The sequence below is a fragment of the Brachybacterium netajii (SeqCode) genome, assembly GCF_054114245.1.
In genome coordinates this window covers 284,315-341,269 of the sequence record NZ_JBSYXB010000001.1, presented here as the reverse complement: position 1 = coordinate 341,269, position 56,955 = coordinate 284,315, and the positions used below count along the sequence as shown (strand labels likewise).

50 protein-coding genes (2 of these 50 only partly in view) are annotated in these 56,955 nt (G+C 72.1%); 38 read left to right on the top strand and 12 right to left on the bottom strand.

Translation table 11 applies throughout. The features are described from left to right. Positions 1-967, top strand: partial view of a tRNA pseudouridine(55) synthase TruB gene (truB, locus tag ACXET9_RS01485; RefSeq protein WP_457884191.1) — the 3' portion only. The gene continues 20 nt to the left of window position 1, outside the view; 967 of the gene's 987 nt are visible here — the last part of the coding sequence; its start codon lies beyond the left edge, outside the window; it ends in the stop codon at positions 965-967. Between the two features lie 163 nt (positions 968-1,130). Here truB and ACXET9_RS01480 read toward each other — a convergent pair whose 3' ends face one another. Beyond that, a complete protein-coding gene (locus tag ACXET9_RS01480; protein WP_457884189.1) occupies positions 1,131-2,648 on the bottom strand; it encodes a L,D-transpeptidase family protein in 1,518 nt (505 codons plus the stop codon). 415 nt (positions 2,649-3,063) lie between these two features. Between ACXET9_RS01480 and ACXET9_RS01475 the strand changes: the two genes are divergently transcribed. The 7 genes from ACXET9_RS01475 to ACXET9_RS01445 all read left to right on the top strand — a co-directional run bounded on the left by ACXET9_RS01475 (position 3,064) and on the right by ACXET9_RS01445 (position 11,930). Continuing rightward, positions 3,064-4,080, top strand: a complete 1,017-nt coding sequence (locus ACXET9_RS01475; protein ID WP_457884187.1) for a bifunctional riboflavin kinase/FAD synthetase — start codon at positions 3,064-3,066, stop codon at positions 4,078-4,080. A 155-nt stretch (positions 4,081-4,235) separates the two neighbouring features. Next, complete coding sequence (rpsO, locus tag ACXET9_RS01470; protein WP_457884185.1) at positions 4,236-4,505, top strand: 30S ribosomal protein S15; 270 nt, start codon at positions 4,236-4,238, stop codon at positions 4,503-4,505. Positions 4,506-4,711: 206 nt separating this feature from the next. Continuing rightward, positions 4,712-6,955, top strand: coding sequence for a polyribonucleotide nucleotidyltransferase (locus ACXET9_RS01465; protein WP_457884183.1), 2,244 nt, complete (start codon positions 4,712-4,714; stop codon positions 6,953-6,955). 258 nt (positions 6,956-7,213) lie between these two features. Next, positions 7,214-9,145, top strand: coding sequence for a protein kinase domain-containing protein (locus ACXET9_RS01460; protein ID WP_457884181.1), 1,932 nt, complete (start codon positions 7,214-7,216; stop codon positions 9,143-9,145). A 103-nt stretch (positions 9,146-9,248) separates the two neighbouring features. Continuing rightward, positions 9,249-10,589, top strand: coding sequence for a M16 family metallopeptidase (locus ACXET9_RS01455; protein WP_457884180.1), 1,341 nt, complete (start codon positions 9,249-9,251; stop codon positions 10,587-10,589). A gap of 97 nt (positions 10,590-10,686) precedes the next feature. Continuing rightward, positions 10,687-11,481: a 4-hydroxy-tetrahydrodipicolinate reductase gene (gene dapB, locus ACXET9_RS01450; protein WP_457884178.1), complete on the top strand. Its 795-nt coding sequence runs from the start codon at positions 10,687-10,689 to the stop codon at positions 11,479-11,481. Between the two features lie 11 nt (positions 11,482-11,492). Further along, positions 11,493-11,930 carry a hypothetical protein gene (locus tag ACXET9_RS01445; RefSeq protein ID WP_457884176.1) on the top strand — a complete coding sequence of 146 codons (438 nt, stop codon included), beginning with the start codon at positions 11,493-11,495 and terminating at the stop codon, positions 11,928-11,930. 84 nt (positions 11,931-12,014) lie between these two features. Here ACXET9_RS01445 and ACXET9_RS01440 read toward each other — a convergent pair whose 3' ends face one another. Then, positions 12,015-12,329: an AzlD domain-containing protein gene (locus ACXET9_RS01440; protein WP_457884174.1), complete on the bottom strand. Its 315-nt coding sequence runs from the start codon at positions 12,327-12,329 to the stop codon at positions 12,015-12,017. Then, on the bottom strand, positions 12,326-13,063 hold the full coding sequence (locus ACXET9_RS01435; protein WP_457884172.1) for an AzlC family ABC transporter permease: 738 nt from the start codon (positions 13,061-13,063) through the stop codon (positions 12,326-12,328). Before ACXET9_RS01435 ends, ACXET9_RS01440 begins: the two co-directional genes overlap by 4 nt. Positions 13,064-13,199: 136 nt before the next feature. On the opposite strand from ACXET9_RS01435, the gene ACXET9_RS01430 reads away from it, so the two are divergent. From ACXET9_RS01430 to ACXET9_RS01380, 11 genes are all read left to right on the top strand, one after another. After that, on the top strand, positions 13,200-13,910 hold the full coding sequence (locus ACXET9_RS01430; protein WP_457884170.1) for an HAD-IA family hydrolase: 711 nt from the start codon (positions 13,200-13,202) through the stop codon (positions 13,908-13,910). 126 nt (positions 13,911-14,036) lie between these two features. Next, entirely contained in the window at positions 14,037-16,802 is a 2,766-nt protein-coding gene (gene asnB, locus ACXET9_RS01425; protein ID WP_457884169.1) for an asparagine synthase (glutamine-hydrolyzing), read from the top strand. A 138-nt stretch (positions 16,803-16,940) separates the two neighbouring features. Further along, the gene (gene dapA / locus ACXET9_RS01420; RefSeq protein ID WP_457884167.1) at positions 16,941-17,876 is read left to right on the top strand and encodes a 4-hydroxy-tetrahydrodipicolinate synthase; all 936 of its coding nucleotides are present in this window, start codon (positions 16,941-16,943) and stop codon (positions 17,874-17,876) included. Further along, the gene (locus ACXET9_RS01415) at positions 17,876-19,570 is read left to right on the top strand and encodes a ribonuclease J (protein WP_457884165.1); all 1,695 of its coding nucleotides are present in this window, start codon (positions 17,876-17,878) and stop codon (positions 19,568-19,570) included. The genes dapA and ACXET9_RS01415 overlap by 1 nt, the downstream gene beginning before the upstream one ends. Before the next feature lie 180 nt (positions 19,571-19,750). Next, on the top strand, positions 19,751-22,573 hold the full coding sequence (locus ACXET9_RS01410) for a DNA translocase FtsK 4TM domain-containing protein (protein ID WP_457884163.1): 2,823 nt from the start codon (positions 19,751-19,753) through the stop codon (positions 22,571-22,573). A gap of 67 nt (positions 22,574-22,640) precedes the next feature. After that, on the top strand, positions 22,641-23,249 hold the full coding sequence (gene pgsA / locus ACXET9_RS01405) for a CDP-diacylglycerol--glycerol-3-phosphate 3-phosphatidyltransferase (RefSeq protein ID WP_457884161.1): 609 nt from the start codon (positions 22,641-22,643) through the stop codon (positions 23,247-23,249). A 16-nt stretch (positions 23,250-23,265) separates the two neighbouring features. After that, positions 23,266-23,784 (top strand): CinA family protein, encoded by a 519-nt coding sequence (locus ACXET9_RS01400; protein WP_457884159.1) that lies wholly within the window; start codon positions 23,266-23,268, stop codon positions 23,782-23,784. A gap of 224 nt (positions 23,785-24,008) precedes the next feature. Beyond that, positions 24,009-24,314 (top strand): helix-turn-helix domain-containing protein, encoded by a 306-nt coding sequence (locus tag ACXET9_RS01395; RefSeq protein WP_457884969.1) that lies wholly within the window; start codon positions 24,009-24,011, stop codon positions 24,312-24,314. A 1-nt stretch (position 24,315) separates the two neighbouring features. Continuing rightward, the gene (locus ACXET9_RS01390; protein WP_457884158.1) at positions 24,316-24,540 is read left to right on the top strand and encodes a DUF3046 domain-containing protein; all 225 of its coding nucleotides are present in this window, start codon (positions 24,316-24,318) and stop codon (positions 24,538-24,540) included. A gap of 220 nt (positions 24,541-24,760) precedes the next feature. After that, complete coding sequence (recA, locus tag ACXET9_RS01385) at positions 24,761-25,846, top strand: recombinase RecA (RefSeq protein ID WP_457884157.1); 1,086 nt, start codon at positions 24,761-24,763, stop codon at positions 25,844-25,846. A 3-nt stretch (positions 25,847-25,849) separates the two neighbouring features. Next, positions 25,850-26,527 carry a regulatory protein RecX gene (locus ACXET9_RS01380; protein WP_457884155.1) on the top strand — a complete coding sequence of 226 codons (678 nt, stop codon included), beginning with the start codon at positions 25,850-25,852 and terminating at the stop codon, positions 26,525-26,527. A 114-nt stretch (positions 26,528-26,641) separates the two neighbouring features. Here the strand turns inward: ACXET9_RS01380 and ACXET9_RS01375 are convergent, their stop codons facing one another. The 4 genes from ACXET9_RS01375 to ACXET9_RS01360 all read right to left on the bottom strand — a co-directional run bounded on the left by ACXET9_RS01375 (position 26,642) and on the right by ACXET9_RS01360 (position 29,982). Further along, a complete protein-coding gene (locus ACXET9_RS01375; RefSeq protein WP_457884153.1) occupies positions 26,642-27,508 on the bottom strand; it encodes an amino acid ABC transporter permease in 867 nt (288 codons plus the stop codon). Then, the gene (locus tag ACXET9_RS01370) at positions 27,505-28,152 is read right to left on the bottom strand and encodes an amino acid ABC transporter permease (RefSeq protein WP_457884151.1); all 648 of its coding nucleotides are present in this window, start codon (positions 28,150-28,152) and stop codon (positions 27,505-27,507) included. The genes ACXET9_RS01375 and ACXET9_RS01370 overlap by 4 nt, the downstream gene beginning before the upstream one ends. 90 nt (positions 28,153-28,242) lie before the next feature. Then, positions 28,243-29,124, bottom strand: a complete 882-nt coding sequence (locus ACXET9_RS01365) for a glutamate ABC transporter substrate-binding protein (RefSeq protein ID WP_457884149.1) — start codon at positions 29,122-29,124, stop codon at positions 28,243-28,245. A gap of 87 nt (positions 29,125-29,211) precedes the next feature. Next, positions 29,212-29,982, bottom strand: a complete 771-nt coding sequence (locus ACXET9_RS01360; RefSeq protein WP_457884147.1) for an amino acid ABC transporter ATP-binding protein — start codon at positions 29,980-29,982, stop codon at positions 29,212-29,214. A 162-nt stretch (positions 29,983-30,144) separates the two neighbouring features. Here ACXET9_RS01360 and miaB point away from each other — a divergent pair, with 162 nt between their 5' ends. After that, on the top strand, positions 30,145-31,707 hold the full coding sequence (miaB, locus tag ACXET9_RS01355) for a tRNA (N6-isopentenyl adenosine(37)-C2)-methylthiotransferase MiaB (protein WP_457884145.1): 1,563 nt from the start codon (positions 30,145-30,147) through the stop codon (positions 31,705-31,707). An 89-nt stretch (positions 31,708-31,796) separates the two neighbouring features. On the opposite strand, the gene ACXET9_RS01350 is transcribed toward miaB, so the two are convergent. Beyond that, positions 31,797-32,282, bottom strand: coding sequence for a YbjN domain-containing protein (locus tag ACXET9_RS01350; RefSeq protein WP_457884143.1), 486 nt, complete (start codon positions 32,280-32,282; stop codon positions 31,797-31,799). A gap of 172 nt (positions 32,283-32,454) precedes the next feature. On the opposite strand from ACXET9_RS01350, the gene miaA reads away from it, so the two are divergent. Continuing rightward, the gene (miaA, locus tag ACXET9_RS01345; protein ID WP_457884141.1) at positions 32,455-33,390 is read left to right on the top strand and encodes a tRNA (adenosine(37)-N6)-dimethylallyltransferase MiaA; all 936 of its coding nucleotides are present in this window, start codon (positions 32,455-32,457) and stop codon (positions 33,388-33,390) included. After that, positions 33,387-34,319 carry a diaminopimelate epimerase gene (gene dapF, locus ACXET9_RS01340; RefSeq protein WP_457884139.1) on the top strand — a complete coding sequence of 311 codons (933 nt, stop codon included), beginning with the start codon at positions 33,387-33,389 and terminating at the stop codon, positions 34,317-34,319. The genes miaA and dapF overlap by 4 nt, the downstream gene beginning before the upstream one ends. Positions 34,320-34,325: 6 nt before the next feature. Here the strand turns inward: dapF and ACXET9_RS01335 are convergent, their stop codons facing one another. After that, positions 34,326-34,958: a class I SAM-dependent methyltransferase gene (locus tag ACXET9_RS01335; protein WP_457884137.1), complete on the bottom strand. Its 633-nt coding sequence runs from the start codon at positions 34,956-34,958 to the stop codon at positions 34,326-34,328. Positions 34,959-35,101: 143 nt separating this feature from the next. Between ACXET9_RS01335 and hflX the strand changes: the two genes are divergently transcribed. Beyond that, positions 35,102-36,679, top strand: a complete 1,578-nt coding sequence (gene hflX, locus ACXET9_RS01330; RefSeq protein ID WP_457884135.1) for a GTPase HflX — start codon at positions 35,102-35,104, stop codon at positions 36,677-36,679. 118 nt (positions 36,680-36,797) lie between these two features. Next, positions 36,798-38,774, top strand: coding sequence for an ATP-dependent DNA helicase (locus ACXET9_RS01325; RefSeq protein WP_457884967.1), 1,977 nt, complete (start codon positions 36,798-36,800; stop codon positions 38,772-38,774). A gap of 29 nt (positions 38,775-38,803) precedes the next feature. Here ACXET9_RS01325 and lexA read toward each other — a convergent pair whose 3' ends face one another. Continuing rightward, positions 38,804-39,565, bottom strand: a complete 762-nt coding sequence (gene lexA, locus ACXET9_RS01320; RefSeq protein WP_457884133.1) for a transcriptional repressor LexA — start codon at positions 39,563-39,565, stop codon at positions 38,804-38,806. Positions 39,566-39,735: 170 nt separating this feature from the next. On the opposite strand from lexA, the gene ACXET9_RS01315 reads away from it, so the two are divergent. Beyond that, positions 39,736-40,197 (top strand): peptidoglycan-binding protein LysM, encoded by a 462-nt coding sequence (locus tag ACXET9_RS01315; RefSeq protein WP_457884132.1) that lies wholly within the window; start codon positions 39,736-39,738, stop codon positions 40,195-40,197. A gap of 71 nt (positions 40,198-40,268) precedes the next feature. After that, entirely contained in the window at positions 40,269-40,730 is a 462-nt protein-coding gene (gene nrdR, locus ACXET9_RS01310; RefSeq protein ID WP_457884130.1) for a transcriptional regulator NrdR, read from the top strand. Between the two features lie 193 nt (positions 40,731-40,923). Here the strand turns inward: nrdR and ACXET9_RS01305 are convergent, their stop codons facing one another. Next, positions 40,924-43,197 carry a HelD family protein gene (locus ACXET9_RS01305; protein ID WP_457884128.1) on the bottom strand — a complete coding sequence of 758 codons (2,274 nt, stop codon included), beginning with the start codon at positions 43,195-43,197 and terminating at the stop codon, positions 40,924-40,926. Positions 43,198-43,329: 132 nt separating this feature from the next. Here ACXET9_RS01305 and ACXET9_RS01300 point away from each other — a divergent pair, with 132 nt between their 5' ends. After that, positions 43,330-44,313, top strand: coding sequence for a proteasome assembly chaperone family protein (locus tag ACXET9_RS01300; RefSeq protein ID WP_457884126.1), 984 nt, complete (start codon positions 43,330-43,332; stop codon positions 44,311-44,313). A 419-nt stretch (positions 44,314-44,732) separates the two neighbouring features. Continuing rightward, positions 44,733-44,936, top strand: coding sequence for a cold-shock protein (locus ACXET9_RS01295; RefSeq protein WP_457884124.1), 204 nt, complete (start codon positions 44,733-44,735; stop codon positions 44,934-44,936). A gap of 72 nt (positions 44,937-45,008) precedes the next feature. On the opposite strand, the gene ACXET9_RS01290 is transcribed toward ACXET9_RS01295, so the two are convergent. Further along, positions 45,009-45,851, bottom strand: coding sequence for a spermidine synthase (locus tag ACXET9_RS01290; protein ID WP_457884122.1), 843 nt, complete (start codon positions 45,849-45,851; stop codon positions 45,009-45,011). A 242-nt stretch (positions 45,852-46,093) separates the two neighbouring features. On the opposite strand from ACXET9_RS01290, the gene ACXET9_RS01285 reads away from it, so the two are divergent. The 10 genes from ACXET9_RS01285 to mraY all read left to right on the top strand — a co-directional run. Further along, positions 46,094-46,570: an SAV_6107 family HEPN domain-containing protein gene (locus ACXET9_RS01285; RefSeq protein WP_457884120.1), complete on the top strand. Its 477-nt coding sequence runs from the start codon at positions 46,094-46,096 to the stop codon at positions 46,568-46,570. 110 nt (positions 46,571-46,680) lie between these two features. Beyond that, positions 46,681-47,928 carry a DNA polymerase IV gene (dinB, locus tag ACXET9_RS01280; protein ID WP_457884118.1) on the top strand — a complete coding sequence of 416 codons (1,248 nt, stop codon included), beginning with the start codon at positions 46,681-46,683 and terminating at the stop codon, positions 47,926-47,928. A 134-nt stretch (positions 47,929-48,062) separates the two neighbouring features. Next, a complete protein-coding gene (locus ACXET9_RS01275; protein ID WP_457884116.1) occupies positions 48,063-48,458 on the top strand; it encodes a DUF3040 domain-containing protein in 396 nt (131 codons plus the stop codon). An 801-nt stretch (positions 48,459-49,259) separates the two neighbouring features. Then, positions 49,260-49,691 carry a division/cell wall cluster transcriptional repressor MraZ gene (mraZ, locus tag ACXET9_RS01270; protein WP_457884114.1) on the top strand — a complete coding sequence of 144 codons (432 nt, stop codon included), beginning with the start codon at positions 49,260-49,262 and terminating at the stop codon, positions 49,689-49,691. A gap of 179 nt (positions 49,692-49,870) precedes the next feature. After that, complete coding sequence (gene rsmH, locus ACXET9_RS01265) at positions 49,871-50,866, top strand: 16S rRNA (cytosine(1402)-N(4))-methyltransferase RsmH (protein WP_457884112.1); 996 nt, start codon at positions 49,871-49,873, stop codon at positions 50,864-50,866. Position 50,867: 1 nt separating this feature from the next. After that, the gene (locus tag ACXET9_RS01260; protein WP_457884110.1) at positions 50,868-51,392 is read left to right on the top strand and encodes a septum formation initiator family protein; all 525 of its coding nucleotides are present in this window, start codon (positions 50,868-50,870) and stop codon (positions 51,390-51,392) included. Positions 51,393-51,521: 129 nt separating this feature from the next. After that, positions 51,522-53,237: a peptidoglycan D,D-transpeptidase FtsI family protein gene (locus ACXET9_RS01255; RefSeq protein ID WP_457884108.1), complete on the top strand. Its 1,716-nt coding sequence runs from the start codon at positions 51,522-51,524 to the stop codon at positions 53,235-53,237. Then, positions 53,234-54,952, top strand: a complete 1,719-nt coding sequence (locus ACXET9_RS01250) for a UDP-N-acetylmuramoyl-L-alanyl-D-glutamate--2,6-diaminopimelate ligase (RefSeq protein ID WP_457884106.1) — start codon at positions 53,234-53,236, stop codon at positions 54,950-54,952. The genes ACXET9_RS01255 and ACXET9_RS01250 overlap by 4 nt, the downstream gene beginning before the upstream one ends. A 2-nt stretch (positions 54,953-54,954) precedes the next feature. Further along, positions 54,955-56,490, top strand: coding sequence for a UDP-N-acetylmuramoyl-tripeptide--D-alanyl-D-alanine ligase (locus tag ACXET9_RS01245; RefSeq protein ID WP_457884104.1), 1,536 nt, complete (start codon positions 54,955-54,957; stop codon positions 56,488-56,490). Then, positions 56,487-56,955, top strand: partial view of a phospho-N-acetylmuramoyl-pentapeptide-transferase gene (gene mraY, locus ACXET9_RS01240; protein ID WP_457884102.1) — the 5' portion only. It continues 629 nt past the right edge of the window; only the first 469 of its 1,098 coding nucleotides appear in the window; it begins with the start codon at positions 56,487-56,489; its stop codon lies off the right edge, out of view. Before ACXET9_RS01245 ends, mraY begins: the two co-directional genes overlap by 4 nt.

The following is a 56,955-nucleotide window of genomic DNA, read 5'->3' as shown; positions in this document are numbered from 1 at the left end:
GCGGCGGGATCCCGCCGCCCCCGCGCCGCACGGCATCCTGCTCGTCGACAAGGCCGCCGGACGCACGAGCCACGACGTCGTCGCCCGTGTCCGGTGGCTGCTCGGCACGAAGAAGGTCGGCCATGCGGGAACCCTCGACCCGATGGCCACGGGCCTGCTCGTGCTCGGCGTCGGCCAGGGGACGAGGCTCCTCACGCAGCTGGTGGGGCTCGACAAGGTCTACGCTGCGACGATCCGCCTCGGGCTCGCGACGACGACCGATGACGCCGAGGGCGAGCCCCTCGGCGAGCCCGTCGACGCCACCGACCTGACCGCACGAGCGATCGAGGAGGGGATCGATGCGCTCCGGGGGGACATCCAGCAGGTGCCCTCGACGGTGAGTGCGATCAAGATCGACGGCAAGCGCGCCTATGCGCGAGCACGTGCGGGGGAGGACGTCGAGCTCGCCCCCCGACCCGTGACGATCCGCCGCTTCGAGACCACCGCGCTGCGCGCCGTCGGCCCCTTCGTCGACATCGACGTGGTGGTCGCCTGCACCTCGGGCACCTATGTGCGCGCCCTCGCGCGCGACCTCGGACGGGCGCTCGGCGTCGGCGGCCACCTCACCGCGCTGCGTCGCACGGAGGTCGGGCCGTTCCAGGTGGAGGATGCCGCCCTCGTCCCGGGACGCGGGGAGGGCGATGACGTCGAGCTGCCGCTCGCGGGACTGGGCGCGACGGCCGCGCGCGTGCTCGCCGGGATCCTCGTGGACGACGCCGGCGCCGCCGACCTCGCCCATGGCAAGCGGATCTCCCGAGCGTCGGCGACCGGCCCCGTGGAGCCCGCGCATCCGGTGCCCCGGGCGAAGGACGGCGGGGAGCGGCCCGTCGCGGCCCTGGACCGCCAGGGCCGGCTGTGCGCCCTCGTGCACCGGGAGCGGACCGCCTGGGCGCCCGACGTCGTGATCCCGCCCGACGCACGCAGCTGATGACGACGCGCACCGCGCACGACGGCTGACGGGAACGGACGGCTCTCGACGGAACGGACGGGACCCGACGGGACGGACAGGGAGAGGGCCTCACCGGTATGCACCGGTGAGGCCCTCTCTCAGATCGTCATCGCGCGCCGGGCGCTGGACGTTCCCGAAGGTCTCAGTAATGGACCTCGACGCGGGTGCCGATCGACGCCCAGTTGTACAGCCACTTGGCGTCGGACACGGACATGTTGATGCATCCGTGGGAGCCGGAGTAGCCGAAGGAGGAGCGCCAGGGCGCCCCGTGGAAGGCGTAGCCGCGGTAGAAGTACTGCACCCAGGGGACGTCCTCGGTGTAGTAGTAGCGCGGGTCGTCCTCGGAGATCTTGCCGGCGTTCGTCATGTCCTGCATGTCGTACCGCAGGTAGATCTCGTAGCTGCCGGTGACGGTCTCGTAGCCGGACTTCCCGTCGACCATCGAGCGGGGCCCGAACACGGCGGTGGTGCCGACATAGGCGGTGACCGTCTTCGCGGTGAGGTCGACGTCGATCCACTTCTCGCCCGTGGCCGTGGCCGCGTCGGAGCTCTCGCCGGCCTCGGTGACCTCGGTGGGCTCCGTCTGCTTCGGCGCGTCGATCTGGTCGACGGTCGCGGCGACGGCCTGGGATTCGAAGGCGGTCTCGAGCGGCGTGGCGTCGGTCAGGGAGGCGATGATCTGGTCCGCGACCGCGTCGCCGTTGGTGACCTCGACGCCGTCCTGCTTCTCGGAGACGACCTTGACGACCGTGCCGTCCTCGTCGACCTGCTCGATCCCGTTCTTGGGATCGTGGTTGCGCTTCTCCACCCGCTCGGCGACCCAGGCCCGGATCGCATCCTCGTCGACGGAGACGACCAGGGACTCGCCGGCCTCGTCGGGGGCGACCGACAGCCACGAGCTGCGGCGATCGGCATCGATCTCGAGTATCTCGCCGTCGGGATCCGTGATCTGCATGTCCTGCGTGAGCAGGGCGTCGACGGAGTCGACGGCGGACTGCGCATCGGCGGTCGTGATGGAGGGGGAGATGTCCTCGAAGGGCTGGTCGACCGAGAAGTCCTCGAGCGCGCCGGCCTGGGCCGTCACGGTCTCGACGAACTGCGTCGGGTCCACGCCCTGGCCGTCGGAGCCCTCGACGACGGACCAGGTGCCCGTCTCCTCGTCGTAGGCGACGGAGGCGTCGACCGGGACCGTCCGGTCATCGGGCACGAGGCTCTTCGCGAAGGTCGCGACGGCCGCCTCGTCGACGGTGACGACCGGGGTGATGGCCCGCTCGCCCGACCAGGTGGAGGCGAGCACTGCGCCGACCCCGTCCTCGCCGTCGAGAGCGGCGGCGGCCGTGGCCGCGCCGTCGACGGTCACGCCGAGATCGGCGAGGGAGACCTCCTGGGAGTTCCCCCCGGCGGTCACGGTGACGGTGACGTCGGCCCCCCGCTCGTCGACGAGCTGCGCGATCTCCTCCGGCGTCCTGCCGCTGACGTCCTGCCCCAGCACCGTGGTGCCCGGGAGCGCCTTGCCGTCGAACTGCTTGGCGTACGCCAGGGCGCCGCCGGTGAGCAGGATCGCGAGGACCGCGAGGATCGCGACGATCACGAGCGCCGCCCGGCGGCGGCCAGCGGGGCGGGTGCCGCCCGCTGCGGCCGTATCGGTCACGTTCGTCATGGTGTCGTTCCGTTCCTGGCGGCCAGCGCGTCGACCTCGCGGATGCGAGGTGCGGACAGGGTCCTTCCCGGGTGCCGCCGTCCCGCCAACGATACCGGAATGTGGTATTCGCGCACGCTGACGACCCCTCCGATGTTCGTCACAACTCGGGCACATCCGGGCGCAAGGGACAGGAGTCCTGGACCGTCGCGAGGGCGTCCGGACGCCGTGCGGACTCCGGGAGGGATTCGCGGGAGGGACTCGGGAGGGCTCCGGGCGGGCTCCGTGCGGCGTCGGGGGCTACAGTGTTCCCCGGCGTCCGGACGTAGAGTCCGGACGCGCTGCATCCGCATCACGTCCGTCGCGCCCGCCGCGACGGGGACCGCCCTCCGCAACGCGCCGGGCGCGACCAGCACCCGGAAGGACCCTGCCGCCCGTGAGCCGCACCCCGATCTGGCATTCCCTGCAGGAGGTGCCCGGCGACCTCGGTCCGACGGCGGTGTCCATCGGCAACTACGACGGGGTCCACCGCGGGCATCGCTACGTGCTCTCGCAGCTCGCCCGGCATGCCGAGGCCCGCTCGCTGACGCCGGTCGCCCTCACCTTCTGGCCCCACCCGCGCCATGTGATGGTCGAGCCCGGCGTGCCGCCGCTGCTCACCGGGCACGAGGATCGCGACCGCCTGCTGCTGCTCGCCGGCATGGGCGGCGTCCTCGACATCGACTTCACGCGCGAGTTCGCCCAGTACTCGCCGGAGGACTTCGTGCGCGTCTTCCTCGTCGAGGGCCTGGGCGCGAAGTGCGTGGTGCTCGGGGAGGACGCCCTGTTCGGCCGCGCCAACGCCGGGAACATCGGGACCATGCGCGAGCTCGGGGCGATCTACGGATTCGACGTCGTCACGGTCGCGGACCTCGGTCCGTCGGGCGAGGGCAGCGGACGGATCTCCTCCTCGGCGATCCGCACGGCGCTGCTGGCGGGGGACGTGGCCGACGCCGCGGGCATGCTCGGCCGGCTCCACACCGTCACCGACGTGGTCCATCGCGGGCACCAGCGAGGTCGCGAGCTCGGGTTCCCGACCGCGAACCTGGGGCCGGCGCCGCAGGGCCTGATCCCGGCCGACGGCGTCTACGCGGGCTATCTCACCGTCGTCGAGCAGGATCCGTCCCACCGGGGCACCGCGCCGCTCGCGGGCGTCCCGGCGAGCATCTCCATCGGCACGAACCCGACCTTCACGGCTGCGGGCGCTCCCCGTCGGACGGTCGAGGCCTATGTGCACGACGACCACACGCTCGACCTCTACGGCGACACGGTCCGCCTGGAGTTCGTGGACTTCCAGCGGCCGACGCTGAAGTTCGACTCGCTCGAGAGCCTGGTCGAGCAGATGCAGGCCGACGTCGAGGTGACCCGCCGCACTCTCGCCGAGAGCGCCTCCCAGTCCTCGTCGGACGACTGATACGCTGGTCGGTGCCGTCCATTCGGCCGCGGAGAGCTCTCCGTGCACACCGCGGATCCGCGCCCTCTCGGGACGGGTCCGCGATGCGCGAGAGCTCGTCCAGAGAGCCCGGGGGAGCAGCCCCCGGCGCGCCGCGCAACGACCAGAGGAGAGCCATGGCCTTCGATACCGCTACCAAGCAGGAGATCATCAAGGAGTACGGGACCAGCGAGGGCGACACCGGCTCGCCCGAGGTCCAGATCGCGCTCCTGAGCCACCGCATCAACTACCTGACCGAGCACCTCAAGACCCACAAGCACGACCACCACACCCGTCGTGGTCTGATGCTCATGGTCGGTCAGCGCAAGCGCCTTCTGCAGTACCTGCAGCGGGTCGACATCGAGCGCTACCGTTCGCTGATCAAGCGACTCGGCATCCGCCGGTGACGAACGCCGCCGCCCGCCCCTCGGGGCGGGCGGCGGTTCCCTGTTCCGCCCCGGCGGGACGACGACGCCCCGCCCCTCGACCAGGTTCGGTCCTCGGCAGTGACCTGCCCTCCGCCCCGGCCCTCCCCGGCCGGTTCGGAGCGCGCGTGACTGGCGATGGCCGCACCGGCGGGGGCATCCCTGTCACAAAGGAGAACCTCATGGCCATGGAAGGCCCTGACATCACCGCGACCACCGCTGTCATCGACAACGGCTCCTTCGGCCGTCGCGAGATCCGCTTCGAGACCGGTCGGCTGGCCCAGCAGGCCGCCGGCGCCGTCGCCGTCTACCTCGACGACGACACGATGGTCTTCTCCGCGACCGCGGTCTCGAACCGTCCCAAGGACCAGTTCGACTTCTTCCCGCTGACGGTCGACGTCGAGGAGCGCATGTACGCCGCGGGCCGCATCCCCGGCTCGTTCTTCCGCCGCGAGGGGCGCCCGGGCACGGACGCGATCCTCGCCGCCCGCCTCACCGACCGCCCGCTGCGTCCGGCCTTCGTGAAGGGCCTGCGCAACGAGGTCCAGGTCGTCCTGACGGTCATGTCCTGCGGTCCCGACGACGCGTACGACGTGGTCGGCATCAACGGCGCCTCCGCCTCGACGCAGATCTCCGGCCTGCCCTTCTCGGGCCCGATCGGCGCCGTGCGCATCGCGCTCATGCCGACCGCCCAGGGCGGCCAGTGGGTCGCGTTCCCGACCTTCACGCAGCTGGACGAGGCCGTCTTCTCGATGGTCGTCGCCGGCCGCATCGTCGAGGACGACGTCGCGATCATGATGGTCGAGGCCGAGGCCACCGACAACTCCTGGACGCTGATCAAGGAGCAGGGCGCGATCGCTCCCACCGAGGAGATCGTCGCCGAGGGCCTCGAGGCCTCCAAGGTCTTCATCCGCTCCCTCTGCGAGGCGCAGGCCGAGCTCGCCGCGACCGCCGCCAAGCCGGTCCGCGAGTTCCCGCTGTTCCTCGACTACCAGGACGACTCCTTCGAGATCGTCGCGGGCGCCGCGACCGACCGCCTCGCCGAGGTCATGTCGATCGCCGCGAAGCAGGAGCGCGAGGAGCGCACGGAGGAGCTGCTGGCCGAGATCGTCGCCGAGCTCGGCGGCGAGGGCAAGCCGCTCGAGGGCCGCGAGAAGGAGATCTCGGGAGCCTTCCGCGCGCTGACCAAGAAGGTCGTGCGCCAGAAGGTCCTCACCGACGGCGTCCGCATCGACGGCCGCGGCCTGCGCGACATCCGTGCGCTGTCCGCCGAGGTCGAGGTCCTTCCGCGCGTGCACGGCTCCGCCCTCTTCCAGCGCGGCGAGACCCAGATCCTGGGCGTCACCACGCTGAACATGCTCAAGATGGAGCAGCAGATCGACTCGCTCTCGCCGGTCGACCACAAGCGCTACATCCACCACTACAACTTCCCGCCGTATTCCACCGGCGAGACCGGCCGCGTGGGCTCCCCGAAGCGCCGCGAGATCGGCCACGGCATGCTCGCCGAGCGCGCCCTGGTGCCGGTCCTGCCGACGCGCGAGGAGTTCCCCTACGCCATCCGCCAGGTGTCCGAGGCGCTCGGCTCCAACGGCTCGACGTCGATGGGCTCCGTGTGCGCCTCGACGCTCGCGCTGCTCAACGCGGGCGTGCCGCTGCGCGCTCCCGTCGCGGGCATCGCCATGGGCCTGATCTCGGACTCCGTGGACGGCGAGACCCGCTATGCGGCGCTCACCGACATCCTCGGCGCCGAGGACGCCTTCGGCGACATGGACTTCAAGGTCGCCGGCACCTCCGAGTTCGTCACCGCGATCCAGCTCGACACCAAGCTCGACGGCATCCCCGCCTCGGTCCTGGCCTCGGCGCTGTCGCAGGCCCGCGAGGCCCGCCTCGCGATCCTGGACGTCCTCACGCAGGCGATCGACGTGCCCGACGAGATGAGCCCGAACGCCCCGCGCGTCATCGCGGTGACCATCCCCGTCGACAAGATCGGCGCGGTCATCGGCCCGAAGGGCCAGATGATCAACCAGATCCAGGACGACACGGGCGCGGACATCACGATCGAGGACGACGGCACCGTGTACATCGGCGCGACCGACGGCCCGTCCGCGGAGGCCGCCCGTGCGGCCGTCAATGCGATCGCGAACCCGATGGTCCCCGAGGTCGGCGAGCGCTACCTCGGCACCGTCGTGCGCGTGGTCGACTTCGGCGCCTTCGTGTCCCTGACCCCCGGCAAGGACGGTCTGCTGCACGTCACCCAGCTGCGCAAGCTCAACGGCGGCAAGCGGGTCGACAGCGTCGAGGACGTCGTGAAGGTCGGTCAGAAGATCGAGGTCGAGATCCGCGAGATCGACGCCCGCGGCAAGATCAGCCTCGCCGTGCCCGAGGACGACGAGGAGGCCCCCGCGGCCGAGGAGTCGACCGAGGGCGAGTGACCTCGTCGCGGGCTCCTGAGGCCCGCGGCGGCAGCGCGTCCTGCGCACCGCGACCAGCGCCCCGGCGGGCGGCATCCTGCGATGCCCCCGCCGGGGCGCTCTCGCGTCCGGAGTCCGGAGCGGCCCGCCGACGGGATGGGCGCTGGCTAGACTGTCCCCGCTCGGGGTGGGCGGCGATCCGGCCCGTCTCCACCGGGCTCGATGCTCATGCGGCGCGAGACCAGTCCGCCCGCCCCGCCGAGGACCCGTGAGGACGCTATGAACGATCGACCGCTCGGCAGCCGCTACGTGCTCGGGGAGCGCATGGGCTCCGGGGGCATGGGCGACGTCTTCCGCGCGCGGACCCTCGAGGGCGACGAGGTCGCCGTCAAGATCCTCCGCTCGCAGCTGACGGAGGATCGGGAGCTGGTGCCGCGCTTCGTCGGCGAGCGCACGGCGATGCTCGCGGTCCGGAGCCCGCATGTGGTGAAGGTGCTCGACATGGTGGTCGAGGGCAGCACCCTGGCGATCGTGATGGAGCTCGTGCGCGGGCGGGATCTCGCGGTCGTGCGACGGACCGTCGGCACCCTTCCCGCCGGCGAGGTCGCGCGCCTCGGCGGAGCGATCGCCCGCGGGATGCAGGCGGTGCATGCGGCGGGGATCGTCCACCGGGATCTGAAGCCCGCGAACATCCTGCTGGACGAGACGGTGTCGCCCCCGCGCCCTGCGGTCGCCGACTTCGGCGTCGCGCGCATCTGCGAGGACGGCGAGGACAACAGCCTCACCGTGCAGGCGGGGACCAGCGCCTACATGTCGCCGGAGCAGATCCGCGGGCGCGGCATCACCCCGGCCTCGGACGTCTACTCGCTCGGCGTGCTCCTCTACGAGGTGCTGTGCGGCACCGTCCCCTTCCGCGGCGGCGTCCTGGACGTGATGCGGATGCATCAGGAGATGGCGCCCGGTCGGCCCGAGGGCCTGCACGACGGGCTCTGGCACCTCCTGGACGCGATGATGGCCAAGGACCCTGCACGGCGTCCCACCATGGCCGAGACCGAGGCGGAGCTGACCCGCCTCCTGCCCGCCCTGGCCCCGGTTCCGGCGCTGCGGCCGCTGACGGCGCCGCCGGCCCCGGTGCCGCTCGCGGCCGTCGGACCCGATGCGGATGCCACGCGCGTGCGCGACGATGAGGCGGCGGCCGCCGCCCGGGCCGCCGCAGCGGCGGCGGGTGCCGGGACAGCCGGGGGCGGGGCGCTGGGCGCCACGGGGCCGACGGCGCCGCTCCCGCCCGAGCCGCCGACGGGACGGCGCGGCCGCTGGAAGCTCGTGGCCGCGGCCCTGGTGGTCGTCGTGGCCCTGGTGGGCATCGGCGGAGGCTACGCCTATCTGCGTCTGACCTCCGACGGGGATGCCGCGTTCGCGAGCGGCTCCGCATCCGAGGGGACGACCGATCCGGAGTCCTCGGAGGCCGGCACGGAGCCCGTCGCGGAGACCGCTGCGACGTCGGCGGAGGAGACCTCGGAGGCGGCGCAGGCCGCGACGACCTCCGCCTCGCCGAGCGCCGAGGAGGTCGCGACGATGCCCGACCTCGTGGGGCAGAACGAGGCCCGCGCCCGGCAGGCGCTGCCGGACGACGTGGAGGTCGTCGTGGAGGAGGAGCTGACGGAGGACGGCACCCAGGCCGGACGGGTGCAGAGCACCGTCCCCGAGGCCGGGGAGGCGATCGGCGACGAGGTGACGCTCACCGTCGCCCGCGCCCAGTCCTCGATGCCGCTCTCCGCCGCCGCGCAGATCGACCTCGCCGACTGGGGCAAGGAGGGCGACTTCGAGACCGTCACGATGAACGGGACCCCGTACGGCGACTCCCTGGTCATCGAGAACCGGTACTACAGCGATGACAGCCCGGAGGCGGCGTTCAACCTCGCGCGGCGCTTCGACACCTTCACCTTCACGCTCGGACGCGCGGACACCGATCCGTCCGGGCAGGACGCGCGGACCGTCGAGATCTACCTGGACGACGTCAAGTACGACGCGTACGCCGTGCCGGACCTGGGGAAGACGCTGGACGTGTCGATCCCCGTCGAGGACGTGCTGCGGCTGAAGATCGTCGTCGTCTCCGAGAGCGATGACGTGAGCTTCACGCTGGGCAAGGCGACCCTCTTCGGCTCCCGCGAGAACATCGAGAAGGCCCGCCAGGAGGCCGAGGGCTCCTGAGGCCCTGCGGCGCTGCGTCCCCGCGGCCCTGCGGCCCTGCACAGCGGTTCCGCCGGTGACGAAACGCGCGGCCGGGGCCGCACGGCCGTGGAACAATCGATCGATGCCTCTCGACCTCTCCTACGACGATCCTGTCTCCGATGTGCTGCTCGACCCCGCCGCCGGGGTGCGGCGCAGCGTGCTGCCCGGAGGCGTCCGCCTGCTGACCCAGGTCGACCGCAGCGTGCGCAGCGCGACCCTCGGCCTGTGGCTCCCGGTCGGCTCGCGCGATGAGCGGCCCGAGCACGCCGGATCCACCCACTTCCTCGAGCACCTGCTGTTCAAGGGGACGCAGCGACGGTCCGCGATGGACATCGCTGCGGCCTTCGACGAGGTCGGCGGCGATTCCAACGCCGTCACCGCGAAGGAGCACACGCTCTACTACGGCCGGGTGCGCTCGGCCGACGTGCCCATGGCGATCGACGTCCTGACGGACATGATCACGGCGAGCCGCCTCGAGGAGGAGGCGCTCGTGACCGAGCGCGAGGTCATCCTCGAGGAGCTCGCCATGGCGGAGGACGATCCCGGGGACATCGGCTACGAGACCTTCCTGGCCGACGTCCTGGGGCCGGACACGGCGATCGGCCGTCCCGTCGGCGGCACCGTGGAGACCGTGTCCGCGCTGGGGATCGAGCAGGTGCGCGCCCACTTCCAGGAGCACTATCGCCCCGACAACCTGCTGGTGACCGCCGTCGGCGACATCGACCACGACGAGCTGGCCCGGCTCCTGCTGGAGGGGCTCGCCCGCGGCGGCTGGTCCCTCGAACCGGGGGCGCTGCCCGCGCGCCGTTCGCGCGCGGCGCACGCCGGGATCGGGGCTCGCGCGGCGGTGGACGGCGCGTCGGCCGCGGCGATCGTCCCGCACCGGCTCACGCGGCCGGCGGAGCAGAACCACATCTACCTCGGCGGCACCGGCCTGAGCGCCGTGAGCGGGGACCGCCACGTGCTGTCCGTGCTCATGTCGATCCTCGGCGGCGGCATGTCCTCGCGCCTGTTCCAGAACGTCCGCGAGAAGCGGGGCCTGGCGTACTCGGTGTACTCGTTCAGCGCGGCCTACCGCGACGCGGGCCTGTTCGGCATGTACGCGGCCTGTCGGCCCTCGCGCACCGACGAGGTCGTCGGCCTGCTCGCGCAGGAGCTCATGACGATGGGGGAGGAGGGCGTCGACGCGGACGAGATGCGTCGTGCGCTCGGCCAGATCACGGGCTCCTTCGCGCTGGGCCTCGAGGACACCTCCAGCCGGATGGGACGCTTCGGCACGATCGAGCTCGTCCACGGGAGATACTCGAGCGTCGACGAGACCCTCGCGCGCATCGCCGCGGTGACGCCCGACGAGGTCCGCGAGCTCGCCGCCCGTCTCTCCTCCTCCTTCTCCACGCGGGTCGACGTCGGCCCCGACGCCTGATGCACCGCCCGATGCATCGGCCGACGCATCGCCCGCCGGACGACCAGCACGCCTTCTCCGCGACCGACCGCCGACCACTCCAGAACCAGGAGCAACCATGAGCCAGTCCTCGCCCTCCGCCGCCTCCTCCGCCGCCCACCCCTCCCCCCTCAAGGTCGCCGTGATCGGCGCCGGCGGCCGCATGGGCTCGCAGGCCTGCGCGGCCGTCGAGGCCGCCGAGGATCTCGAGCTGGTGGCCCGCATCGGCCGCGGCGACGACCTCTCCGCCGTGGTCGACGCCGGTGCGCAGGTCGCGGTCGACCTCACGGTCCCCGCGGTCACCCGCGACAACGTGGCCTTCCTCGTCGACCACGGGATCCACGCCGTCGTCGGCACCACGGGCTGGGACGAGGAGGGCCTGACAGCACTGAGGGAGCAGCTGGCCGGCGCAGCGGGCGTCGGCGTCCTCATCGCTCCGAACTTCGCGATCGGGGCGGTGCTGGCGATGCGCTTCGCCGAGATCGCCGCGCGCTACTACGAGAGCGCCGAGATCATCGAGATGCATCACCCGGACAAGCTCGACGCCCCCTCGGGGACCGCCGCCCACACCGCGGCGGCGATCGCGCGCGGCCGGGCCGCCGGCGGGCTCGGTCCGGTGCCCGATGCGACCGAGAAGGATCCGCTGGGCGCCCGCGGCGCCGTCGTCGACGGCGTGCACGTGCACGCCGTCCGGCAGCGGGGGCTGGTCGCCCACGAGGTCGTGCAGTTCGGCGGCGTCGGCGAGCAGTTCGTCCTGCGTCACGACTCCTTCGACCGCATCAGCTTCATGCCGGGCGTGCTGCTGGGGGTCCGCGAGGTCGCGTCCCATCCGGGCCTGACGATCGGGCTCGACGGCTACATGGACCTGGGCTGAGGCGCGGTCGCATGCGCCAGAGGATCCTCGTCCTGGTCCTGCTGCTGATCACCGCGGCCTACGCGTGGGGCCTCGGCTGGATCGCCTGGGGCTTCTCCCGGGCGGGTGGCCTCATCGGCTGGGGCCTCGCGGCGGCGGTCGCCGCGCTGCTGATCCTGACCGTCTGGGTCACCTGGCGGGAGGTCCTGTTCGGCATCGCGGCCGGTCGACTGGCGAGGATCTACCGGCCGGATGCGCCGTCGGCCGCCGCCGACGGCGCGGGACCCGCGGCCGCGGAGCCGAAGGCCGCGGAGCGCGCCGAGTTCGAGGCGGCGAGAGCAGCGATCGAGGACGGGCGCGAAGGGGACTGGCAGGCGTGGTTCCGACTGGCCCTCGCCTATGACGCGCTGCGCGATCGGCGGAACGCGAGGATGGCGACCCGGCGGGCGATCGACGTCTCCCGGAGCTGAGAGCGAGGGGGCGAGGCGCAGACAGCCCGACCGTCGACGGCCGGGCTCGTCGACGGCCGGGCTCGTCGTCGGCCGCCTCGGGGCTCAGCCCCAGCCGAGGGCTCTCAGCCCGGCGGCGACCGCTGCCGCGGCGAGGACGACGACGAGGAACGGCGCCCGGGCGAGCAGCAGCAGCGCGGCGACGACGAGGCCCGCCAGCCGGGCGTCGAGGGCGATGGTCTGCCCAGAGGTCGCGCCCTGGACGGCGACCAGCGCGCCCAGCAGCACGATCGGCAGGAACGTGGTGATGCGGGCGATCCGCGGTCGTTCGAGCACATCGGGAGGCATCTGGTAGCCGATCCACTTCTGCACGAAGGATCCTGCCGAGGCGGCGATCACGGCGATCCACAGCAGGCTCATGGGGTCGTCTCCTCGTGTCGGGGGAGCCGGGGGAGGAGCCCGGCCAGGACGGCGACCAGCGCCGCGGCCAGCACGGGCAGGCCCGGGGGCAGGACCGGGGTGGCGATCAGTGCGACGAAGGCGGCGGCGACGGCGATCGCGACGGCATCGGCTCTCCGCAGCCGGGGCCACAGCAGCGCGAGGAAGGCGGCTGCGGCGGCCGCGTCCAGGCCCCAGGCGCCGGGATCGGCGATGTGCTGGCCGGCCAGGGCGCCGATCACGGTGAACAGGTTCCAGAAGATGTAGACGCCGATCCCCGCGGACCAGAACCCGGCGCGCCGTCCCTCGGTCGTCGTGCCGGAGGCGGCATTGGCGGCGGACTCGTCGATGGTCAGCTGCGCGCGGACCGCACCGCGCCAGCCGCCCCGGGGCAGCACGGGGGCGAGGGTCAGCCCGTAGAGGGTGTTGCGCACGCCCAGCAGCAGTGCGGCGGCCGCGGCGCCGAGAGCGCCGCCGCCCCCTCCGATGACGCCGACGAAGGCGAATTGGCTGCCGCCGGTGAACATGAGGGCGGACAGCACGACGGCCTGCCACAGATCGAGCCCCGAGGCCGTGGCGAGGGCGCCGAAGGAGATGCCGTAGAGACCGGTCGCGATGCCGATCGAGAGGCCGGTGCGCCGGAGCCGGCGCACCTCGTCGTCGGGTGCGGAGGACGGCCCGGAGGACGGCGCGGAGGACGATGACGAGGAGGGCACGGGGGAGGGCCCTGGTGCGGACGCGGACGGGCCGCCCGGTCGGGGTGGAGCGGGGGTCATGATGCATCCCACTGTACGGTCACCAGGGCCGATGCGGGAACGGCGGGGCCTGCGGGGAATGTGAGACCGTAAGGGCATGACGCCGAACGAGGTCCCTTCGGACACCCTGCCGATGCGCACGCGTGCGCTGCTCCTCGACATGGACGGGACCCTGGTGGACTCCGGCCCCGCGGTCGAGCGCTGCTGGAACGCCCTGCTCCGCGAGCTGGGCACCGACCTGACCTTCGGCCACGAGATGCACGGTCGGCCCGCGCGGCAGATCCTCGCCGAGGCGGTCCCGTCGCTCGACGAGGAGGGCCTGGAGCAGGCGCATCGTCGCATCGTCGAGCTCGAGCTCGCGGACGTCGCAGGGATCGTGACCCTGCCGGGCACGCAGCGGCTCCTCGAGGAGCTCGATCGTGCATCCGAGGTGCTGGGCCGGGAGACGTGGACGATCGTCACCTCCTGCACCCGCCCCCTCTTCGAGGCGCGCTGGGCGCGGACGGGCCTGCGGATGCCCGCGGGCGTCGTCACCGCCGACCAGGTGACGCGCGGCAAGCCCGATCCGGAGGCGTACCGGCTGGGCGCCGAGCGTCTGGGCCTCTCGCCGGAGCAGTGCCTGGTCGTCGAGGACTCCGTCGGCGGTCTGCAGGCCGGCGTCGCCGCCGGCAGCCGCACGATCGCCGTGACGTCCACCACTCCGGCCTCGATGCTCTCCCCGCTCGCGGACGCGCTGCTGACGTCGCTGGACGACGTGCAGGTGTCCGTCGACGGCGAGGACCTCGTCCTCGCCCGCCGCGGCGGCTGAGCCCCGCGCCGTCGGCCGCCCCCGGACGCCCCGTCCCGTCCCGGGAGCGCCTCCACCGTTGATAGGCTCGGGCGGCCGATCCCGGCGTCCCCGGATCGGAGCCGTCCCCTTCGAAAGGACTCGCCCATGTGCGGTATCTCCGGCAGCTATGGCTTCGGCGCCGAAACCGAGGGCATCGCCCGTCGGATGAACGACGCACTGGCCCATCGTGGCCCGGACGGCGAGGGGATCGCCGTCGTCGGCTCCGCGGGCCTCGCGCACCGTCGCCTGTCGATCATCGACCGCGAGCACGGCGCCCAGCCGATGACCACGGACGACGGCCGCTACACGATCGTGTACAACGGCGAGGTCTACAACTATCTCGACCTGCGCACCGAGCTCGAGTCCCTGGGGCATGCCTTCCACACGGTCTCCGACACCGAGGTGCTGCTGCACGCCCACGCCGAGTGGGGGAGCGCCGCCTACGACCGCTTCAACGGCATGTTCGCCTTCGCCGTCCACGACGCCGAGACGGACACCCTGACGATCGCCCGCGATCACTTCGGCATCAAGCCGCTGTACTACCGGATCGACGAGGAGACCGGCCAGGTCCTCTTCGGCTCCGAGATCCGGGCGCTGGTGGCCTCCGAGCGCTTCACGCCGGCGCCCGACGATCGCGCCGTCTACCGCTACCTGAAGTTCCGCGTCCAGGACGACGACGAGCAGACCTTCTTCGCGGGCGTGCGCCGCCTCATGCCGGGCCAGGTCCTCGTCATCGGCCCGGAGGGCACGGAGATCTCCTCCTTCACGCGCCTGCAGGAGGAGCTGCGCGAGATCGCCGCGCGCCCCGGCCGGGCGCTCACCCCCGCGGTCGTGGACGAGTACCGCGAGCGCTTCCAGGAGTCCGTGCGCCTCCGCCTCCAGTCCGAGGTCCCCGTCGGCACCTCGCTCTCGGGCGGGCTGGACTCCTCCGCGGTCGCCGCCGTCATCGCCCGTCATCTCCGCGAGCAGCCGGATGACGACAGCTTCGGCGCCGTCGGCACCCGCCAGAACACCTTCTCGGCGGTGTTCCCGAACTCCCGCAACGACGAAGAGGCCTACGTCGACGCGCTCCTGGACGACTACCAGGGCCAGATCACCGCCCACAAGATCCACCCGAATCCGGACGCCTTCCTCGAGGACCTCGTCGACTTCGTGCGCACGCAGGAGGAGCCGATCATCTCGACCGGCCCCTACGCCCAGTACGCGGTGATGCGGGAGGCCAGCAAGCACGTGACCGTCCTGCTCGACGGCCAGGGCGCCGACGAGATGATGGCCGGCTACAACCCGTACTTCTACGTGTACCTGCGCCAGCTGCGCCGCCAGAAGCGCTTCACGGAGCTCGCGAGCGAGGTCGCCGGCTCGCGCGACATCCTCCGCAAGCTCGCCAAGGTCAAGTACTCCGGGCGCGCCTCGGTGCCGATGGAGGCGCTGCTGGACAACGCCTTCGTCTCCGCGCATGCGGGGGAGAAGGTCTCCAGCGTGCAGGACGACCTCAAGGAGCGGCTGCTCGAGGACACGTTCCGCTCCTCGCTGCCCTCGCTGCTGCGCTACGAGGACAAGAACACGATGCGCTTCAGCATCGAGGGGCGCGTGCCCTTCGTCGACAAGGAGCTGCTGAAGTTCCTGTTCTCGCTCGACGAGGCCGCGATCATCCACGACGGCTGGAACAAGCGGATCCTGCGCGAGTCCATGGACGGGATCCTCCCCGACATGATCTCCAAGCGCCGCAACAAGATCGGCTTCACGACGCCGGAGAGCGAGTGGTTCCGCCGCCTCGCGCCGTCACTGCTGGAGATCTTCCGCTCCGACACCTTCGCCGCGCGCCCCTACTTCGACGCGCGCAGCGTGGTGGCCCTGTTCGAGGACTACGTCGAGAACCCCGACAACCACGGGACGCTGATGTTCTGGCGTCTGCTGAACGTCGAGCTGTGGATGCGCGAGTTCTTCGACCCGCACGGCACCGGGCTGCGCCCGGGCGCCGCTGCGACGATCGCCGCGGCGGGTGCTGCGGCGGAGGCCGACGGCGCCTCCGCCCTCGCGGCCGACGGGACCGACGCCGCCGACGGAGCGGCCGACGAGGACGCCGCCAAGAGCGACTACGTCGCCAACCCCGGCAAGGAGCTCGACCTCGTCTCTCCCGTCGACGGGCGCAGCTGGCGGCGCTTCCCGCTGCAGACCCCGCTCGTCGGCCGCGGCGACGACCTCGAGGCGATCGTCCGCGAGCGCGTCGAGGCCTTCGCCGCCTCCCTCCCGGAGGACGCGATTCCGGCCGGCGCGAGCTGGCACTACGTGATCAGCGAGAAGATCGTCGCGATCACGCAGGGGCGCTCCTGGTTCACCTGGGAGATCCAGCCGCGCCGCTCGGCGAAGATCCTCAGCCGCTTCGTGACCCGCACGCCGGCCGGCATCGGGCTGGGCGACCCGACCACCATGGAGCTGGCCATCCGCGAGGTCGGCCTGCCGCGCGTGGTCGCGGCCTCCGCGGCGGGCGCCGCCGGCAAGGTCGTGGGCAAGAAGGGCCTGTTCTACGAGGTCGTGGGCGCGAACGTGCGCGCGATCGACGGACCGACGCCGTACTCGGCCTTCCCCTCGAACGTCTCGGCGAAGCTCCCCCCGAAGGACCCGGACGAGGTGGCCGCCCGGCTGTCGGCCGCGATCCGCGGAGCCGACATCCCCGCGGCGCTGCGCGACGCCTTCGTCGGCACCGTCGTCATGGACGCGAACGACATCGGCCGCAACGTGCTGGGCTCGGACGTGAGCACTCCCGATGACGTGCTCGAGGGCACCTTCGCGGACAACCCGCTGGGCCAGGGCCGCCAGCGCACCCCGATGGCCGTGCTCGTGGACCTCGGTCCGGCGTCGCGGTCGTGAAGCGCGCCGGCGCTCGACTACTCTCAGGGGTCGGGAGCCGGCACGGCAGCGGACCGACCCCCGCCGTCGGCGCGCACGGCCGCGGTGCCGACGACGGGCGCCCTGCCCGGTGACCTCGAAACTTCCCAGGAGGAGTCCATGACCAGCCCGTACACGAGTGCTGTGCGTCCCTTCGGCGCTGTGGGGACCGCGATGGTCACGCCGCTGACGGAGGACGCCTCCGGCATCGACCTCGCGGCCTCGGCCGCGCTCGCCGTCCACCTCGTCGAGCACGGCAACGACCTCCTGGTCCTCTCGGGCACCACGGGCGAGGCGCCGACCGTCTCCCTCGACGAGAAGATCGCGCTGGTCTGCACGGTCCGCGAGGCCGTCGGGCAGGACGTGACCCTGGTGGCGGGCGTCGGCACCTACGACACTGCGCGGACCGTCGAGCTCGCCCGCGCCCATGCGGACCTCCCGATCGACGGCCTGCTCGTGGTCACCCCCTACTACTCGAAGCCGTCGCAGGCGGGGATCCTCGCGCACCTGCGCACGGTCGCCGACGCGACGGACCTGCCGGTGATGCTCTACGACATCCCCGGCCGCACCGGCGTGCCGCTCTCCGAGGACACGATCCTGCGGATCGCCGAGCACGAGCGGGTGCTCGCGGTGAAGGACGCCAAGGGCGATCTGCTGCAGTCCACGCGGATCATGTCCGCGACGGACCTCGCCTACTACTGCGGCGAGGACGCGCTGAACCTGCCCTGGCTCGCCCTCGGCGCCGCCGGACTGGTCTCGGTCGTCGGGCATGTCGCCGGCGATCTCGAGAAGGAGATGCTGGACGCGGTGGACCGCGGGGACCTCGCGACCGCCCGCGCCGCCAACGCGCGCCTCGCACCGCTGGTCGACGCCGTCATGGGCGGCCTCCCCGGCGCCGTCGCGGCGAAGGCCGCGCTCTACCTCCAGGGCGTCCTCCCGCACGCCGCGGTCCGTGCTCCGCAGCTCGCCGCCGACGACGAGCAGCTGCGCGCTCTCGCCGACGCGCTCGCCGTCGCAGAGGGCGTGCCCGCCCTGGATCCCTCCCGGAGGCCCTGATGAGCTCCGTGTTCTCCGAGCATCGCAGTGAGGCGCCGGCCCTCGAGCCGGGCACGCTGCGGATCGTCCCGCTGGGCGGGCTCGGGGACGTCGGCCGCAACATGACGGTCTTCGAGATCGACGGGCGCCTGCTGGTCGTCGACTGCGGCGTGCTGTTCCCCGAGGACGCGCAGCCCGGGGTGGACCTCATCCTCCCGGACTTCGATCTGATCGCCGACCGCCTCGACGACATCGCCGCGATCGTCCTCACCCATGGGCACGAGGACCACATCGGAGCGGTGCCCTACCTGCTGCGCATGAAGCCGGACATCCCGCTCGTCGGCAGCCAGCTGACCCTCGCCTTCGTCGAGGCGAAGCTGCGCGAGCACCGCATCCGGCCGTTCACCCTCGCCGTCGCCGAGGGGCAGAAGGAGTCCTTCGGCCCCTTCGACTGCGAGTTCGTGGCGGTCAACCATTCGATCCCCGACGCGCTCGCGGTCCACATCTCGACCGCGGGCGGCACCGTGCTGCACACGGGCGACTTCAAGATGGATCAGCTCCCGCTGGACGGGCGCATCACGGACCTGCGCGCCTTCGCCCGCCTCGGCGAGGCCGGGGTGGATCTGTTCATGACGGACTCCACCAACGCGGAGGTCCCCGGCTTCACCGTCGGCGAGCAGGAGATCGGGCCCGTCCTCGACGGCATCTTCGCCCGTGCGCGGAAGCGGATCGTCGTGGCGTCCTTCTCCAGCCACGTCCACCGGGTGCAGCAGGTGCTCGACGCCGCGGCCGCGCACGGCCGCCAGGTCGCCTTCGTCGGCCGCTCGATGGTGCGCAACATGACCATCGCCGCCGACATGGGCTATCTGCACGTGCCCGACGGCGTCCTCGTGGACGTCAAGCATCTCGACGACCTGCCCGACGAGCGGGTGGTGCTCATGTGCACCGGCAGCCAGGGGGAGCCCATGGCGGCCCTCGGCCGGATCGCCAACCGCGACCACCGCGTCAGCGTGGGACCGGGCGATGTCGTCATCCTCGCCTCCTCGCTCATCCCCGGGAACGAGAACGCGGTGTTCCGCGTCGTCAACGGGCTCCTGGCGCTCGGCGCCGAGGTGATCCACAAGGGCACCGCGAAGGTCCACACCTCCGGTCACGCGAGCGCCGGAGAGCTGCTGTACTGCTACAACATCGTGCGGCCCCGCAATGTCATGCCGATCCACGGCGAGATCCGCCACCTCATCGCCAACGGGCGCATCGCCGAGGCGACCGGCGTCCCGGCCGAGCGGGTGGTCCTCGCCCGCGACGGCCAGGTGGTCGATCTGAAGGACGGCGAGGCCCGTGTCGTCGGGGAGATCCCCAACGGCTACGTCTACGTGGACGGATCGAGCGTCGGCGAGATCTCGGAGGCCGATCTGAAGGATCGCCGCATCCTCGGCGATGAGGGGTTCATCTCCCTCTTCGCGGTCGTGAACTCCGAGACGGGCGCGCTCATCGCGGGTCCGGAGATCCATGCCCGCGGCGTCGCGGAGGACGACGCGGTCTTCGAGAGGATCCGTCCGGAGATCGTCAAGGCTCTCGAGCAGGCGGTCGCGGACCAGTCCAACCGCCGCGACACCTACCAGCTGCAGCAGGTCATGCGCCGGGTCATCGGCCGCTATGCGTCCCAGCGGCTGCGTCGCCGACCGATGATCATCCCCGTCGTGATCGAGGTCTGAGCGGCTCCTGCGCCGCCTCGCCTCCCGGGCCCGTCGGCCCGGGGCGGTACATTGGTGCCCATGGCGACACGTACGTCTTCCCCCGCACGTGCGTCGAAAGGCTCGTCTCGGAGCGCGTCCGCCGGAACCTCCCGCACGACCGGCTCCGCGGCCGACGACCCCTCGACGCTCCCACTCCCGGTGCGCGCAGTGCGCTCCGGCTATCTGGCGATCGCCCGGATGGTCGGCGGCCTGGTGCGCTCGATCGGCGTCGCCCGCTGGGAGGTCGCACCCGAGCTGAGGCGCGACGGCTACGCCCTGTTCCTGCTCCTGATCGGCGTGCTCGTCGCGATCGTCGAGTGGTGGCAGGCGACGGCGGGCGTGCTCGGCGCGGTCCACACGGTGGTCGCCGGCACCTTCGGCCTCGCCTCGATGGTGATCCCGCTGCTCGCCGCCGGGTGGGCGATGCGGATGTTCCGTCGTCCCGACCAGGTGCACGCCAACACGCGCATCGCGATCGGCATCGCCCTGTTGCTGACGGCGATCTCGGCGATCTCCTCGGTGTCGGCGAAGCTCCCGGCCCCCGCCGACGGCATCGACGCGCTCGCTCGCGGCGGCGGAGTGCTCGGCTACTTCGCCTCGGCGCCGCTCGTCGCGCTGCTGCCGCCGGTCGCCGTGGTGGTGATCCACTCGCTGGTCATCGTCTTCGGGATCCTCGTGCTGACGGCGACCCCGGTCGAGTCCATCCCCTCGCGCCTGCAGGCGCTGTACCGGGTCATGGTCGGCCACAGCGAGGAGGAGGACGCCGAGCGCGTCGCCTTCGGCCTGTCTCCGCGGCGTCGCGACCCCGCCCTGCACGAGCAGGCGACCACGGCGCAGCCCGCCCGCTCCCGCCGCCGCAGCCGCAAGGAGAAGGAGGCGGAGCTGCTCGAGGCCGAGCGCGACCACGACGGCTTCGGCTACGCCGGCGACGAGGCCTTCGAGCAGGGCGTCGACGACGAGGCGGTCGGAGCGAAGGCGCCGCGCAAGCGTCGCACCCGGAAGAAGGCCGACGTCGCAGCCCCGGGGACCGACGAGCCGACGGTGGCCCTCAGCGCGATCGACGACGAGAACCAGCGGGCGAAGACCTTCCCCGGCGGCGACGACGCCCCCGCGGCGGCGGCCTCCGCCCCGGCCCCGACGGCGCCGATGCCCGCGGGGAAGGGTGCCGCGAAGCCCGCGCGCCCGGGACGGACGACGGCGATCCCCTCGGCGTCGGTCCCCGCCGCCGAGCCGGAGGAGGACGCCGAGCTGATCCTCCCGCCCATGGGGGACCTGCCCCGCGCGGGCGAGCAGCTGGAGCTCGCCGGGGACATCGTCTACACCCTCCCGGAGTCGTCCTACCTGCTGGAGGGGCCGCCGGCGAAGTCCCGCTCCGAGGCCAACGACCGCGTCGTCGAGGCGCTCGGCGAGGTCTTCGAGCAGTTCAAGGTCAACGCCGAGGTCGTCGGCTTCTCCCGCGGCCCGACGGTGACCCGCTACGAGGTGGAGCTGGCCCCGGGCACCAAGGTCGAGAAGGTCACGGCGCTCGACAAGAACATCGCCTACGCCGTCGCCTCCGCCGACGTGCGCATCCTCTCGCCGATCCCCGGCAAGAAGGCCATCGGCATCGAGATCCCCAACGTCGACCGCGAGACCGTCGCGCTCGGCGACGTGCTGCGCAGCTCCGTCGCCCGCCGCAACGAGCACCCGATGGTGATGGGCGTCGGCAAGGACGTCGAGGGCGGCTACGTCGTCGCGAACCTCGCCAAGATGCCGCACCTGCTCGTCGCGGGCGCCACCGGCGCCGGCAAGTCGAGCTTCGTGAACTCGATGATCACCTCGATCCTGATGCGCGCCACCCCCGAGGAGGTGCGCATGGTGCTGGTCGACCCCAAGCGCGTGGAGCTCACGATCTACGAGGGCATCCCGCATCTGATCACGCCGATCATCACGAACCCGAAGAAGGCCGCCGAGGCCCTCGAGTGGGTCGTGCGCGAGATGGACTCCCGCTACGACGACCTCGCGGCCTTCGGGTACAAGCACATCGACGACTTCAACAAGGCCGTGCGCGCCGGAGAGGTGACCCCGCCGCCCGGCAGCGAGCGGCGCATCGCCCCGTACCCGTACCTGCTGGTCGTCGTCGACGAGCTCGCGGACCTCATGATGGTCGCCCCGCGCGACGTCGAGGCCTCGATCCAGCGCATCACGCAGCTGGCCCGTGCCGCCGGCATCCATCTGATCCTCGCGACGCAGCGCCCGTCGGTGGACGTCGTCACCGGCATCATCAAGGCCAACGTGCCCAGCCGCCTCGCCTTCGCGACCTCCTCCCTGCAGGACTCGCGGGTCATCCTCGACTCGCCCGGCGCGGAGAAGCTCATCGGCCAGGGCGACGCCCTGTTCCATCCGATGGGCAAGGCCAAGCCGATGCGCGTCCAGGGCGCCTGGGTCAACGAGTCGGAGATCCACAAGGTCGTCGACCACGTCAAGCAGCAGATGAAGCCGACGTACCGCGAGGACGTCACCGTCGCCGCCGCCAAGAAGCAGATCGACGACGACATCGGCGACGATCTCGACGTGCTGCTGCGCGCGGCCGAGCTCGTGGTCACCACGCAGTTCGGCTCGACCTCGATGCTCCAGCGCAAGCTCCGCGTGGGCTTCGCGAAGGCCGGGCGCCTGATGGATCTGCTCGAGTCCCGGGAGATCGTCGGCCCCTCCGAGGGGTCGAAGGCCCGCGACGTGCTGGTGGGTCCCGACGACCTCGCCGGTGCGCTCGCCCGCATCCGCGGCGAGGACGTCCCCGCGACGCCCGCGTCCGGCGGGGGAGCCTCCGCCGACGGGGCCCCGACGGGCGCGTCGGACCCCGACGGCCTCGGCGCCGGGGACGACGACCGCTACAGCGGGGACCCGCTCTCGCACGACGATCCCGAGATCGCCACCGACTACTACGACGACGCCGACTCCGACGAGGACGGCGAGGACGCCTGGCAGCTGACCGGTCGCTGACCGGGCCTGCCCCCCAGCACGGATCCCGCGCGGAGCGCGCGGACGACGAAGGAGACCGAGGAGAGGCATGAACGCCCCCCATGACACGCAGGCCGCACCGCCGGTGCCGCTGTGGAACATCGCGAACATCCTGACGATGGCGCGCTGCGTCATGGTGCCCGTGTTCATCGTGGTCGCCGCGATGTACCCGGAGTCCGAGGGCGGCCGCCTCGTCGTCGCCGCGATCTTCGTGGTCGCCATGATCACGGACTTCCTCGACGGCTACCTGGCCCGCAGCCGCAACCTCATCACCGACTTCGGCAAGATCGTCGACCCGATCGCCGACAAGGCCATCACCGGCGCCGCCTTCATCATGCTCTCGGTGTGGGACTACATCCCCTGGTGGATGACGATCCTGATCCTCGTGCGCGAGTTCGGCATCACGATCATGCGCTTCACGATCCTCAAGTACGGGGCGCTCCCGGCGAACATGGCGGGCAAGGCGAAGACGATGATGCAGTCGATCGCGATCACCTTCTGCCTGATCCCCTTCGAGCTGTGGTGGTCGCCGGCGCGCTGGATCGGCGTCGGCCTCGTGACGATCGCCTTCATCCTGACGATCTGGTCGGGCCTCGTGAACCTCAAGGACGGTCTGCGTCTGCGCCGCGAGGCGCTCGCCGCCGGCGCGGATGCCTGATCGGATGCTCGAAGGGATGCCCGACCGGATGCCCGATCGGATGGTCGCGGACCCAGCTGAGGTCGTCGCGGCCGCTCGCGAGCGCGGATGGATGCTCGCGACCGCCGAGTCCCTGACGGCGGGAGCCGTCGTCGCGCGCCTCGTGGACGTCCCGGGTGCGAGCGCCGCCGTCGCCGGCGGCGCCGCCTGCTACTCCTACGCGGCCAAGCACCGGGTGCTCGGCGTGGACGCCGACGAGCTCGAGCGCACGGGCGCGGTGACCTCCTCCGTCGCCGAGGCGATGGCGCGCGGCGCCCTCGCCCTCTATGACGCGGACCTCGCGGTCTCCACCACCGGCGTGGCGGGCCCCGGACCGGACGAGCGCGGCGTCCCCGAGGGGACGGTCTGGATCGGCCTGGCACGGCGGGGCGGGGCGGTCCGCTCCCGCCGGCTGTCCCTCGCCGGCTCGCGCGAGCAGGTGCGCGCGAGCGCCGTCGACGCCGCCGTCCGCGAGCTCCTCGCCGCCCTGCGCGCCGACGCCCCGAGCGCGCTCTAGGGCTGGCTGCCCGGACCGGTCGGGGCCCCGCTCGCCTCCCGCGGCGGACAACGGATCACGAACATGTCGCGCATGTGAACGGTTCCCAGGAGTCGTGGGTCACGTCCCACTACACTGCGGGGAACACTCGCGGCCCCATCCGCGTTGTGACCGCTGTGATGATGCCGATGAACAGTCACCGACCGGTGCTGAGCGTGAACCACCAGAGGAAGGGAGGCAAGGCCATGGTCCTGTTCCGACAGGAGCTGGGGGACGTCCTCCGTGATGCGCGCCGTACTCAGGGGCGCACGCTGAGGCAGGTGTCTTCCGATGCCCGGGTGTCCCTGGGCTATCTCAGCGAGATCGAGCGAGGCCAGAAGGAAGCCTCCAGCGAGCTGCTGCTGTCCGTCACCGAGGCGCTGGGCCTTCCGCTGTCCTACGTCCTGCGGGAGGTCTCCGACCGGATCGCCCTGGTCGAGGGCGTGTCGGTGCCCGACACGATCCCCGAGGGCCTCGCCGATGGCGCGGGCCCGCTGGTGGGCGCGCGCTGATATGCGCAGGAGCGAGTTCGCGGAGCTGGCCGACCACGTGTTCGGCCCGGCTCTCGCCCTCGCCCACCGGCGCGACCTCGTGCTCGAGGAGCTCGGCGGCCTGACGGCCGACCAGGCCCTCGAGCACGGGCGCCCGGTGCGCAGCATCTGGGTCGCCCTGTGCGATGCCATGGACGTGCCCGAGAGCTCCCGCTGGGAGATCCCCGCCGAGCTGCGCCGCCGCTGACCGGTGCGCCGCGACACGCCGCGATGACGCGACGATCGCCGATGTTCGAACGCCTGTTCGGGTATGCTCGTCGTCGACGGGCTCCGTCCATCACTGCTCCTCCCCAATGCTCGGTCATGCACAGCGGCCGCGGCGGAGGAACGGATGTCGGTCGGGCCGCCTACTGTGGCCGCAAGGTCAACTCGTCGGCCGCACCGGCCACCTGGAAGGAACGAACCCCATGGCTAAGAATCCCCCGAAGGAGCGCGCCAGCTCCCTCGACGCCGCACTCGCCCAGATCGATCGCCAGTTCGGCAAGGGGTCGATCATGCGCCTCGGGGACGATACGCGTCCCCCGATCGAGGTCATCCCCACGGGCTCCGTCGCCCTGGACGCGGCCCTCGGCATCGGCGGTCTGCCGCGCGGGCGCATCATCGAGATCTACGGTCCGGAGTCCTCGGGCAAGACGACGGTCGCGCTGCATGCGGTGGCCAACGCCCAGCGCAACGGCGGCATCGCCGCGTTCATCGATGCCGAGCACGCCCTGGACCCCGAGTACGCCAAGAAGCTCGGCGTGGACACGGATGCCCTGCTGGTCTCCCAGCCCGACACCGGTGAGCAGGCGCTCGAGATCACCGACATGCTGATCCGCTCGGGCGCCCTCGACATCGTCGTCATCGACTCCGTGGCCGCGCTGGTCCCGAAGGCCGAGATCGAGGGCGAGATGGGCGACTCCCACGTCGGCCTCCAGGCGCGCCTCATGTCGCAGGCCCTGCGCAAGCTGACCGGTGCGCTCTCGGCGTCGGGCACCACGGCGATCTTCATCAACCAGCTGCGCGAGAAGATCGGCGTGTTCTTCGGCAGCCCCGAGACCACGACCGGCGGCAAGGCGCTGAAGTTCTACGCCTCGGTGCGCATGGACATCCGTCGCATCGAGACGCTGAAGGCCGGCTCCGACTCCGTCGGCAACCGCACTCGCGTCAAGGTCGTCAAGAACAAGATGGCTCCGCCCTTCAAGCAGGCCGAGTTCGACATCCTGTACGGCGAGGGGATCTCCCGCGAGGGCGGCCTGATCGACCTCGGCGTCGAGCACGGCGTGATCCGCAAGTCGGGCGCCTGGTTCACCTACGAGGGCGATCAGCTGGGGCAGGGCAAGGAGAACGCCCGCCAGTTCCTCAAGGACAACACGGATCTCGCCGCCGAGATCGAGGAGAAGATCCTGCGCACCCTCGGGGTGGGCAAGTACGCCGCCGAGCAGGCCGCCCCGGAGGGAGAGGACGTCCTCGAGGACGATCTCCTCGACGAGGACGTGCCGGCCGCGATCTGATCCGTGATCGCTGACGACGACCTCGGCCACGGCGCCCGCTCTCCTCGGAGCGCGGGCGCCGTGCCCGTGCATGAGCTCCCGCGCGCGGCGCTGCTCGAGCATCTCGAGCGCTCCGCGCAGCAGATCGTGGAGCGCGCTCCCTCGCGCCCGGACCCGGCGGTCGCGGAGCGCGAGAAGGCCGTCGTCCACGAATGCCGCTATCTGATGCGGCTCCTCGCGAACCGGCAGCGGTCCGCAGGGGAGATGCGTCAGGCCCTGCGGCGCCGCGAGGTCCCTGCCGACATCGCTCACGAGGTCATGGCGCGGATCGACCGCTCCGGCCTGATCGACGATCCCGCGTTCGCGGGGGAGTGGGTGCGTCAGCGGCGCCGGCTCCGCTCCCTCTCGGACGAGGCCCTGCGCCGCGAGCTCGAGCAGCGCGAGGTCGCCGACGACGTCATCGCCGAGGCGCTCGCGGTCGACGAGGACGGCGACGACGGCGAGGAGAGCCGATGCCGGGAGCTGGTCCGATCGCGGTTGCGCGACCGGGATCGCGAGCAGCTGCGCGATGACCGCGACGGCTCCCACCGTCGTCGGCTCTCGCGGCGCCTGGATGCGATGCTCACGCGCAAGGGCTATCCGGGTAGCCTCGCGGTCCGCGTCATCTCCAGCGAGCTGCGCGACGCCGCCCGCGGCGACTGATCCGGCGCTCGAGCCGACGGCTGAGCCGGCGAGCTCCGTCGCTCTGCTGCGGCGGTCGCCCGGCCCGCGGTTGACGCCCGGTCTGCGGCCGCCGCCCGGCCCGCGACCGTCGCCTCAGTCCGCGACCGGCGGTGTGCCGACGACGCGTGCCGCGCGCCGATGCCCGCTCCGCCGCTGGAGGCGCACCGCGACACGGGACAGCGTGATGTTCAGCGTGATGTAGACGGCGGCGCCGACGGTCAGCAGCGGCAGCAGGTAGTCGGCGTTGGTGAGCGCGTCGGCGACGCGGCTGATGGAGCGCAGCAGCTCCGCATAGCTGACGATGTAGCCGAGCGAGGAGTCCTTCACGAGCACGACGCCCTGCGCGATCAGCGATGGGAGCATCATGCGGACCGCCTGCGGCAGCTGGATGTCGCGATAGATCAGGAACGGTCCCATGCCCACGGACTCGGCGGCCTCCGTCTGGCCCTTGGGCAGGGCAGCGATGCCGGCACGGAGGATCTCGGCGAACACGGCGCCGTTGTAGATCACGAGGCCGAACACGACGGCGGTCAGGGCCGTGGATCCGGGGAGCATGAGGATCGCGAAGAACATCATGAGCACGACGGGCAGCCCGCGGAAGATCTCGATCAGCGCGGTCGTCGTCCAGCGCACGGCCCGGTAGGGCGAGGCGCGCAGCGACACCAGCAGCACGGCGAGCAGCGCGGCCAGCGGCAGCGAGATCACCGCCGCGAGGAGCGTGTTCCCGAGGCCGCGGAACACCGCCGCCCAGACGTGCTTGGTCTCGTAGCCGGCGAAGTTCGGCGGGACGTCGACCAGCACCATCCAGCGATCGTCGAAGACGCCGTTGAGGTGCAGCCGGTAGGCGATGCCGCCGGCGACGCCGAGGATGACGACGCCCAGCACCACCGAGATGATCCGCTCGCGACGCTTCTCCTCGGGGCCGGCGACGTCGTAGAGGACGGGTCCGCTGGTGCTCATCGGGCGAACGCCACCTTCCGCTCGAGGCGCCCCGCGACCTGGCCCAGCGGGATGCAGATGATCAGATAGCACAGGGCGACGCCGAGCAGGATGCCCAGCACGTCGCCCGAATGCACGTTGGTGAGCCGTCGGGACATGGCGAACAGCTCGAAGACGCTGAAGGCGCCGGCGACCGAGGTGTTCTTCACCAGAGCGATGAACACGTTGATCAGCGGCGGCACCGCCGTGCGGAACGCCTGGGGGAGCACGACGATCGTGAGGTTCTGGCGGAACGACATGCCGAGGGAGCGGGCCGCCTCGGCCTGCCCGATCGCGACGGAGTTGATGCCCGAGCGTACGGCCTCGGCGACGAAGGCAGAGGTGTAGCAGCTCAGGGCGATGATCGCTGCGAGCTTGTAGTCGAAGATGAAGCCCATCGACGGGGTCACGAAGACGTAGAAGAAGAAGACGATCGTCAGCGGGGTGTTGCGCAGGAACTCGGTGTACGCGACGGCGACGGCACGCAGCGGGGCGTAGGGGGAGACGCGCATCGCCGCGATCAGCGTCCCGCCGACGAGCGCGATGATGCCGGAGACCACGGCCAGCGTCAGCGTGGTCGTGAAGGCGCTCCAGAGCATCTCGTGCTCGAGGAGGAGGCTTCCCATGGGCTGCTCCTGAGGTGTGGTCGGTCGGTGCGGGCGGGATGCGCCGGGCGGGCGGGATGCGCCGGACGGGCGCGCCCCGCCCGACCGGGATCAGTAGCGGTCGATCGCCGGGGGATCCGGCGTGGGCAGCACGACACCAGCCGTGGACTCCCAGGCCGCGGCCCAGCTGCCGTCGTCGTACGCCGCCTGGAGGGTGTCGTTGACGAAGGCGCGGAAGTCGTCGTCGCCCTTCGCGAGGCCGATCCCGTAGGGCTCCTCCGTGAAGGTCTCCCCGTCGTTGACCAGCTTCAGGCTCTCCTCGTCGGCGGCGACGAAGCCCGCCAGGATGACGTTGTCGGTGGTGACCGCGTCGACCTGGCCGTTCTTCAGCGCTGTCACGCAGTTGGAGTAGGTGTCGAAGGTCTGCAGCGTGGCCTCCGGGTGGTTGTCCGTCATGTACTGCGCGGGCGTCGAGCCCTCCACCGAGGCGACCGTCTTGCCGTCGAGGGAGTCCTCGCCGGTGATGTCCTCGTTGTCGATGAGGACCATGAGCGCCTGGCCTGCGATGTAGTAGGGGCCGGCGAAGTCGACGACCTCCTTGCGGGTGTCGTTGATGGTGTAGGTCGCCACGACGATGTCGACGTTGCCGTTCTCGATGAACGGCTCGCGGTTGGCCGAGACGGTCTCGGTCCACTCGATGTCGTCGGCCGCGATGCCGAGGGCGCCGGCGATGATCTTGCCGATCTCGACGTCGAAGCCGGCGGGCTTGCCGTCGGGCCCGGCCTGGCCGAAGAGCGGCTGGTCGAACTTGGTGCCGATGGTGATGCTGCCGGCCGCGGCGAGGGTTGCCATGGTCGAGCCCTCGGCGAACTCCGAGGCGTCGACGCTGGCGACCTCGGGCTCGTCGTCGCTCTCGCCTCCGCAGGCGGGGAGGGCGAGGGCGGCGACGGATCCGGCGGTGCCGGTGAGGAAGAGGCGGCGGTTCAGGGACATGGTGAACTCCTTCGTCGGAAGCTGTCGGTGGGAAGCTGTCGGTCGGTCGATGGAGCGGTCGGGACGGTCGGGTCGTGCTCGAGCGGGTCAGTGGTGGAGGATCTTCGAGAGGAAGTCCTTCGCCCGATCCGTCTGCGGGGAGGTGAAGAACTCCTCGGGGCTGCGGGTCTCGAGGATCCGGCCGGCGTCCATGAAGACGACGCGGTCGGCGGTGCGGCGGGCGAAGCCCATCTCGTGCGTGACCACGATCATCGTCATGCCCTCGTGGGCCAGATCCGTCATGACCTGGATGACCTCGTTGATCATCTCGGGGTCGAGGGCGGAGGTCGGCTCGTCGAAGAGCATCACCTTCGGCGCCATCGCGAGCGACCGGGCGATGGCGACGCGCTGCTGCTGACCACCGGAGAGCTGGGCGGGCAGCTTCTGCGCCTGGTCGGCGACGCCGACGCGCTCCAGCAGCTCCATCGCCTTCGCCTCCGCCTGCTTCCGCGGCACCTTCTTGACCTTGATGGGGGCGACGGTCACGTTCTCCAGGACGGTCTTGTGGGCGAAGAGGTTGAAGGACTGGAACACCATCCCGACCTCGGCGCGCAGATGGGCGAGGCCCGACCCCGAGGACGGCAGCAGGACCCCGTCGATGCGGATCTCGCCCTCGTCGATCGTCTCGAGGCGGTTGATCGTCCGGCACAGGGTCGACTTCCCCGAGCCCGACGGCCCCAGCACGACCACGACCTCGCCGTGGGCGACCTCGAGATCGACGTCCCGGAGCACGTGCAGATCCCCGAAGTGCTTCTGCACTCCGGACAGGGACACGAGGGGGCGTGCGGAGGGATCGGCACCCGGCGAGGTCTGCGACATGAACGGCACGCTATCGGATGTGATGGCCATCACGAGCGGGTTCGTCGCCGGTCGTCATATCTTCGTGATCCGCGAGGGCCGGACGTGAGATCGATCGACACCTCTCCGGGAGGCTGCTGCGGAGCGGTGCGCGCGCAGTCGGCGCCGTACCCTGGAGGCACTATGCCGACCACCACCGCCCCGTCCCCCCGCGGCACCTACCAGGTGCGCACCTTCGGGTGCCAGATGAACGTCCACGACTCCGAGCGCCTGACCGGACTGCTCGAGGAGGCCGGCTATACGGCCGCGCCCGAGGGCGCCGACGCCCGCAGGGGCGAGGTCGACGTCGTCGTGTTCAACACCTGCGCGGTGCGGGAGAACGCGGACAAGAAGCTCTACGGCACCCTCGGCGGCCTCCGTCCCGCCAAGGACGCGAACCCGGGCATGCAGATCGCCGTCGGCGGCTGCCTCGCGCAGAAGGACCGCTCGACGATCGTCGAGCGGGCGCCGTGGGTGGATGTCGTCTTCGGGACCCACAACATCGGCTCGCTCCCGGTGCTGCTGGACCGCTCGCGCCACAACGCGGAGGCGCAGGTCGAGATCCTCGAGTCGCTCGAGGTGTTCCCCTCCACCCTGCCGACCCGGCGCGAGTCCTCCTATGCCGCCTGGGTCTCCATCTCGGTGGGCTGCAACAACACGTGCACCTTCTGCATCGTCCCGTCGCTGCGCGGCAAGGAGAAGGACCGTCGGCCCGGTGACGTGCTCGCCGAGGTGCGCGACGTCGTGGAGCAGGGCGCCATCGAGGTGACGCTGCTGGGGCAGAACGTGAACTCCTACGGCGTGGAGTTCGGCGATCGCGGAGCCTTCGCGAAGCTGCTGCGATCCTGCGGCGACATCGACGGCCTCGAGCGCGTGCGCTTCACGAGCCCGCACCCGGCGATGTTCACCGACGACGTGATCGACGCGATGGCCGAGACCCCGAACGTCATGCCGCAGCTGCACATGCCGCTGCAGTCCGGCTCCGACGACGTCCTGCGCCGGATGAAGCGCTCCTACCGCGGGAAGAGGTTCCTGGGCATCCTCGAGCGCGTGCGCGAGCGCATCCCCGGCGCCGCGATCACCACGGACATCATCGTCGGCTTCCCCGGCGAGACCGAGGACGACTTCCAGCGCACCCTCGAGGTCGTCGAGGCCTCCCGCTTCTCGAGCGCCTACACCTTCCAGTACTCGATCCGTCCCGGCACCCCGGCCGCGACCATGGAGGACCAGATCCCCAAGGAGGTCGTCCAGGAGCGGTACGAGCGTCTGACCGCTCTGCAGGACCGCATCGCCTTCGAGGAGAACCGTCGGCTCGAGGGCTCCGTCGTCGAGGTCCTCGTCGCCGAGAACGAGGGGGAGCGGGACCGCGAGACCCAGCGCCTCTCCGGCCGGTCCCGCGACCATCGGCTGGTGCACCTGGCTCTTCCCCCGGACCTGCCGGAAGCACGGCGTCCCCGCCCCGGTGATCTCGTCACCGCCACGGTGACGCGCGCGGCGCCCCACTATCTGATCGCCGACAGCGCCCTGGCCGCGCCCGCGGACCGGCTCGCGCCCGAGCAGTTCTCCGTGCGCCGCACGCGCTCGGGGGACGCCTGGGAGGCCGGTGTCCAGGGCCTCACCGCCGGGGGCGGATGCGGCACGGGTGCGGGGAGCGGCCCCGCGCAGGGCCCGGTCGTGCTCGGGATCCCGTCCCTGCGCCGCGCCTGAGGCCCGGGGACGCGGACGGCCGGCACCCTGCAGGGTGCCGGCCGTCGCTCATCCCGGGCGGGGAGCGCGCGGCGCGCCCCGCAGGAGGGTCAGCTGTCGAGGTCCTCGAGCTCGTTGCCGAGCCGTTCCTCGAGGCTGTGGAAGAAGGCGATCACGGTGCTCAGACCGCATGAGATCGCGCTGTCGAGCTGGCTGTCGAGGGCTCCGGCGCGGAAGTCCGCGGAGAGCTCGCCGTAGACGCCGAGCAGGCCCTCGGCCTCGCGGCGCACATACACCTTGGGCCAGATGCGGTTCATGTTCCACTCGTTGCAGAGCTTGATCATCTGCACCTTGCGGGAGAAGTCCACGCTGTGGCTCCAGCGACCGCGGGTCTGCAGGATCCCGTGGTCCTCGCCGCTGAGCATGAACTGGAAGCGGTAGTCGTCGAACCGGGCCCGGAGGATCTCCGGGTGCGCCTCGTCCTCGACGTACGCGTAGCCGTGCCGGGTGAGGCACTCCTCCACGCGCGTCATCGACAGCGGCTCGAGACCTTCGGTCGAGTCCATGATGAGCGGGGACTCGTTCGCAGCAGGCACGTGCAACCTCGACTGGTCAGTAGGGATTCGGTCCGGCCCGTGGGGCCGCCGCTCACCCTACTCCGTTCCCGTGGGAAGTCGACCCCGCGCGTGTCGTGATCCCTGCGACCCGAGCCTGGTCAGGGTGCAGGGACAGGGGAAGGGAGCGGGACCGGGCGATAGGGTGCGGCGCATGAGCACCGAGCCGGGACCGCCGCTGATCGCCGTCGTCGGCGCCACCGCGACCGGCAAGTCCGACCTCGCGATCGCCCTCGCTCTGCGCCTGGAGGGCGAGGTCGTCAACGCGGACGCCCTGCAGCTCTACCGGGGCATGGACATCGGGACCGCGAAGGTGCCTCTCGCCGAACGGCAGGGCGTGCCGCACCACCTCCTGGACGTGCTGGAGGTGACCGAGGAGGCCTCCGTCTCCGCCTTCCAGCGGGAGGCCCGCGAGACGATCGCGGCGATCCGCGGACGCGGGCGCGTCCCGATCCTGGTCGGCGGCTCCGGCCTGTACATCCGCGCAGTCCTGGACGACATCGCGTTCCCCCCGACCGACGCCGCGGTCCGCGCCCGCTTCGAGGCGCGCGCGGAGGAGATCGGCGGCGAGGCGCTCCATGCCGAGCTCGCGGCCCGGGATCCCGGCGCCGCCGCCGTCATCGGCGCCCATGACGTGCGACGCATCGTCCGCGCGCTCGAGGTCGGAGAGCTCACCGGCCAGCCGTTCGCGGCCTTCCTGCCCCGCCCCGTGCTCCACGACCCGTCGACGATCCAGATCGGCCTGGGGCTGGACCGCGAGACCCTCCACGAGCGCATCGGCCGACGGATCCGGACGATGGTCGCCGACGGCCTCCTCGACGAGACCCGCGTCCTGCGCGAGCGGGGCCTGGACCGCGGCAGGACCGCCCGTCGGGCGATCGGCTACGAGCAGGCGCTCGCGGTGCTCGACGGCACGATGGGCTGCGAGGAGGCGATCGAGTCCACAGCGGCGGGCACCCGGCGCCTCGTGCGCAAGCAGGACACGTGGTTCCGACGCGACGAGCGCGTGCGCTGGATCGACGCGCGCCGCGAGGACGAGGGCGGCGGGCTCGACCGGCAGGTCGCGTCGGCCCTAGGCTTCCTCCCATGACCTCCGCATCATCCTCCGCCGCCCTCGAGCCCGCCGGCCGTCGGCTGCGCTTCACCACGGGGCACGGCACCCGCAACGACTTCGTGATCCTCGACGACCCCGCCGGAGAGCTGGAGCTCGACGAGGAGCTCGTGCGCGCGCTCGCGGATCGTCGCGGGGGGATCGGCGGCGACGGCGTCATCCGCGCCGTCCGCACCGCGGCGGCGGGCGTCGACGCCCCGGCGGACGCCCCCGAGTGGTTCATGGACTACCGCAACGGCGACGGCTCCATCGCCGAGATGTGCGGCAACGGAGTGCGCGTCTTCGCCGCCCATCTCCGTCGGGCCGGCCATGTCGCTGCGGACTCCTACCGGATCTGGACCCGTGCCGGCGTCCGTTCGATCGAGATCCTCGCCGGACCCGAGAGCACGCCCGCCTCGTCGCGGGGGGCTCTCGGCTGGACCGTGCGCGTGGGGATGGGCGTGGCCGGGCTGGGCGCCGACGACCTCGCCGGGCGACCGCGCACGGTCGCCGTCGCCGGAGAGGCCGGGGCGGGGATGCTCCTCGAGGGGACCGACGTCGACATGGGGAACCCGCATGTCGTCGCCTTCCTGCCCGAGGGCGCGGAGCTCGCGGACGTCGATCTCGAGCACCGTCCGGTGCTGGATCCGGAACCGGTCGACGGCGCGAACATCGAGCTCGTCGTCGTGCGCGGGGAGCGCCACGTCGCGATGCGGGTGCACGAGCGCGGGGTGGGGGAGACCGAGTCCTGCGGGACCGGCGTCGCCGCCGTCGCGGTCGCCTCCGCGCTGCGCGCCGGGGACGACTCCCGCCTGCCCTGGCGCGTCGACGTGCCGGGCGGCGCCCTCGAGGTCGGGTGGCGCGAGGACGGCGAGGTGACCCTCACCGGTCCCGCCGAGCTCGTCGCCGACGGCGAGCTGCTGGTCTGACGGAGCTCAGTCCCCCGGGATCGTCCCGGTCTCGGGACCGATCTCGATGATCCGGAAGCCCTTGGCGCTGGCGACCTTCCCCACCGGGCGCGCAGGCAGGCGCTCGCCGAGCCAGCGGGCCAGCGGATCCGCGCCGAGGTTCTTCCCCACGACCAGAGCCGCGGTGCCCGCGGGCGCGAGCCGCGCGGTCCAGCGCAGCAGGAGCGCATGGAGCTCCTCCTTGCCGATGCGGATCGGCGGGTTCGACCAGATGACGTCCAGCCGCAGGTCCTCGGGGACCTCCTCGGGCGCGACCACCCGGACGTTGCCGAGACCGAGGCGCTGAGCGTTCTCGGCGGTCAGCGCGCGAGCGCGCTCGCTGACGTCCACCGCCCACACCTCCGCATCCGGGTGCAGCAGCGCCGCGGTCAGCGCGATCGGGCCCCAGCCGCAGCCGAGGTCGAGGATGCGCGCGCCGGCGGGCACCTCGTGGAGCTCGTCGAGGCGTCCCAGCAGCACCGCCGTGGCCTTGTCCAGGCCGCGGCCCGAGAACACCGAGGTGCTCGAGACGAGGTCGCGCTCGACGCCGGCGAGGGTCGCGCGCAGCGGGCGGCGGACGTCGTCGGTGTCGGGGACCGGGGTGAAGTAGTGCTGTTCCACCGCGCCAGGATACGGACCCGCCCGGCGCCGGCGCGCCGTGCGCGGCCCTCCGGGATGCGCCCAGCGAGAAATCGCTCGACCCTCTCGCGCGGGCGTGGGACTCTGGATGCCACGCACCCCCGACCATGAGGAGAACCCCACCCGTGCCCATCGCCTTCCATCCCGATCCCGAACCCGACACCGACGTCGAGGAGAGCAGCCCGGTCCCGACCGGCGCCGCAGGGGTCGAGGAGCCCGCCACGGCAGAGCGGAGCGGCGAGCAGGGGAGCACGGACTCCCCGCGCCGCGATCGGCTGACCGACCGGATCCTGGCCCGCGGCGACGCCTCCGTCTCCGCCGTCACCTACGCCTCCGATGCGGACGGCGAGCAGCTCGATCTCGCCGACCGCCGTGCGCTCCGCCGCGTGAGCGGCCTGTCCACCGAGCTCGAGGACGTCACCGAGGTCGAGTACCGCCAGCTGCGCCTCGAACGGGTCGTGCTCGCGGGGCTCTACACCTCCGGGAACGTCGAGGAGGCCGAGAACAGCCTCCGGGAGCTCGCGGCGCTCGCCGAGACCGCCGGCTCCGAGGTGCTCGACGGCATGCTGCAGCGGCGCGCGCACCCCGACCCCGCGACCTTCCTCGGCCGTGGCAAGGCGCAGGAGCTCGCGGAGGTCGTCGCCGAGGTCGGCGCCGACACGGTCATCGCCGACGGCGAGCTCGCCCCCGGCCAGCGCCGCGCGCTCGAGGACGTCGTCAAGGTCAAGGTCATCGACCGGACCGCGCTGATCCTCGACATCTTCGCCCAGCACGCGAAGTCCCGCGAGGGCAAGGCCCAGGTGGAGCTCGCGCAGCTCGAGTACCTGCTGCCGCGCCTGCGCGGCTGGGGCGAGTCGATGTCCCGTCAGGCGGGCGGTCAGGTGGGCGGCGCCGGGGCCGGCATGGGCTCGCGCGGTCCTGGCGAGACGAAGATCGAGCTGGACCGGCGGCGCATCCGCGACCGCATGGCCAAGCTCCGCCGCGAGATCAAGGCGATGGCCCCGGGCCGCGAGGCGCAGCGCGCCGACCGTCGGCGCAACCGGATCCCGTCGGTCGCGATCGCCGGCTACACCAACGCGGGGAAGTCCTCGCTGCTGAACCGCCTCACGGGCGCCGGCGTGCTGGTCGAGAACGCCCTGTTCGCGACCCTGGACCCGACCGTCCGTCGCTCCCACACGCCCGACGGCCGCGAGTTCACCTACGCGGACACCGTCGGCTTCGTCCGCCATCTGCCCACGCAGCTGGTGGAGGCCTTCCGCTCGACCCTCGAGGAGGTCGGCGGCTCGGACCTGCTGCTCCATGTGGTCGACGTCTCCCACCCGGACCCCGAGGGGCAGATCCGCGCCGTCCGCACGGTGCTGGGCGAGCTCGAGGGCTTCGACGTCCCCGAGATCGTCGTCCTGAACAAGGCCGATCTGGCCTCGCCGGAGACGATCGCCCGCATCCGCAGCCAGGTGGAGGAGTCCGCCGTGGTGTCCGCGCGCAGCGGCCAGGGCATCGAGGAGCTGCGCGAGCTCATCGCCGAGCGGCTCCCGCGGCCCGACGTCGAGGTCGACCTGGTCGTCCCCTACTCCCGCGGCGACCTCGTCTCCCGGGTGCACACCTCCGGCGAGGTCCTCGCCGAGGAGCACCTGGCGGAGGGCACGCACCTGCATGCCCGGGTCGACGAGGCGCTCGCCGCCGAGCTGCGCGGCGCCGCGTGACCGAGGGCGCCTTCCCGGGAGCGCGTCCCGGGAAGGCGGGCCGCGGTCCGACGGCTACCCTGGATCGGTGACTCCCGCCGCCGCCCCGACCGCTTCGACCGCGGAGCTCGACGCCCTCATGGAGGCGGCTGTCGCCGCCGTCGGAGGCAGCCCTCGCGAGGGCCAGAGCGCCATGGCGCGGGCCGTGGGCACGGCGATGGAGGGCAGCCGGCACCTGCTCGTGCAGGCCGGCACCGGCACCGGCAAGTCCCTCGCCTATCTCGTGCCCGCCCTGCATCACGCGGTCACGACGGGCCGGCCCGTCGTCGTCTCCACCGCGACGATCGCGCTGCAGACGCAGATCGTGCGCAAGGACCTCCCGCGACTCGTCGAGGCGCTGGCCGAGCATCTGCCGCGGACCCCCACCTTCGCGCTCCTCAAGGGGCGCGCGAACTACCTGTGCCGCCACAAGCTCGATGGCGGCTACCCGCTCGACCTGGATGCCGGAGCGCTGTTCGCCGAGGTCCGCGTCGACCCCTCCCAGGGCGGCGGCACGGAGAAGCTGGGGGAGCAGGTGCGACGCCTGCGGGACTGGGCGGAGGACACCGAGACCGGGGACCGCGACAGCCTCGAGTCCGCCGTCTCCGACCGTGCCTGGCGCCAGGTGTCCGTCACCGGGAACCAGTGCCTGGGCAGCACCTGCCCGATGGTCGAGGACTGCTTCGCCGAGCGCAGCCGCGAGCTGGCCCGGGAGGTCGATCTGATCGTCACGAACCATGCGCTGCTGGCGATCGACGCCTTCGACGGCCACGGGATCATCCCCGACCATGACGTGGTCGTCTTCGACGAGGCGCACGATCTGGTCTCCCGGGTCACCGGAGCGGTCACCGAGGCGCTGGTTCCCGGCATGGTGCGAGGCGTCGTGCGGGACCTGCGCTCGCTGGGCGTCGCGGCCACCGCCCTCGACGACGCCGGCGAGGAGCTCAAGGAGTCCCTCGACCAGATGGCCGACGGGCGCGTGATCGGCGAGCTCCCGCCGCGGCTGGGCGATGCGATCACCCAGCTGCGGGTCCAGGCCCGCACGGCCCATTCCGATGCCAAGGAGGCGGGGGAGGACGGATCCGTCGCCACCGCCGGGGCGCGCAAGGCCGTGCGCGCCTCGCTGCAGGAGATCATCGACGTCTGCGAGCGCCTCGCGGCGCCCGACGAGGACGACGTCGTCTCGGTCTCGCGCTCGCAGGCGACCGGTCGCTCCAGCATCCAGGTCGCGCCGATGAGCGTCGCCGGCGCGATGCGCGGTGCGATCCTCGAGGACCGCACCGCGGTGCTGACCTCCGCGACCCTCGCCCTCGGCGGGCGCTTCGAACCGCCTGCCGGAGAGGTCGGTCTCGCGCGCGCCGGACGGACCGCGGTGGACGAGCTGCCGGCGTCGGCGGACCGCGGCGCGTGGGCCGGACTGGACGTCGGCAGCCCCTTCGACTACCCGCGCCAGGGGATCCTCTACGTGGCGCGGCATCTGCCGGCGCCCGGTCGCGACGGCCCGGCGCTCGCGATGCTCGACCATCTCACCGAGCTGATCGACGCCTCCCACGGCGGCGCGCTGTGCCTGTTCTCCTCGCGACGCGGAGCGGAGCTCGCCGCCGAGCATGTGCGCGGGCGCCTGTCCCTGCCGATCGGCGTCCAGGGCGAGGACTCGATGGCGAACCTCGTGCGGGACTTCCGCGAGGACGAGGACTCGAGCCTGTTCGGCACGCTCACCCTGTGGCAGGGGGTCGATGTACCCGGTCCCGCCTGCCGCCTCGTGACGATCGACCGCATCCCGTTCCCGCGGCCCGACGACCCGCTGACCTCCGCGCGCCAGGAGCGGATCTCGGAGCGCGGGGGCAACGGGTTCATGGGCGTGTCGGCGCAGCATGCGGCCCTCCTGCTCGCGCAGGGCGCCGGGCGCCTCATCCGCTCGCAGGACGATCGCGGGATGGTCGCCGTCCTCGACGCGCGCCTCGCGACCGCCCGCTACGCCGGCTACCTGCGGGCGGCGATGCCGCCCCTGTGGTCCACCACGGATCCTGACGTCGCGCTCGGCGCCCTCCGCCGGCTCAGCGGGACGGGCGCCTGAGGCCGGGCGCGCGCCGGATCAGACGGAGCTCAGACGGAGCGCAGGACCGCCACGACCTTGCCGAGGATCTCCGCGTGGTCGCCCAGGATGGGGGCGAACGAGGGGTTGTGCGGCATGAGCCAGACGTGGCCGTCCCGCTGGGCGAAGGTCTTCACGGTGGCTTCGCCGTCGATCATCGCGGCGACGATCTCGCCCTTCTCCGCGGTCTGCTGACTGCGCACGACGACCCAGTCGCCGTCGCAGATCGCCGCATCGATCATCGACTCGCCGACGACCTGCAGGAGGAACAGGTCGCCGTCGCCGACCAGGCGGGACGGCAGGGTGAAGACGTCCTCCACCTGCTCCTCGGCCATGATCGGGACGCCCGCGGCGATGCGGCCGACGAGCGGGACCGCGACCGAGGGCCCGCCGGGCGCGGGCTCGGGGAGCCCCTGGACGATCTGCGGCGCGGCCGGCGGCAGGTCCTCCTCGGCGGCCTCCGCGGGGAGCACCACCTCCATCGCGCGCGGCCGCTTTGGGTCCCGCCGCAGCAGGCCCTTGCGCTCGAGCGCCTGCAGCTGATGGGAGACCGAGGACGACGAGGTGAGGCCGACGGCGTCGCCGATCTCGCGCATGGTCGGGGGGTATCCGCGGCTCGCGATCGAGTCCTGGATCGTCTCGAGGACGAGCCGCTGGCGCGGGGTGAGGGAGGCGAGGGGCGAGGGGGAGTCCGAGGCGCCGGCCCGCGATCCCCCCGCACCGCCGACGACCTTGAGTCTCGGCTCCTGGCGGCGTCGGGTGCTCGGGGTCATCGTGAGGGCCTCCCTGGCTTCGTCTGTCGGACCTGCGCGGTTCCGTGGTCCGTGTTCCCAGGGTAGGCGGGAGCGACCGGATCGCCAAACATGTGTTCGAGGTGGGTCTTGCGTGTCGCTGCGGCCTGACCTACGCTCGCACAAAGGTTCGATCGAACAGGAGTTCGGAAATGCAGACGCACATGACCATCCCGACGCCCGTCGGGACCGCTGCGCAGCAGGCGCGGATCATCGCCCTTCCCGTTCGCCGCGAGGCGACGAGCACCTTCGCCGAGCAGACGGAGGCGTCGTCGGCCCCGCAGGCTCGTGCGCATGTTCGACTGGAGATCACGGCCCGGGGGCGGACGGTCGTCACCGTCCTCGCCTTCCTGCTCGGGCTGCTCGTCGCGACGCTGCTCATCCTCGTCCTGGACGTGCCGAGCGCCCTCGCCGGCCAGGAGGCGGGGGAGGGGGAGGTCGTCACCGTCGCGCAGGGCGACACCCTCTGGGGCTATGCCGAGGAGTTCGCCCCCGAGGGCGTGAGCGCGCAGGAGTACATCGCCGAGGTGCGGACCCTGAACCATCTCCCCACCGGCCGGGTCACCGCCGGACAGTCCATCGTGCTCCCCTCCGCGGAGTCGCTCGGGGACTGATCGTCGATGCCGAGCAGGTGCCGCTATCACATCCCTCGGCCGCCCGGGGGAACGCCCGGTATCCTTGGGGGATGCACTGCCCCTTCTGCCGCCATCCCGACTCGCGCGTCGTCGACTCCCGCACGTCCGACGACGGGTCGATGATCAAGCGGCGCCGTCAGTGCCCGAACTGCTCGCGTCGCTTCTCGACGGCCGAGACCGCCTCGCTCTCCGTGATCAAGCGATCCGGTGTGAGCGAGCCGTTCAGCCGTGCCAAGGTGATCTCCGGGGTGCGCAAGGCCTGCCAGGGGCGGCCGGTGAGCGATGACCAGCTCGCCGTCCTCGCTCAGCGCGTCGAAGAGGACATCCGTGCGAGCGGACAGGCCGAGATCGAGGCCCACGGGGTGGGGCTGGCGATCCTCCAGCCGCTCCAGGAGCTCGATCTCGTCGCCTACCTGCGCTTCGCGAGCGTCTACCAGTCCTTCGAGTCCCTCGAGGACTTCGAGGCGGCGATCAGCAGGCTGCGCGCCGAGGGTGCCGAGCTGTCCTCCTGAGCGTGTCGTCCATGCAGGTCATGCCCTCGCACCGAGCACCTTCGCCGAGAGTGTGATCGACTTCTCACCTTCACCGCATCAGGAGGTTCGGAACGTCGGACCTGTGCGTAAGATGTTCGACGTGCGCCGCTGAGGTGCACGCCGGATCGGCGGTCGTGGAGGGGAAGCCACGGCCGCCGATCCTCGTTCCCGGTCAGGCGCCCTCGACGGCGACGTCGGCCCTCTCGGCCGCACCCTCCGGCAGCGGCCGGGCATGCACGAGCCCCAGATGGGTCGTCGGGCGCGTCATCGCGACGTAGAGGTCGCCGGCGCCGTGCTCCTCGACCAGCTCGGCCGGCTCGACGACGACCACCGCATCGAACTCCAGCCCCTTGGCGTCCTTCGCCGTCATCACGGAGATCTCGTCGTCGACCCCCGAGGAGCCCGCGCCGACCGCGGCGGCTCCGGTGGCGTCCTGGAGCGCGAGCACCTGGCTCGCGATCCGGTGCGGCGCGACGATTACGGCGATGCGGCCGATGCTCTGCCCGTGCAGCTCGGCGACCTCCGCGGCGGCGGACGACTCGAGCTGCTCGGCGCGGACGGGCGTGATCCGCGCGTCGCGATCGCCGATGCGCACCGAGGTGACCGTGGTGACGGGGAGCCGGTGCGCGCGCGCCATGCCGAGCGCATGCCCCATGATGCGTGCAGGAGTGCGGTAGTTGACCGTCAGGCGCTCGACCTGGAGGCGGTCCTGGATGTGGGGTGCGAGGGCGGCCTCCCAGGAGTCGGTGCCGGCCGCGGAGGACGTCTGCGCGACATCCCCGACGACGGTGAAGGACTTCGTCGGGCACCGGCGCATGAGGGCCCTCCAGCTCATGGGGGAGTGCTCCTGCGCCTCGTCGACGACGACGTGGCCGTAGGTCCAGGAGCGCTCGGAGGCGGCGCGCTCCGCCAGCGTGCGTCCGTCGCGGACGCGGTTGACCTGGTCGGCGAGGTCCTCGGCGCGGACCATGCCGGAGGTGTCGAAGCTCTCGAGCACCTTGCGGGCGTAGTCGACGTCGGCCTCCCGGCGCTCGGCGGCGTCCCGGGCGCGTGCCTCCTCCGGGGCGGAGTCCTCGCCCAGGATCTCGGCGACCTCGTCCAGCAGGGGGACGTCCTCGACGGTCCAGGGGGCGTCCTTGGACCGGACCAGCAGGTCCACGCGGTCGGCGAGCGAGCGCGGAGCGGCGGCGCGCAGCCGGTCCCGGCGCGAGAGCAGGATCCGCAGGAACCCCTGCGGGGTGTACGGGAGCCAGGCGAGGTTGAGCTCGCGGCGGACGTCGGGATCATGACGGAGATCCGCGAGGATGTCCGGTCGGTCCTCGGGTACGACGGTGCGACCGGCGGCCTTCAGCGCCGCTTCGTAGCGCTCGGCGAGACGGTTCAGGGCGGAGCGGACGAACACGGCGCGGGCGGAGTTGTGGGGCTTGTGCGTGGAGCGCGCATCGCGGCGGGCGGAGCGCACGTCCTCGCGCGTCAGCACGATGTCGGTGCCGTCGATGCGGAGACGGACATCGCGCGCGGGCACGCGCTGACGCTGCTTGACGGCCCGCGTGAGCAGCTCGGCCATCGCGGCGTCCCCCTTGACGCGGGCGACGGCGTCGTCGTCGTGCTCGGTCGTCTCGACCCCGGGGAACAGGGTGCCCGGCGTCATCATGACGACCCCGGATTCGCCGAGGCTCGGCAGCACGCGCTCGATGTAGCGCAGGAAGCCCTGGGTGGGCGCCATGATCAGGACGCCGGTGTGCTCGAGGCGGCGGCGGTGCGTGTAGAGGAGGTAGGCGGCGCGATGGAGGGCGACGGCGGTCTTGCCCGTGCCGGGGCCGCCCTGCACGACGAGCACGCCCCGGTTCTCGGAGCGGATGATGCGGTCCTGCTCGCCCTGTATGGTCGCGACGATGTCGCCCATGCGGCCGGTGCGCTGGCCCGAGACGGCCGCGAGCAGCGCGCCCTCGCCCTGGAGGACGACGTCGTGCCCCTCGTCCAGCACCGTCGGGTCCAGCACGTCGTCCTCGAGGCCGACGACGGTGCGGCCGCGGCTGATGAGGTGGCGCCGCAGCCGCACCCCCTGCGGGTCGGTCGAGGTGGCCTGGTAGAAGGCGGCGGCGGCCGGCGCGCGCCAGTCCACCAGCAGCTGCTCCCGCTCCGGCGTGAACAGTCCGATGCGGCCGATGTAGCGCTGCGCGCCCTCGTCGGTGTCCAGGCGCCCGAAGACCACGGCCCGGCTGACCGAGCGGAGAAGGGCGAGGCGGTCCTCGTAGAGGGCCATGAACGAGTCGCGCTCGGAGCGGTTCTGGTGCGTCGAGGCGTGCTGCGAGGCCTGGATGGCGTCGAGGTTGCCCTCGACCTGGAGGATGAGCTCGTCGAGGCGCGCGTACAGGCGATCCGCGTACGACTGCTCGCGACCGAGCTCCCTGGTGAACTGCTGTTCAGCGGCGTCCACGGACATGCTTCCCCTCACGGTCTCCACGGGTGCGCCGCCGCCCCGGGAGAGCCCGGTCCGGCGGAGCGCGGTCGTCCATTATGGTGGATGCGCCTGGGTGCGTGTGCCATCCGGGGTGCCGCGAGGGAGGAGACGCCGATGCGGGATCCGCGCGATCTCTACGCCTTCGAGGACTCGGAGGTGCTCGCCGCCGTGCCGCGCGGAGGGCTGACCCTGGTCCATGCCCTGCCGGGGATGGTCGATGCCGGCGGTGCCTGCCGCATCGCGGCGACCTATCTGCGCGACGAGCTGCGCCATGTGCGCCTGGTGAGCTTCGATGCCGACGAGCTGCTGGACTACCGCGGATCGCGGCCGCAGGCCCGGTTCGACGGCATCAGCTACACCGCCGTGGACGTGCCCGAGGTGACGCTCTCGCTCATGTACGACGAGTCCGACCGGCCCTTCCTGTTCCTCGACGGGCCCGAGCCCGATCTGCAGTGGCGCCGCTTCACGCAGGCGATCATCGATCTCGTCGAGTTCTTCGACGTCGATCGCGTCGTGGGCATGCAGGCGGTGCCCATGGCCGTGCCCCACACCCGGCCCATCGGGCTGTTCGCCCATGCCAACGATCCGTCGATGCTGGCCGCGGCGGATGTCGACCGGGTCCAGGACCTGCGCTCGGAGTCCGACGGCGAGGAGGACGAGACCGACATCGCGATCCCCGCGGCCTTCGGAGCGCTCCTCGAGCTCGAGCTCGGGCGGGCCGGGCACCCGGCGATGGGGTATGCCGCGCAGATCCCGCACTACCTGACGCGCACCGACTTCCCGGCGGGCGCGCTCGCGCTGCTGCGGCGCGTCAGCGGGGCGACGGGACTGGACCTCCCGCTGGTCGACCTCGGCGACCTCACGGAGGCGGCCTCCGCGGCGATCGAGTCGACCCTCCTGCACAACGCCGAGGTCCGCCAGATCGTCACCGCGCTCGAGCAGCAGTACGACGCGATGCGGGAGGGGGACGACTCCCCGCTCGCGACCACGATGGATCTGCCCACGGCGGAGGAGCTCGGCGATCGCTTCGAGCGCTTCCTCGCGGACCACGACGGTCGCGGGCCCGACTCCGCGCTGGGGACGGACGACCTCGGCTGACGACCCGCGGATCGTGGCCGACGGATCGGGGTCGAGGCGACCGGGACGGGGCCGAGGCGACCGGGACGGGGCCGCGGCCGACGAGGATGGGGCCGCGGCCGACGCGGCGGGGCCGAGGAGGTCGGGACGTGTGCCGGGGCATCGGTCGCCCTCGCCGCGGCGGCATGCCGACAATGCCCGATTCGTCCCGGTGTTCGTTACGGCTTCGTGACCGCTGATGCCGTTCGGCAGTGTGAACGGGGCCACGGTCGTGCCAGAATGGGGACGTTGCGGTGATGCAGGTCCAGCAGGACAGTCCGTCGTCGGTACCCCGACACCAGGACGGCACCAGCCTGATGCCACCCGTTCACGGGGGACGGCTTCACGCGGCACCAGGTCGCACGGGCGACCGATGATGGACGACACAGGAAGTGACAGGTATGGCACAGGGCTCGGTCAAGTGGTTCAACTCCGAGAAGGGCTTCGGCTTCATCGAGATCGACGGGGGCGGCGCTGACGTCTTCGTCCACCACAGCAAGATCGACATGGACGGTTACCGCTCCCTCGATGAGGGTCAGCGCGTGGAGTTCGAGGTCACCCAGGGGGAGAAGGGTCCGCAGGCCGAGCAGGTCCGCCCTCTCTGAGTTCCTCTGGGATCACAGACGACGACGGGCAGGTCACGGAGCGCAAGCTCCTGACCTGCCCGTCTTCTCTTCTCAACGGTCCTGGATGACCCGTCCGCCGCGTCGGATCTGCTCCACCTGCGCCTCGCGGGCCAGGCGCACCGAGACGGCGTCGGAGCGCAGTGCCCGGTCGATGCCGTCCGGCAGGGGCTGGGAGGACGCGAGGAGCACGCAGTTGCCGCGCCGCTTGCCGGTGAGGTGAGCGGGCTCGGCGATCACGCCCACATGCGCGAACGACTCCGAGAGCGTGGCCAGCTCGTCGGCCAGCAGACGGGTGCCGGGCGGGGCGGCGCAGTTGGCCAGATAGATGCCGCCGTCGACGAGGACCCGAGCGGCATTCCGCGCGGCTGACGCGCTGATGAGCGCATGCGGAGTGGTGTCGCCGGCGAAGACGTCCCGGACGAGGACGTCGAAGCGATCCTCCCGCCATTCCGCGAGGGCGGCCGCGGCATCGCCGACGCGGATGCGCAGCTGCGGCGATCGGGGAAGGTCGAACCATTCGCGCACCTGCTCCGCCAGCAGCGCGTCGAGCTCGACCACCGTCTGCCGGGAGCGGGGCCAGCGCGAGGCGAGCGCTCGCGGCAGCGAGCAGCCCGCGCCGCCCAGGTGGGCGATCTGCGCGGGGCCGGCCTCGGTCCCCTCGGGCGAGGCATCGAGATGCCGTTCGATGACCAGCAGCATCCAGCGCATGTACTCGAACACCAGGTGCTCGGGGTCGGGATGCAGGTGCGAGGACGGCACGCCGTTGACCTGGAGCAGCACCGACCCGTCGGTCTCTGTGCTGAGCTCGGCGGTGCCCGTCGAGATCGGGATCGGGCGGTCGAGGGGACCGAGGCGTGCGAAGGGCGCGCTGCGATGGCGCTCACGGCGGGACATCCGACCACTCTAGATCCCCGCTCCGCCCTCCTTCTCTGCCGGCTCCCTGTGCCTCCATCCGTTCCATCCTGACGCCTGCTCCTCGCCGATGCCTGCTCCTCCCCAACGTCCGCTCGTCCACACCGGGAAGAGGCGTCGTCCCGCCTGTCGGCCCCACCGCATAGCGTCGGCCTCAGCCCGAACGGGTGACGGGGAGCGGCCGGACAGCCGCCCACGAGAGCGATCCGAGGTGAGGGGGAGCGATGGTCAGGGACATCGAACGGAGCGGACGAGGGGCAGGGGCGTCCGCGGGGCTCGGCACCCGCGCCGTCCTGGCGCACTTCGACGCCGATCAGGTCGACCTCCACCGTGCGCGCACGCTCCTGGCCGAGGGCGAGGCGCTCCTCGAGCAGGACCCGCGCGAGGCCTTCGAGCTGATCCATCGCGCGGCGCTCCGCGGAGCCGGGGTCCTCGTCGCCCGAGCGAACCGGCGCCGGCGTCGACGGCTGCCGTTGAACGTCTGGACCGCCCTCGCCCGGATCGACACCGAGGGCAGGGAGCGCGCGGCGGAGCTCGCTCCGTTGGTCGCCGAGAGGGCCCGGCTGGACCATGATCCGCTCGCGCAGCCGGAGCCCGTGCTGCTGGGCGACCATCTCGACGGCACCCGTGCGCACCTGCGGCGCGTGGGGGAGATCCTCCTGGACGACCTCCCGATGGAGATCACCGCGCTCGCCGGATGAACCGCGCCGCCGCTCTCCTGCTCCTCCGTGGCTCCTTGGCTCCTTGGCTCCGCGGCTGCGTGGCCCCGGATCTCGATCGGGCTGTCGGAGGCCGCCGGTAGAGTGCGCCCATGGCCGTGGACGGGGACTCGAGACCGGGAGCGGAGTCGCCCGGCATCCTTCATCTCGACATGGACGCCTTCTTCGCGTCGATCGAGATCCGCGATGATCCGTCCCTCGTCGGGCTCCCGGTGGTCGTCGGCGGCGCCGGAGCACGGGGCGTCGTCGCCGCGGCGAGCTATCCGGCGCGGGAGCGGGGGATTCGTTCGGCGATGCCGATGGCGACCGCGCGCAGGCTGGCACCGGATCTCGTGATCCTGCCGCCGCGCATCGATCTCTACCGTTCCGTCTCGACGCAGGTGATGGCGATCCTGCGGGACGTCGTCGCGGACATCGAGCAGATCAGCGTCGACGAGGCGTTCCTCGACGTCCGCGGGGCGTGGAGGCTGTTCGGCGAGCCCGAGGAGATCGGCGGCCTCCTGCGCGGGAGGATCCGCACCGAGCTGGGCCTGCCCAGCTCGGTGGGCGGCTCGGTCTCGCGCGCGGTCGCGAAGATCGCCTCCGCGCGTGCGAAGCCCGACGGGATGCTGGTCGTCCCCGCTGAGGGGACCGCGGCATTCCTCGCGCCGCTGCCGGTGGCGGTCGTCTCGGGCATCGGCCCGAAGGCGCAGGAAGGCCTCGCGAGGATCGGCGTGCGCACGGTGGGGCAGCTCCGCGAGGTCCCGCCGGCGACGCTCGCGCGGGTGCTCGGCCCGCGCACGCCGGAGATCCTCCGCATCGCCGACGGCTCCGATCGCACAGGGCTCGGGCGCGAGGTCAAGGACAGGTCGCTCGGCACGGAGCGCACATGGGACGAGGACCTCGTCGACGCCGACGAGATTCGACGCCGGATCACCGCGATGGCCGACGACGTGGCGCGGCAGCTGCGCCGCACCGGGCAGGTCGCGCGCACCGTCGTGCTGAAGCTGCGCGCACCTGATGGCACCACCCGCACCCGGTCGAGCACGCTCGAGCAGCCGACGGCCAGCGGCGAGCGGCTGCGTGAGCAGGTCGTCGCCCTCTGGGAGCGCGAGCGGCCGCGGATGCCGAGGGTGCGGCTCGTCGGCGTGCGGGCACAGCATCTCTCCTCCGTCCAGGGTGCTCCGGTCCAGGCCGAGCTGACCGGACGGGCGGGTGGATGGAGCGATCTGGAGTCCGCGATGGACCGGGCTCTGGAGCGCTTCGGCGGGGGGAGCCTCTCGCGCGGGTCGACGCTCGGGAGCGGTGGCGGACGTCCTGGCCACGAGGCAGATGCGGCGGACCGGAGTCCCGATCGGTGACGCGTCCTACGGACTGTTACCACAATTCGGAGAACCGCTCTAGACTGGTGTCACCGCCGAGGACGGCACACCGCCAGGACATCTCGGCGGTGGCGGCCGGACCGGGCGTCAGGACGGGGACAAGGAGCGGGACAATGCCGCTGTCTGAGCATGAGCAGAAGATGCTCGATGAGATGGAGCGCCAGCTCTTCGCGGAGGATCCGCGGCTCGCGCGAGCCTTCGCGCCGCGCCGCACGAGCAGTCGCAGCGGGCGCCGGGTCGTCATCGGGCTGGGCGGAGTGGTCCTCGGCCTCGTGATCCTGGTCCTCGCGGTCTCCCTGCCGGCCGTCTGGCTCGGCGTGATCGCGTTCCTGGGGATGCTGGCCGGCGCCGTCTACGCCGTGACCGCCCCGTCCGCCTCCGGGGATTCCGGAGCCGACGGCCCGGGATCGGGCGGGAGCGGCGCGAAGCCCGCCGCGCCGAACGATGGCGGGAACTTCATGCGTCGCATGGAGGAGCGCTGGGACAAGCGCGCCGGCGACGACCGCTGAGCGCATCGCTTCGCCGCACTTCCCCCGGCTGTCGCCCCGCGCTGACCGCTGTGCGCCGCCCGTCGCGCACTGACCGCCCCCGCGCTGATCGTCGCGCGCTGAGCGAGGCGGCCCTGAACCGCCTCGCGATGCCCCGAGGTCGGATCGAGCGTCCCTGAGCCGAGCTGTGCGGCGACGCGCTGTGCCGCCATGACCCGTGCTGTGCAGAGGTGACCCGCGCTGCGCCGACGCGACCCGCGCCGAGCAGACCTGAATCGTCCTGAGCGGATCGATGCGGACGACGCCCCGTGCCCGAGAGGGCCGGGGCGTCCTCATGCTCGATGCCCCTGGTGCTCGATGCCCCGCCCTCGTCGTAGGCGATGACGACGTTCTTCCCTCTGCACGGATCCGTTATCCGTCAATGCGCATATCCATGCGCGAAATCGCCGTCGGCATGCTGCCGGGATCAGAGATCTCCCAGGATCTCCACTTCGCCCCACGCCTCTCCTCCACTTCGCCCCACGCGACCCCTCCGTGCGGACAGCGCGCGTCGGCACCCGTATGACCAGGGGAGTCGTCGTCCGGGTGGGGGAGGGTGCAGCGCATCCGGGCGAGGCTGACAGGTCGGCGCCACGCCGATGCGGGGAATGCGGGGAATGCTCCCCCACTTCCACCCCACCGTTATGACCTGCGGATTCACGGGGGGACCGGAGCGATTCGGCGCATGCGGTAGCGGAAGGTGGGGGACAGTGGGGTAAAGTGGAGCGCGTTGGGAGGAGAGGGTTTCCCGTCGCGAGTCACCGGTCGTGGGAGGTGGTCGAGGTGTTCCTCGGCACCTACACGCCCAAGCTCGACGACAAGGGCCGCCTGATCTTCCCGGCGAAGTTCCGCGACGTCCTCGCCGAAGGACTGGTGATGACCCGGGGGCAGGAGCACTGCATCGCGGTGTATCCGATCTCCGAGTTCCACCAGAAGCTCTCCGAGGCCCGTCGGGCGCCCACCACCGATCAGCGGACGCGCGACTACCTGCGCGTGCTGCTCTCCGGAGCGGAGGACGTCGTCCCGGACAAGCAGGGCCGCATCACCATCCCGCCCTCGCTGCGCAAGTACGCGGGGCTGGAGCGGGAGACCGCGGTGATCGGGGCCCTGGACCGGCTCGAGATCTGGTCGCTCCCGGCCTGGGAGACCTACCTCGAGCAGAAGGAGGAGGACTTCGCGCAGACGGCGGAAGAGGTGGTCCCCGGACTCTTCTGAGGCCGTCGCGACGGACGCTCCGTCCTGTGAGACCTCTCGTCGTTCCCGCCCCGACGCAACTTCCCCGGTGGCGGGTCGGGAACGACGGGGAATCTGGCAGGACGGCCCCGCGCAGGATGAGGGATGCCGTCACCACCGCCCACATGAACAATCCGCAGCACGACCACGGGAGGGGTGCCATGGAACAGCCCCACGACAGCGCACCGGCGCAGGACCGTCACGTCCCCGTCCTCCTGGACGAGTGCGTCCGGCTGCTCCTGCCCGCGCTCCAGCACGAGGGCGCCGTCCACGTCGATGCGACGCTCGGCATGGCCGGGCATGCGGTCGCCGTGCTGGACGCGGCCCCGCAGGCCCGCCTCGTCGGCATCGACCGCGACCCGCAGGCGCTCGAGCTCGCCCGGGAGCGGATCGCACGGGCCGGGCATGCCGAGCGCGCGACCCTCGTGCACGCCACCTACGACGAGATCCCCGCGGTGCTCGCCGATCTCGGCCTGCCCGGGGCCGACGGCGTCATCATGGACCTGGGCCTGTCGAGCTTCCAGATCGACACCCCCGAGCGCGGCTTCTCCTACGCCGCGGACGCACCGCTCGACATGCGCATGGACCCCTCGTCCGACGGACCGACGGCGGCCGACCTCCTGCGGGATCTCCCGGAGGCGGAGATCGCCCGGATCCTGCGCGACCTCGGGGACGAGCGATTCGCCAAGCGCATCGCGCGCCGCGTGGTCGAGCAGCGCGAGCAGGCGCCGCTGACCCGCAGCGGAGAGCTCGTCGAGCTGCTCGAGCGCGCCATCCCCGCCGCCTCGAAGGCGAGCGGGGGCCACCCCGCGAAGCGCACCTTCCAGGCCCTGCGCATCGCCGTCAACGCCGAGCTGGAGATCCTGACCCGCGCGATCGACGGTGCGCTGGACTCCCTCCTCCTCGACGGTCGCATCGTCGTGGAGTCCTACCACTCCGGCGAGGACAAGCTGGTCAAGACCGCCTTCGGGCGTCGGACCCGCTCGTCGGCCCCTCCGGGGCTCCCCGTGGAGCTCGAGGAGCACAAGCCCACCTTCATCCCGCTCGTCCGGGGCGCCCTGCAGGCGGACCCGAGCGAGCGCGAGCACAACCCCCGTGCGGCGAGCGTCCGTCTCCGAGCGCTCGCCCGCACCCGCATCGCCGAGGGAGGCCACTGACATGGCCAGCACGTCCGCCGTCCGCGCGGCCGCCGTCCGTCCGGTCCGCGCACCCAAGCCCGGGGAGCGCGGCGCGGCATCGACCGCCCCCGCGCCGCGGCTGACCGTCCTCTCGGCACCGCGCACCGGGGGCGGCACGCTGCCCTTCACGCTGCTGTGCACGCTGATCGTCGCCGCGACGCTCGCGGCGCTGCTGTACCTGAACATCGAGATGTCGAACACCAGCTACGAGATCACCCGCCTCGAGGCCCAGTCGAAGCGCCTCACCCAGGAGGAGCAGGCGCTCGCCGAGACCAATGAGCGCCTCGGGACTCCGCAGGAGCTCGAGCGCCAGGCCCGCGAGCTGGGCATGGTCCCGGTGACGGACCCCGCCTACATCGACCTCGACACCGGGGAGGTGCTCGGAGAGACCGCCCCGATCGAGGGCACGGCCGCCGCCGGGGACGCGACGACCGACTCGGTCCCCGTCGCCGAGATCTACGATGCGCCGACCACGTACAACGGCATGGGCAACGAGGGGGACTGAGCGATGGCCACGCGTCGGACCGGTCGTGGCGGATCGGCGCCGCAGCGTTCCTCGGGCGCCCGGCCCGGGCGGCCCTCCTCGCGCGCTCGCACCACGACGGTGGTGCGCCCGCGCATCCCGCGCGCTCGCGTGGGACGCCCTGCGGTCCGCCACCGCTTCGTCATCAGCATGGTCCTGGTGGCGGTGCTCCTGATTGCGGGCCGGCTCATCTGGGTCCAGGGCCTGGATGCCAGCGCCCGCGCTGAGGCCGCCGTCGCGCAGCGCACCGTCACGCGCACCATCCCCGCGCTGCGCGGGGACATCACCGATCGCAACGGGGCGGTCCTCGCCAGCTCGGTCGAGAGGTACGACCTCTGGGTCAACCAGATCCAGGTCGTGACCTACAAGCAGAACGCCAAGGAGGGGCCGACGGGCATCGAGGCGGCCGCCGAGGAGCTCGCACCGGTCCTGGGATGGACCGTCGCCGACACCGTCGAGGCGCTCACCGGGGACCGCGGCTTCGTCTATCTGGAGAAGAACGTCGAGCCGGCGGTCCGCAACGCGATCATCGCGCTGGGCATCCCCGGGATCGGCTCCGATCGCGTCGCCGACCGGATCTATCCCGCGGGCGAGGTCGGCGGGAACATCCTGGGCTTCGTCGGCACCGACGGGACGGCGCTCGCCGGCGCGGAGATCGCCTATGACGACCTCCTGGCCGGCACCGACGGCGAGACCAGCTACGAGCGCGGTGCCGGCGGGCAGATCATCCCGACCGGCAAGCGCACGACCACCGCCGCCGTCGACGGCAGCGACCTGGTCCTCACCATCGATCGCGACCTGCAGTGGAAGGCCCAGGAGATCCTCGAGGACACGGTCGCCGAATGGGGTGCGACCGGCGGCAGCGCCGTCGTGTACAACGCGCGCACCGGGGAGGTCCTCGCCCTCGCCGACAACCCCACCTACGACCCCAACGACTATGCGTCGGCCGATCCCGAGGATCTCGGCAACCGGTCGATCTCCAACGTCTTCGAGCCGGGATCCACCGGGAAGCTGTTCACGATGGCGGCGGCGCTCGAGGAGGGCACCGCCACGGTGGACAGCCAGTACTCGATCCCCTACGAGAAGTACTTCGACGGGCAGCGGATCAAGGACTCGCACTACCACGCCGACGAGCAGCTCACCCTCGCGGGCGTCCTCAAGGAGTCCTCGAACGTCGGCACCGTCCAGATCGCCAAGACGATGTCCGACCAGACCCGCTACGACTACCTCACCGCCTTCGGCCTGGGCTCGCCCACCGGCATCGGCCTGCCCGGCGAGAGCGCCGGCATCCTGCGCGAGCCCGATCAGTGGGACGGCCGCACGGCGCTGACGACCTCCTTCGGGCAGGGCTACGCGGTCACCGCGCTGCAGATGGTCGCCGCCGTCGGCGCCTTCGCGAACGACGGCGTGCGGATCGAGCCGACGATCGTCAAGGGCGTGCGCGAGGACGACGGCACCATCCGCTCGCTCGGAGAGCCCGAGCAGACGCGCGCGGTATCCTCCGAGACCGCGGAGACGATCCTGCACCTGATGGACAACGACATCGTCGACGGCGAGTCGGTCGCGAGCGTGAGCGGCTACGCCGTCGGAGGCAAGTCGGGGACCGCGCAGGTCACCGGCGGCACCTACACCGCATCGTTCATCGGCATGGCGCCGATCGACGATCCGGAGCTCGTCGTCGGCGTGTACCTGTTCGGTCTGGACAGCTTCATCTCGGGCACCACCGCGGCGGCCCCCGCCTTCTCGGACCTGATGGCGTTCTCCCTCCAGAACCAGGGGATCGCGCCGACGGGCGTCGAGGGCCGCGAGCTGGAGAACACCTGGTGAGCTCCGGCGACGAGGCCCCGTACGACCGCACGACCCCGCATGACCCCTCGATCCTGCACGACATCCCGATCCCACCCCCGGAAGGCCCCGTGGACGACAGCATCGCCGACAGCGCGCCCGAGAACGAGCTCGAGAACGAGCTGGAGAGCGGGCCCGTGCTCGAGCCCGCACGGCCGCGGACCGCGCCCTCGATGGACGTCGCGGATCTCGCCCGCGCCCTCGGAGCGGATCCCGCCGACGGCCCGGAGGGCTCGGCAGGCGTCCTCCTGCACGGGATCGTCCTGGACTCCCGCGCGGTGCGTCCCGGCGACCTGTGGTGCGCCCTCCCCGGTGCGCGCGCCCACGGGGCCGAGTTCGCCGAGCAGGCCGCGGCGCTCGGAGCGGCGGCCGCGCTGACCGACGCCGCAGGGGCCGAGCGCTGCCGCGCCGCGGGGCTGCCCGCCGTCGTCGTCGCCGACGCGCGGGAGGCCACCGCGCGCGCCGCGGCCGCGCTCCTCGGCCGACCGGCGGAGAAGCTCCGGACCATCGGCGTGACCGGCACCAACGGCAAGACCTCGGTCTCTACGATCGTGACCGCGGCGCTCCAGCATCTGGGTCGGTCGGCCGGGGTCGTCGGGACCTCGGGAACCGTCTACCGGGGAGCCGACGGCGCCGAGCATCGCATCGGCACTGTCCGCACCACGCCGGAGGCGCCCGAGCTGCACGGCCTGCTCGCCCGCATGCTCGAGGACGGCGTCGAGATCGTCTCGATGGAGATCTCCTCGCATGCGATGGTCCTGCACCGGGCCGACGAGGTCGTCCTGGACGTCGCCTGCTTCACCAACCTCACGCAGGACCACCTGGACTTCCATCCGACGATGGAGGAGTACTTCGCCGCCAAGGCGTCCCTCTTCGCGCCCGAGCACGCCCGCCGCGGCATCGTCTGCGTCGACGACGCCTGGGGGCGCCGCCTCGCGCAGGAGGCCACGATCCCCGTGACCACCTACTCCACGACCGGGGTCGACGCGGACCATCGCGCCCGCGACCTCCGCGCCGACGGCTTCGGCAGCGTCTTCGAGGTCGACGGGCCCGAGGGGACGCGCACCCTGCGGGCGGCGCTCCCGGGCCGGCACTACGTCGCCAACGCCCTCGCCGCGACGCTGCTGCTCGAGGCCATCGGGGTCTCCGGGCCCGCGGCCGACGAGGCGGTCGGCAGCGCCGGCACGGTCCCCGGCCGGATGGAGCTCGTCGTGGCGGAGGGCATCCGCGGGGTCGTCGACTACTCTCACACGCCCGATGCCCTCGAGCAGGCGCTGACGACCCTGCGGTCGGTGCCGGGGACCCGCCGCATCGTCACCGTGATGGGCGCCGGCGGCGATCGCGACCGCGGCAAGCGCCCGATCATGGGCGAGGTCGCCGCGCGGCTCTCGGACGTGGTGGTCGTCACCGACGATAACCCCCGTTCGGAGGACCCCGGAGTCATCCGTCGTGAGATTCTTAGCGGTGTACCAGCGGATACGTCCGCGCAGGTCCACGAGGTGGGCGGGCGCGGCGAGGCGATCGAGCTGGCTGCAGGGATCGTCGAGGTGGGCGACATCCTGCTCGTGGCGGGGAAGGGCGCGGAGACCGGTCAGCAGATCGGCGGTATCGTCCACCCGTTCGATGATCGCCTCCGACTGCGCGACGCCCTCGCGCACCGGGGACCCGCGCATGACCGAATCGACGGAGGACGCTGAGCATGCTGCAGACCACGGCACAGGAGATCGCCGACGTCACCGGCGGTCGACTGGTCGGCGGAGCCGACGGGGACGAGATCGTCTCCGGCGCCGCCCGCATCGACTCCCGGGGCGTCGCGCCGGGGGATCTGTTCGCGGCCTTCGTCGGCGAGCGCACCGACGGGCACGAGCACGTCCCCGCCGCCGTCGAGGCCGGGGCGACCCTGGCCCTCGTCTCGCGCGAGATCGAGCAGCCCGCCGTCCTCGTGGAGGACGTGCGCGAGGCCCTCTCCGCGCTCGCCCGAGCGCAGCTGGAGCGCGCGCGCGCCGAGAACCCCGAGCTGGTGGTCCTCGCGGTCACCGGCAGCGCCGGGAAGACCGGCGCCAAGGACCTCCTGGGGCTCGTGCTCTCCGACGCCGGGCCGACGGTCGCGCCCGCCGGCAGCTTCAACAACGAGCTCGGCCTGCCTCTGACCGTGCTCTCGATCGATGGGAGCACGCGCTTCCTCGTCCTCGAGATGGGCGCCCGCGGCATCGGCCACATCGCGCACCTGACCGCGATCGCGCGACCCGACATCTCCCTCGTGCTGAACGTGGGCACCGCGCACCTCGGGGAGTTCGGGAGCGTCGAGGCGATCGCCCAGGCCAAGGGCGAGCTCGTCGACGCCCTGCAGCCCGGCGGCCGTGCCCTCCTGAACGTCGAGGACCCGCTGGTCGCGGCGATGGCCGCGCGCAGCGCCGCCCCCGTGACCTCCTGGGGCCTGAACACCGGCGAGATCCACGGCCAGGATGTCGCGCTGGACGACGAGGCCCGCGTGAGCGTCGACCTCGTGGTCCCCGAGGGCGTGGTGCGTCTGGACGGCTCCGCCGTCCCGGCGGGCACCTTCCCGGTGCGGCCGGATCTGCTCGGCGAGCATCAGGCCGCCAACGCGATCGCGGCGCTCGCCGCGGCCGTCGTCGCGGGCGCCGATCCGGCGCGCGCCGCGGTCGCGCTCGAGGGCGCGCGCCTGGCCTCGGGCCAGCGCATGCAGGCCCGCCGCGCCGGCGGCGTGCTCGTCATCGACGACGCCTACAACGCGAATCCGGACTCCATGCGCCAGGCGCTCAAGACCCTCGCCCACCTCGGGCGCGCCCATCGCACGGTCGCGGTCCTCGGCGAGATGCTCGAGCTCGGCGACGACTCCGTGCGCCTGCACGACGAGATCGGGCGGCTCGCCGTCCGTCTGAACATCTCGCAGCTGTACGTCGTCGGCGACGGGGCCGCCCCGATCCACCACGGTGCGAGCCTCGAGGGGAGCTTCGGCGGCGAGTCCGAGTACCTCGACACCGTCTCCGAGGCGCTCGGTGCGCTCCAGCGCACGCTCGAGCCCGGGGACGTGGTCCTGCTGAAGTCCTCGCGGGACGCGGGGCTGCGGCGGATCGCCGAACCGCTCCTGGCGCATCTCGCGAAGCGGGAGCAGGGCCAGCAGGATGAGCAGGACCAGCAGGACCAGCAGGGGCAGGCAGTGCGGACAGGGCAGTCGGGGCAGGAGCCCGCGGAAGGGGAGGAGCGGGCATGATCGGCATCATCATCGCCGGAGCGGGGGCGCTGCTGCTCTCGATCCTGGGCACGCCGCTGTTCATCAAGGTGCTCGTCAAGCGGGGCTACGGGCAGTTCATCCGTGATGACGGTCCCACCTCGCACGCCACGAAGCGCGGCACGCCGACCATGGGCGGCGTCGCGATCATCCTGTCCACCCTCGCGGCCTACTTCCTGACCCACCTGGTGCTGCTGACCCCGCCCAGCGCCACCGTCATGCTGGTGCTCTTCCTGATGGTGGGTCTCGGCGTCGTCGGCTTCCTCGACGACTACATCAAGATCTCGCGCCAGCGCAGCCTGGGCCTGCGTCCCCGGGCGAAGCTGATCGGGCAGTTCCTCGTCGCGACGGTGTTCGCGGTGCTCGCCCTGCTGTTCCGCGACGAGAACGGCAACACGCCGGCGAGCATGCAGATCTCGTTCGTCCGCGACATCCCCTGGCTGAACC

Bases quoted from the DNA above. Each gene is read 5' to 3' on its own strand.
- ACXET9_RS01300 (WP_457884126.1), top strand. From the start codon at position 43,330: ATGCGGGATCCGCGCGATCTCTACGCCTTCGAGGACTCGGAGGTGCTC.
- ACXET9_RS01440 (WP_457884174.1), bottom strand. From the start codon at position 12,329: ATGAGCCTGCTGTGGATCGCCGTGATCGCCGCCTCGGCAGGATCCTTC.
- ACXET9_RS01415 (WP_457884165.1), top strand. From the start codon at position 17,876: ATGAGCTCCGTGTTCTCCGAGCATCGCAGTGAGGCGCCGGCCCTCGAG.
- ACXET9_RS01315 (WP_457884132.1), top strand. From the start codon at position 39,736: ATGCAGACGCACATGACCATCCCGACGCCCGTCGGGACCGCTGCGCAG.
- ACXET9_RS01430 (WP_457884170.1), top strand. From the start codon at position 13,200: ATGACGCCGAACGAGGTCCCTTCGGACACCCTGCCGATGCGCACGCGT.
- miaB (WP_457884145.1), top strand. From the start codon at position 30,145: ATGCCGACCACCACCGCCCCGTCCCCCCGCGGCACCTACCAGGTGCGC.
- dinB (WP_457884118.1), top strand. From the start codon at position 46,681: ATGGCCGTGGACGGGGACTCGAGACCGGGAGCGGAGTCGCCCGGCATC.
- ACXET9_RS01290 (WP_457884122.1), bottom strand. From the start codon at position 45,851: ATGTCCCGCCGTGAGCGCCATCGCAGCGCGCCCTTCGCACGCCTCGGT.
- ACXET9_RS01305 (WP_457884128.1), bottom strand. From the start codon at position 43,197: ATGTCCGTGGACGCCGCTGAACAGCAGTTCACCAGGGAGCTCGGTCGC.
- ACXET9_RS01360 (WP_457884147.1), bottom strand. From the start codon at position 29,982: ATGTCGCAGACCTCGCCGGGTGCCGATCCCTCCGCACGCCCCCTCGTG.
- dapF (WP_457884139.1), top strand. From the start codon at position 33,387: ATGACCTCCGCATCATCCTCCGCCGCCCTCGAGCCCGCCGGCCGTCGG.
- ACXET9_RS01465 (WP_457884183.1), top strand. From the start codon at position 4,712: ATGGAAGGCCCTGACATCACCGCGACCACCGCTGTCATCGACAACGGC.
- ACXET9_RS01445 (WP_457884176.1), top strand. From the start codon at position 11,493: ATGCGCCAGAGGATCCTCGTCCTGGTCCTGCTGCTGATCACCGCGGCC.
- dapB (WP_457884178.1), top strand. From the start codon at position 10,687: ATGAGCCAGTCCTCGCCCTCCGCCGCCTCCTCCGCCGCCCACCCCTCC.
- ACXET9_RS01370 (WP_457884151.1), bottom strand. From the start codon at position 28,152: ATGGGAAGCCTCCTCCTCGAGCACGAGATGCTCTGGAGCGCCTTCACG.
- dapA (WP_457884167.1), top strand. From the start codon at position 16,941: ATGACCAGCCCGTACACGAGTGCTGTGCGTCCCTTCGGCGCTGTGGGG.
- ACXET9_RS01480 (WP_457884189.1), bottom strand. From the start codon at position 2,648: ATGACGAACGTGACCGATACGGCCGCAGCGGGCGGCACCCGCCCCGCT.
- rsmH (WP_457884112.1), top strand. From the start codon at position 49,871: ATGGAACAGCCCCACGACAGCGCACCGGCGCAGGACCGTCACGTCCCC.
- ACXET9_RS01460 (WP_457884181.1), top strand. From the start codon at position 7,214: ATGAACGATCGACCGCTCGGCAGCCGCTACGTGCTCGGGGAGCGCATG.
- ACXET9_RS01275 (WP_457884116.1), top strand. From the start codon at position 48,063: ATGCCGCTGTCTGAGCATGAGCAGAAGATGCTCGATGAGATGGAGCGC.
- miaA (WP_457884141.1), top strand. From the start codon at position 32,455: ATGAGCACCGAGCCGGGACCGCCGCTGATCGCCGTCGTCGGCGCCACC.
- ACXET9_RS01325 (WP_457884967.1), top strand. From the start codon at position 36,798: ATGGAGGCGGCTGTCGCCGCCGTCGGAGGCAGCCCTCGCGAGGGCCAG.
- ACXET9_RS01285 (WP_457884120.1), top strand. From the start codon at position 46,094: ATGGTCAGGGACATCGAACGGAGCGGACGAGGGGCAGGGGCGTCCGCG.
- ACXET9_RS01375 (WP_457884153.1), bottom strand. From the start codon at position 27,508: ATGAGCACCAGCGGACCCGTCCTCTACGACGTCGCCGGCCCCGAGGAG.
- pgsA (WP_457884161.1), top strand. From the start codon at position 22,641: ATGAACGCCCCCCATGACACGCAGGCCGCACCGCCGGTGCCGCTGTGG.
- ACXET9_RS01400 (WP_457884159.1), top strand. From the start codon at position 23,266: ATGCCCGACCGGATGCCCGATCGGATGGTCGCGGACCCAGCTGAGGTC.
- recA (WP_457884157.1), top strand. From the start codon at position 24,761: ATGGCTAAGAATCCCCCGAAGGAGCGCGCCAGCTCCCTCGACGCCGCA.
- ACXET9_RS01295 (WP_457884124.1), top strand. From the start codon at position 44,733: ATGGCACAGGGCTCGGTCAAGTGGTTCAACTCCGAGAAGGGCTTCGGC.
- ACXET9_RS01365 (WP_457884149.1), bottom strand. From the start codon at position 29,124: ATGTCCCTGAACCGCCGCCTCTTCCTCACCGGCACCGCCGGATCCGTC.
- nrdR (WP_457884130.1), top strand. From the start codon at position 40,269: ATGCACTGCCCCTTCTGCCGCCATCCCGACTCGCGCGTCGTCGACTCC.
- ACXET9_RS01260 (WP_457884110.1), top strand. From the start codon at position 50,868: ATGGCCAGCACGTCCGCCGTCCGCGCGGCCGCCGTCCGTCCGGTCCGC.
- ACXET9_RS01395 (WP_457884969.1), top strand. From the start codon at position 24,009: ATGGTCCTGTTCCGACAGGAGCTGGGGGACGTCCTCCGTGATGCGCGC.
- rpsO (WP_457884185.1), top strand. From the start codon at position 4,236: ATGGCCTTCGATACCGCTACCAAGCAGGAGATCATCAAGGAGTACGGG.
- ACXET9_RS01455 (WP_457884180.1), top strand. From the start codon at position 9,249: ATGCCTCTCGACCTCTCCTACGACGATCCTGTCTCCGATGTGCTGCTC.
- asnB (WP_457884169.1), top strand. From the start codon at position 14,037: ATGTGCGGTATCTCCGGCAGCTATGGCTTCGGCGCCGAAACCGAGGGC.
- lexA (WP_457884133.1), bottom strand. From the start codon at position 39,565: ATGACCCCGAGCACCCGACGCCGCCAGGAGCCGAGACTCAAGGTCGTC.
- ACXET9_RS01245 (WP_457884104.1), top strand. From the start codon at position 54,955: ATGCTGCAGACCACGGCACAGGAGATCGCCGACGTCACCGGCGGTCGA.
- ACXET9_RS01390 (WP_457884158.1), top strand. From the start codon at position 24,316: ATGCGCAGGAGCGAGTTCGCGGAGCTGGCCGACCACGTGTTCGGCCCG.